Source organism: Nonomuraea sp. NPDC048892, from assembly GCF_040649735.1.
In the GTDB taxonomy this organism is placed as follows: domain Bacteria; phylum Actinomycetota; class Actinomycetes; order Streptosporangiales; family Streptosporangiaceae; genus Nonomuraea; species Nonomuraea maheshkhaliensis.
In genome coordinates this window covers 56,020-112,062 of sequence record NZ_JBEZFZ010000018.1, presented here as the reverse complement: position 1 = coordinate 112,062, position 56,043 = coordinate 56,020, and the positions used below count along the sequence as shown (strand labels likewise).

The following is a 56,043-nucleotide window of genomic DNA, read 5'->3' as shown; positions in this document are numbered from 1 at the left end:
GCGTCCACACCCTCCGCTTCTACGAGCGGGAGGGGCTGCTGGCCCATCCGGTGCGACGGGGCGCCGCCGGGCACCGGGTCTACGACGAGGACGACATCGGCTGGCTGGGCGTGTGCATCCGGCTGCGGGCCTCCGGCATGCCCCTGACCGACATCCGCCGTTACACCGAGCTCGTCAGGGCGGGCCAGGGCAACGAGGTGGCACGGCTGGAGGTGCTGCGCGCGCACCGGGAACGGGTGCTCGCCCAGATGCACGACCTCGACGAGTGCCTCAAGCTGATCACCGAGAAGGTGGCCGTGTACGAGAGCCGGCTGGGTCTGCGGGACGGCGCCCGGGAGTGCGCGTCCTGACCCCTCTGTCCTGCTTCCTCTTCTGCGGGACGGGCAGACCCATAGAGTGATCCCCTCTTCGAGCTGGAAGCAGGTCCCCATGGCCGAGATGCTCGCAGCCCGGCTGCACATCCCCTCCCGCGAGGTGCGCATGGAGGAGGTGCCGGTGCCGGAGCCCGGCCCCGGGCAGGTGCGGGTCGAGGTGCGCGCGGCGGGGGTGTGCCTGTCCGACGTGCACCTCGCCGACGGCACCCTCACGCCTCTGCTGCTGAAGGACGAGATGGTGACGCTCGGTCACGAGGTGGCCGGGGTCGTGGACGCCCTCGGGCCGGGTGTGACCGACTGGGCGGCGGGCGACCGGGTCGTGCTGCAGGCCGGTGAGACCGACCGGTTCGGCACCGTCTACACCCGCGGCGTCGACTACGACGGCGGTTACGCGCAGTACGCGCTGGCCACGACCCGTACGCTGGTGCCGCTCCCCGACAGCCTGCCGTTCGAGCAGGCGTGCGTCATCCCCGACGCCGTCTCCACGCCCTGGGCGGCCATCACGGTCACGGCGGCCCTGCGGCCCGGCGAGGCGGCGGCGGTCTGGGGCGTCGGCGGGCTGGGCGCGCACGCCGTACAGCTGTTGCGGCTCGCCGGCGCGGCACCGGTGATCGCGATCGACCCCCTGCCCGCGGCGAGGGAGCGGGCGCTCGGGCTCGGCGCCGACGCGGCGCTCGACCCGGCCGACCCGGCCCTGCGCGACACGGTCGGCGACCTGACCGGCGGGCTCGGGCTGGACGCCGCCTTCGACTTCGCCGGCGCCGGCCCGGTGCGCGAGCAGGCGATGCCGCTGCTCGGCCGGGGCGGGCGGCTGGTCGTGGTCGGGCTGGCCAACGAGCCGGTGGCGGTGCCGAACGACGTCGCGCTCGCGTACTTCGGCCAGTCCCTGCGCGGCAGCTACGGCTCCGCTCCCGAGCACGTGCAGCAGCTCGTCAGGCTCGCCGTACGCGGGCGGCTCGATCTGTCCGGCTCGATCAGCGACGTGCTGCCGCTGGCGGAGGCGCCGGCCGCCCTCGACCGGCTGGCCAGGAAGGAAGGCGCCCCGATCCGCCTCGTCCTGCGCCCCTGACCCGGCCCGCCGGTACGAGCAGCCTGGTTGGGGAGTCAGGCGCGGACCACGGCCACGGGGCAACCCGCGTGGTGGAGGACGCCGCGGCTGACCGAGCCGAGCAGCGCCGACCGTACCGCGCCGTGCCCGCGTGAGCCCACGACGAGCAGGTCGGCCTGTTCCGCCACCCTGTTCAGCGCGTCGACCGGATGCGCGGACCGCACGTCCTCGACGACCTTCACCTGCGGATGGTCGCGGGTCAGCGACTGGAGGCGGTCGCGGACGACCTGGTGCTGCGCCGTACGGACCTCGTCCATGTCGTAGACGGCCTCGGGATCGAGGGCGAGCGACGGCAGTTGCCAGGCGTGCACCACCCGCAGCGTCGCGCCGCGCTGCCGGGCCTGCTCGAAGGCGTAGGCCAGGGCAGGCTCGCACTCCGGCGAGTCGTCCACCCCCGCCACGATCTCGCCGTGCTCCTGGCGGGGCTCGTCCCGTACCACCACGACCGGGCAGCGCGTCTGCCCGGCCACGTCCGTGCTCACCGAGCCCAGCAGCGCGCCGGCGAACCCGCCCCGGCCGCGGCTGCCGACCACCAGCTCGGCCGCGCCCTCGGCCTGCTCGCGCAGCACCTCGGCGGGCGTGCCGTCCACCTCCTGGGTGGTGATCTCGACGGACGGCTGCCGCTCGCGGGCCAGCTCCTCCGCCTCGCGCAGGATCCGCCGCCCCTCGTTCAGCAGCGCGTCGGGCAGGGCGGCGTCGGGGCGCCGGCCGACCAGGTACCACGAGGTGTCCATCACGTGCACGATCCGCAAGGGCAGGTTCATCCGGGCGGCGTCGTCCGCCGCCCACTCCACGGCCGCCCGTGACGGCGCCGAGCCGTCCACTCCCACGATGATCACGGTGTCCTCCCTCTCGTCGTCTCCATCCGACCGCGTCCGGCGCTCTTGGTCCAGGGCCCGGGGTCGTTCGCCCTCGGGGCGAAGGGCCCTTTTCCGCCGGTACGCGCAAGGCCCCTGCCCACGGAAGGCCCCCAGGACCGTGTTTCCGGCATGCGTCTCCGAGAACGTGCGGAACGGCGTGTGCCCTCCTGCCCGCCGGAGCCAGGACGGGAGGAGGGCGGGATGCCTAGCGGGGACGTACCACGGCGACCGGGCAGGTCACGTGGTGCAGCACGCCGTGGCTGACGGAGCCGAGCACCACCGAGACCAGGCCGCTGTGCCCACGCGAGCCGACCACCACCAGGTCCGCGGTGGCCCCTTCCGCCGCGAGCACGCTCACCGGGTACCCGGAGACGGTCTCGTGGGTGATCTCGACGTCGGGGTTCTTCTCCCGCCACCGCGCCACGCTCTCGGCCACCGCCGCGGACTCCTCCTGGTAGACGTCCACCAGCAGGGTGTTGTACGCGGCCGCCTGCGGGGCGAAGACCGGCGTCTGCCAGGCATGGACGGCGTGCAGCGGAACACCGCGGACGCGCGCCTGCTCGACGGCGTACTCCATGGCCGCCTCGGAGTACGGTGACCGGTCATAGCCGATGACCACGCGGCCGTACGACTGCGCGGGGCGGCCGTGGACGACCACGACCGGGCCGGAGGCGTGGCCGGCGACGGCCGTGCTGACCGAGCCGATCACCATGCCGGTGAAGCCGCCGAGTCCCCTGCTGCCCAGGACCACGGTGTCGGCGGTGACGGACTCGCCGATCAGGACGTCGCGCACGTTGCCGGGAAGCGCCCGGGTGGCCACCTCGACGCCGGGGGCCGTCCCGCGGGCCCGGTCGGCGGCGATGGCCAGCGGGCCCGAGGGGTCGTCGGCGTCGTAGCCGTCATAGGGACGTTCCTCGTACACGTGCACCAGGCGCAGGCCCAGACCTCTGCGGCCGGCCTCGGCCGCCGCCCATTCCACCGCTGCGGCCGACGGGAGCGATCCGTCCACTCCTACGACGATGGGTCGGGTCATCGCGCACCTCCACTGTTCTCGGGCACTGCTCTCGGGCACTGCTTTCTCGGGCCTCTGCCTTCAGCTTCGCCCGGCGCGGGCGGGCGGCGCCCGGGGACAAGGTCCCGCGTGTCAGTGCCTTTGGTCCTCAAATCCACCGGTCCGCCGAGACGGCACGAGGGGCCCGTACTTCGATGGCGGGTTTCCGCAGGGAAGACGGAGGCGGACCGCAATGGTGACGGGTCCGGGCCGTGGCTAGCTTCGTCGGATGCTCATCAACGTGCTCACCGCGATCACCCTTGCCCTGAACCCCTCCCCCGCCGTCGCCGACGTCCGTGGACGCGTTCGTCGAGCGCTACCGGGAGGCGACCGGGCTGCCGGGCGCGGCGGTCGCGATCGTCAAGGGGACGGAGGTCGTCCACGTCGCCGGGTACGGCCGCACCTCCACCGGCGAGCCGGTGACGGCGGACACGCCCATGGCCGTCGCCTCCGTCAGCAAGTCCTTCACCTCACTGGCCGTGATGCAGCTCGTCGAGCAGGGGCGGGTCGAGCTCGACCGGCCGGTGCGCGGCTACCTGCCGGAGTTCACCATGGCCGATCCCCGTGCGGCCGCGATCACCGTACGGCAACTGCTCGACCAGACCTCCGGCATGGCCGACACCACGTTCCGCGAGAAGAGCCTGCCCCAGCCGGAGACGCTGGAGGGCTCCGTGGCCCGGCTGCGGACGGCGAAGCCGGCCGCGGCGCCGGGCGCCGTCTTCAGCTACCACAACACCAACTACCAGGTCGCCGCCCGCCTGGTCGAGGTGGTGAGCGGCGAGCCGTTCGCGTCCTACCTGCGCGCCCACGTCTTCACCCCGCTCGGCATGAACTCCAGCACCACGCTCGACCGCGAACGCGACCTGCCCGCCAGTGCGCGCGGCCATCTGGTCGTCCTCGGCCGGGCCGTCGCCCTGCCCGGACCGACCGGGTTCGGGAACGGCTCAGGGGGCGTCGTCAGCACCGCCGGCGACATGGCCCGGTGGCTGATCGCGCAGAACGGCGGCCTCCTGACCCCCGCGAGTGTGAAGGAGCTGCGCACCCCCTCCCGGGCGAACGAGAAGTACGCCCTCGGCTGGTTCCTCGGCCGGACCCCGCACGGCGCCCCCACCGTGCACCACGGCGGCGACCTGTTCACCTCCACCGCCGACCAGCTGCTCATGCCCGGATCCGGGTACGGCGTCGCCGTCATGGCGAACACCGGCATGGCCTACGCCGACGCCCACGCCCTGATGGACGGCCTGGTCGCCCTGATCGAGGGAGACACTCCGCAGGTGCCGTCCTCGCCGCTGTATCTGCCCGTCGACCTGGTGTTCCTGCTGCTGACCCTGGTGACCGCCGGGCTCGCGGTGCGCGGCGCGGCCCGCTCAAGGCGCTGGGCGCGACGACGTACGGGATGGCGGCGGGCGCGGCTGGTGGTCTGGCTGGCGCCGCTCGCGCTGTGCCTGTCGGCCGCGCCGGTCTTCCGCGTACTGGCCCGCGGCGCCGACATCATGTGGATCCAGGTGGTCTACCTCTATCCGGCGTTCATGGTCTGGCTGGTGACGGCCGCGGTCGCCGGCACCGTGGTGGCCGGGTCGCGGCTCTGCTGGTCCTTCGTCCTGAGCCGGGCGAGCGCCCGATCGGCGGGCCGAGTCTGACTTTGGGCCTTGCGCGGTGGCAGCTCTATCGTTAATCCTTAGGAAACTTTCCTATGAGATTCGAGGAGTGGCGCACGTGCGAAGGATCCTGACCCTGCCGGCCGTCTTATCACTGGTCTGGGGGGTGCTCGCGGTGCTGCTGCCGTCCGCGGCCAACGCCGCCGCCTGCGCGACGGCGTGGAGCGCCTCGGCGGTCTACACCGGCGGCGCGGTCGTGTCGCACAACGGGCACAACTGGTCCGCCAAGTGGTGGACCCAGAACGAGACCCCGGGCGGCGCCGACGTCTGGGCCGACCAGGGCTCCTGCTCCGGGGGCAGCGGCGGCGGGACGGCCTGCTCCTATCCGAACTGGGTGGCCGGGCAGTTCTACGCCGTCGGCAGCATCGTCCGCTACACCGACGGCAACCACTACATCGCCGTCCACGAGAACCCCGGCTACGACCCGGTGATCAGCCACTGGTACTGGGACCCCTACACCTGCTCCGGCGGCCCCACCGATCCGCCCAACCCGCCCGACCCGTCGGGGTTCGTGGTCAGCCAGGCCCAGTTCGACCAGATGTTCCCCGGCCGCAACTCCTTCTACACCTACAGCGGCCTGGTCACGGCCATGAGTGCCTTCCCCGCCTTCGCCAAGACGGGCAGTGACACCGTCAAGAAGCAGGAGGCGGCCGCGTTCCTGGCCAACGTCGGCCACGAGACCGGCGGGCTGGTGCACATCGTCGAGCAGAACACCGCGAACTACCCGCACTACTGCGACCCGAACCAGTCGTACGGGTGCCCGGCCGGGCAGGCCGCCTACTACGGCCGCGGCCCCATCCAGCTGAGCTGGAACTTCAACTACAAGGCGGCCGGCGACGCGCTCAACCTGCCGCTGCTGACCAACCCCTGGCTGGTGCAGCAGGACGCGGCCGTGGCCTGGAAGACGGCCCTTTGGTACTGGATGACGCAGAACGGCCCCGGCACCATGACGGCCCACAACGCGATGGTCAACGGCCGCGGCTTCGGCGAGACCATCCGCAGCATCAACGGCAGCATCGAGTGCAACGGCGGCAACCCCGGCCAGGTGCAGAGCCGGGTCAACTCCTACCAGCGCTTCACGCAGCTCCTCGGGGTCTCCCCCGGCGGCAACCTCACCTGCTGAGCTTGCCGCACCTGCCTAGACCTGCCTCAACCTGCCTCAACCTGCCGAACCTGCAGACCGGTCAGGCCCGCCGGCTCGCGCGTGCGCGGGCCGGCGCTCCCCGGGCTCTGGTCGCACCCCCACCTGCGGATACGGGCATCTCACAGGTACGTACGGGCGGACCAGAGCTCGGGGAAGACCACCCGGGCCATGCTGCGTTCGAGCCAGGCCAGCCCGTTGGAGCCGCCGCTGCCCGGCTTGGCGCCCATCGACCGGCGCACGGCCGCCACGTGCTGGTAGCGCCAGTCCCCGAACCGCTCGGACACCTCGGCCAGCGCGTCCCCGAGCGCCCGCAGCCCATCCCCTGCCATGCCGCCTGAAGTGTCCCCCGCCGCGTCGTCCTGGTAGACGTGCACCCAGGCGCGCTCGACCGCCTCGTGCGGCTCGTACTCCGCGCCGAAGTCCCGGCCGAGCACGGACTCCGGCAGGTCGTGGCCGTGCCGGGCGAGCAGCCCGGTGGCGGCGTCCCAGACGCTCGGCTCCTCGTACGCGCGCCGCAGCGCCTCCTCCCGGGCCCCGCCCTTGAACGGCCGCAGCAGCGCCTCGCTCTTGAGCCCCAGCCGGAACTCCACCAGCCGGTACATGCCCGACTGCAGCCCCGACGCCTCCCCGAGCCGGTCGCGGAAGCTGTTGAAGTCGGCGGGCGTCATCCAGCGCAGGCCGAGCCAGCCGGCGTTCATCGCCTCCAGGTGCAGGCCGGTGCGGCGCAGCGCCGCGACCGCGTCCCGTACCCGGTCGGCCCGCAGCGACTCCCTCGCGGCGAGCAACTCGTGGGCGACGAGGTGGAAGTACAGCTCCATCACCTGGGTGATGACCAGGAACGACATCTCGCCCGGGGCGTCGGTCAGCGGCCGTTGCAGGTCGTGCAGGACGTCGGTGCGGACGTAGGCGTCGTACGGGATCTCCCGCTCGAACTCGAGGGTCGGCAGCCCGCCGCTCGCGCGGGCCCGCTCGGCCCGTTCGGCCGCCGAGACGGGGCGTACCCGTCCTGTCGTCTTCATTTGCGCCGCGCTCCCTTCATATGTCGGCGTGTGTCGGCACCTCATGATGGTGCGGCAGGGGCGCCCTGAGGAATGCCGTCCGAACGGGCTTCGCCGCTGATCGATTCACGTTCGTCATCCATCTCGGGCATGCTGTTGCTGAACGAAAGGAGCCGCTGGTGGACGCCATGGACTGGGAGCTGCTGCGCGAGCTGCAGGAAAACGCGCGGCTGTCGTTCAACGAGCTGTCGCGCCGGGTGCACCTGTCGCCGCCCGCCGTGGCCGAGCGGGTCCGGCGGCTGGAGGAGGCGGGGGTGATCACCGGCTACCACGCCACGGTGGACCCGGGGCGGGCCGGCTGGACGGTGTCCGCGTTCGTGCAGCTCACCTGTTACGGGCCGACCTGCGTGCTGCGCGATCCCGAGGTGGCGACCTGGCCGGAGGTCAGGGAGATCCACCGGGTGACCGGCGACGTGTGCAGCATCCTGAAGATCGCGGTGCCGTCGATGGCGGCGTTCGAGCGGCTGATCGACCGGCTCGCCGTCTACGGCAAGCCGTCGAGCACGATGATCTTCTCCAGCCCGCTCGCCCACCGCCCGATCACCGCCGCCCCGGACTGAGGCCGGTGGGGTGGCCCGGAGAGGGTTCCGGGCCACCCCTGTTCGGTCAGTCCACGGCCATCAGGGTGAAGGTGAACCCGGTGATCACCGTACGGCGGAGCGGATTGTCGCACTTGATCCGGCGGCGCACCTCGTTCCTGCTGAGGCCGAGGCCCCGGGCGATGAGCCGGTCAGGGCGCACCGGCACCGGATCCTCGAAGACGACCTCCACCCGCACCGGCCACGGCTCGTCTAGCCGTGGCGGCGGGGCGTCCAGCCGCCAGGACCCGCTCCAGTCCAGGGTGAAGCGGTTGCGCCGGGCGAACGCCGGATCGAGCAGCGTGGCGGCCACCAGTTCGGGATCGTTCGTGTGGTAACGGTCGAGCCGGGCCGGGTCGATCGTCCTGACCGGCACGCGTTCGTGCACGGTGAGCTTGCTCGTCCGGTCGCAGGACACGCAGCGGACCAGCAGCCACACGTCCAGCAGCTTGCCCTGGGCGTTGACCCGGAACCTGCCCTCGCCGGTGGTGGCCGACTCCGACAGGCACTCGACGCAGCGCGTCGACAGCAGCGGCAGCCTGGTCCGGCGGACGACCCAGGGCAGCACGATATGAGGTTGTGAAGACATGATCTCTCAAGACCTGACACGAGGCCGGTTACGCGCGGCCTCAGACGCTGAACGACCGGGCGCACGCGGGCAGCCCGGCGGAGCCGGCCGCAGGGGCCGGCTGGAAGAGAGCGGAAGAACGTGTCAGGTCTGGCGAGCAGGCGGGGTCACGCGGTCATGTCCTTCGGTCTTCACTGTGGTGGGCCGCAGGCAACCTATGGGAACGCCGGAGGAGGGCTCAACTGATTTTCGGCCGCGCTCTCGGGGGCAGGCCGGCGCCCTCGTGCGCGGTGAGCGGGCTGACGCCTTCGGACGCCGACTGACGCCTTCGGACGCCGACTGACGCCTTCGGACGCGGGCTGACGCCTTCGGGGCGGTCAGGCGTCGAGCGTGCGAAGAGTGGGAGCGAGGCCGTCGGCGGTGAGCCGGTGCAGGCCGTCGGTGACCAGCTCGCGGAAGACCCGGTCCTCCCTCAGGTCGGCGCCGAAGATCTCCTCGATCGCCAGCAGACGCTCCACGGTCGCCGCAGCCCCGGCGTCCGGGTCGCCCGTGAGCCGATCGGCCAACGGGTCGTCCAGCTCGCGTGCCGTCGTGACGTACCGCATCCAGCCCGCCACCGCCAGCGCGATCCAGCGGGGCTCGTGCCCGGCGGCCAGGCGCTCGCGGGCCGGGTCGAGCAGGCGTTGCGGCAGTTTCTGCGAGCCGTCGGCCGCGATCTGCGCGACGCGGTGCCGCAGGCCGGGGTTGGCGAACCTGGCCAGCAGCGACCGCTTGTATCCGGCCAGGTCGAACCTGCCGAGCCCGTGCAGGGTGGGCGTGAGGTCCTCGTCCATGAGCCGGCGCAGGTATCCGGCGAACGCGGCGTCGCCCACCGCCTCGGACACATGCTCCGCGCCCGACAGGTACGCGATGGCCGAGTGGCCGCCGTTGAGCAGGCGCAGCTTCATCCGCTCGTACGGCAGGACGTCCCCGACCAGCAGTGCGCCCGCTCGGTCCCAGGCCGGCCGGTCACCGGCGAAGTCGTCCTCGATCACCCACTGCGTGAACGGCTCCGTGACCACCGCGCCAAGGTCGCGCACACCGAGCCTGGCCTCCATGTCGTCGAGGTCGGCGGGCGTGGTCGCGGGGACGATCCGGTCGACCATGCTCGCCGGGAAGGTGACATTCTGCTCGACCCACCGCAGAAGCGGCGGCTCGCACAGCTCGGTGACGAGCGCGGCGAGGGTGGCGCCGTTGCCGGGCAGGTTGTCGCAGGAGACGACGGTGAGCGGGCCGGCATCGGCGGCCGCCCGAGCACGCAGCCCGGCCACCAGCCGCCCGATCGCCGTGGAAGGGCCCGGCTCCTCGCCCTGGCCCCTGCCGGCCTGCCCAGCCGAGGCGCCGGCCGACGGGCCGACCGGCCCCGAGACGCGGCGGTAGCCCTTCTCCGTGATGGTCAGCGTGACGACCGCCGTCTCCGGCGCGGCCAGGCGGGCCGCGAGGTCGTCGCCCGGGACCAGCACCTCGCGCACGGACCCGATCACGCGGACGTCGTCCCCGGCGCGCACGCCGTACAGGCAGTCCTGCGGGCGCAGCAGTTCGGCCACGGCGGTGCTGCGCTGGCTGGCCCCGCAGATGCCCCAGCGGTCGTCGCCGGTCGCGGCCATGGCCAGCTCGGTGTAGACGGCCTGATGGGCCCGGTGGAAGGCGCCGATGCCGAGGTGCACGACGCCGGTGGCGCGCGGCTCGGCGAGCGGGCGGGCGCCGGGCGCGACCCTGGACAGGGTGGCGCGGCTGAGCCTCACTGATCGGCCTCCATGTCAGCGAACCGGTCAACCGACGGGTGGGCGACAATCCCGGCGATCTTCACTGGTAGGCCTCCACGTCCGCGAAGAGCGTACAGGCCGGGTGGGTGCGCAGAACGGAGGCGGGGCAGCTCTCGGAGATCGGCCCGTCGAGCGCGGCGGCGAGCGCCGCCCGCTTGCTCCGGCCCGGCACGGTGGCGACCAGCGTGCGCCCGGCCATCAGGGTGGGCACGGTCAGCGTGACCGCCCGCGCGGGCACGTCGGCGAGCGCGGCGAAGCAGCCGTCGCTCACCTGCTGCCGGCGGCAGGCGTCGTCGAGCTCGACCACCTTGACCGCGAGGGGGTCGGCGAAGTCGGCCACGGGAGGGTCGTTGAAGGCCAGGTGACCGTTGTCACCGATGCCGAGGCAGACCAGATCGATCGGGCCCCGGCCGAGCAGTGCGGCGTAGCGGGCGCTCTCGGCCTCCGGGTCGTCGCCGGGGTCGATCACGTGGACGGCGCCGGGGCGTACCGCGTCCCAGAGCTCTTCGCGCAGGAAGCGGCCGAAGCGCTGGGGGGCGCCGGCGGGCAGGCCGATGTACTCGTCCATGTGGAAGACGGTGACCCTGGACCAGTCGATTCCGCCGGCGGCGCGCAGGCCCGCCAGCGTCTCGCGCTGTGAGGGCGCGGCCGCGAAGACGACCCTGGCCTCGCCGCGCGCGGCCAGGGCCGCACGCAGGGCCTCGGCCGCGGCCCGCGCGGCGGCGGCGCCCGCCTGCGCCCGGTCGCGGTAGATCCGGGCTTCGAGGTTGCCGGCGGTCCGTTCGATCACGGGGCCGGTGTTGGTGGCCGTCACGATTGCTCCCCCTGTGCTCCCGATGCGTGGAGCTCGACGATCTGCATGAGGTTTCTGGCGATGTGGTACGGATCCTTGACCGGCAGGGCGACAACCTCGTCGAGCGGCGCGCCGGTCCGGTCCCTGATCTGGATCCACTCCTCGCCCTCGGCCCCGCCGGGGAAGGTGCGTAGCGTGTAGTCCCAGACGCGCTCGAACCAGCCGGCCGCCTCCCGGTCGCCGTAGCGCTCGGCCGCCAGGCGGGTGGCGTAGGCGGCCTCGGTGTGGACCCACCACAGCTTGGTGGACCAGGTCCGCCTGACCAGGTCCTCGTACGGGCCGCCATAAGGCCGGCCGGAGACGTCCACGTAGCGGAACAGCCCGCCGTGCTCGTCGTCCCACCCGGACCGGCACAATGCGGACACAGAGGCGAGCAGGCCGGCGTGATCATCGGTCTCGCCGAGCAGGTCGCCGGCCTCCAGCGCCATCCAGATCCCCTCCAGCGCGTGGCCGGGGGTGCGGTGCCGGGCGAGGATCGTGTCGCGCGAGCCGGGATCGGGCACGAACGTCTCGGTGAACAGCCCGCCGTCCTCCCGGTGTGCGAGCATGGCCCGGCGCGCGGCCCGCAGCTCGCCCAGGCCGAACTCCCCGCCGGGCACGGCCAGGTGCGCGCGGGCCTGGTCGAGCCGGGCGTTCAGCACGATCATGCGCGCGCCGAACCCCGAACAGCCGGGCGGCAGTGGGTACGGCGGCGTCGGCGGGTCGCCCGCGGCCACGTCGTCCGCGACCCGCCGCATGATCCGGTCGATCACGGGCAGGTGCTCGGGCGAGCCGGTGTAGACGGTGAGCTCGGACAGCCCCATGGCGACGAAGGCGTCGGCGTAGACGCTGCGCCGCGCGGGCGGCGGCGCCCCGTCCTCGCCGGGCGCGGGCCCGCCCCGCTCGTCCAGGACGTACGCGCAACTGCCGTCGGGACGGACGGCGTGATCGAGGAGGAAGGACGCGCCGCGTTCGGCGTGCCGGACGAGGGCGGCGGCGTCGGCGGTGAGCAGGCCGCGCTCGGCGAGCCGGGCGGCGCGGGCCAGCAGCCACACGAACCGGCCCTGCGACCAGGTGAACTTGTCCGTGGACAGGCGGCGCCGGCCCCGGTTGTCGAAGCACGTGTAGAACCCGCCGTGCTCGGTGTCGATGCCGTGTTCGAGCCAGAAGGGGAGGATGACGTCTTCGAGTTGCTCGCGGGCGACCCGCTCCGGCCTCTCCGGGCCCCTCTCCGCGCCCATCTCCGGGCCCATCTCCGAACCCATACCGTCCTTTCCGCCTCCGCCGGGCCTGCTGTCACTGCGGAATAATGAAAGCGATTGCATGGATTCTGGCTTCGCTAGAGTACTCCGGTCAAGCCGGGTCGAGCCCACCCCCGAGGAGCGTGCCGTGAGCAAGCCGACGATCTACTCGATCGCCCAGCGGTGCGGCGTCTCCGCCGCGACGGTCTCGCGCGCCTTCAACCGTCCCGAGCTGGTCAGCGCCCCGGTCAGGGAGCAGATCATGGCCGCCGCCCGCGAGCTGGGCTACCAACCGAGCTCCGCCGCGCGCGGCCTGGTCACCGGGCGGGCCGAGATGATCGGGCTGGTCGTGCCCGACATCACCAACCCGTTCTTCCCGCTGCTCGTCCGCGCGATCCAGCGCACCGCCGAGCGGATGGGCAGCTCGGTCATGCTGATCGACGCCGAGGAGAGCGCGGCGGCGGAGGTGCGTCACGTCGCCCAGCTGCGCAGCCGGGTCGACGGGGTGATCGTGGCCTCGCCGCGCTCGTCGTCGGCGGCGCTGCGCGAGGCCGCGCGGGGCCTGCCGTGCGTGCTGCTCAACCGGCCGCTGCGCGAGCTGTCCTCGGTGATCTGCGACAACACCAGCGCGCTGTTCGACGCGGGCGAGCATCTGCACAAGCACGGCCACCGCTCGTTCGCGCTGCTCGCGGGGCCGAGCGCGTCGTGGGCGGCGGGGCGGCGCTCGCAGGCGATCCGCAGGTGGGCGCGGGGGCGTGGGGTGGAGCTGACCGAGCTGGGCCCGTTCAGGGCGACGTTCAAGGGCGGCAGGCAGGCCGGCGCCGCGCTGCTCGAAACCGGCGCCACGGCGGCCTTCGCCTTCGACGACCTGACCGCGTGCGGGGTGCTCGCCGAGCTGGCCGGCCGGGGCGTCTCCGTGCCCGGGGAGCGCAGTGTGGTCGGGTGCGACGACGTGCTGCTCGCCAGGACCGTGACGCCGAGCCTGACCACGGTGACCGCGCCGATGGACGATCTCGGGGCGACCGCCGTACAGGTTCTGACCAGGCAGATCGAGACGCCAGGCGGCCCGGCCGAGCACGTCGCGCTGCCCGGCGTGTTCGTCGCGCGCGACTCCACGGGGCCGCGTTCCGCCTCTTGACCGGGCTTCTGTCTTGGTCTTGAATGCCTGCAATCGCTTTCATCGGTCATGAGGAGCCCTGCAGGTGCAAAACGGACGGCACGTGCCGCTCATGCGGACGTACGCCGAACAGGTCGCCCGCCTGATCGGCCGGATCGAGACCGAGGAGGCCGACGCCGTCGCGGCGGCGGCGACACTCATCGCCGACCACCTCACCCGGCGCGCCGGCGACGGGGAGCGCCTGATCTACGTCTACGGCCCCGGAGGGCATTCCAACCTGGCCGCGCAGGAGGTGTTCTTCCGCGCCGGCGGCCTGGTGAACGTCAGCGCGATCCTCGACGAGGGCACGCTGCTGTCCGGCGGCGCGCTGCGCTCGATGGCGATCGAACGCACCCCCGGCTACGGCCGCGTGGTCATCGAGGACAACCGGCTCAGCGCGGGCGACCTGCTGGTCCTGGTGAACGCGTACGGCATCAACGCCGCGCTCATCGACGCCGCCCTGACCGCCCGCGAACGCGGCGTCACCCTCATCGGCGTCTCCTCCAGGGAGCACGCCGACCGCACCGCGCCCGATCATCCGGCCAGGCACCCGACCGGGCGTAACCTGCACGACCTGGTGGACCTGCACATCGACACCAAGGTGCCGGTCGGTGACGCCGTGCTGGAGATCGAGGGGGTGCCGGAGCGGGTGGGCGCGATCTCGACGTTCGCCAACGCGTACGCGCTCAACGTGCTCATGGCGGCGGCCGTCGCCGAACTGGCCGGGCGCGGCGTCGTCCCCGAGATCTGGCGCAGCGGGAACGCGCCCGGCGGCGACGAGCGCAACGCGCTCTTCCAGGACCGCTTCAGGGGGCGGGTGCGATGGCTGTGACGCTGCTGGCCGGGGCCGCGGTCGCGGATCTCACGCCGCCGGTCGGCGGCTCGCTCGCCGGGTACGCCGCCCGGCTGTCCCCGTCCGCCGCCGTGCACGATCCGCTGCCGGCCACCGCCGTGGCGGTCTCCGACGGCACCGCCACGTCCGTCGTGATCTGCGCAGACCTCATCGCGCTCGACCCCACCACCGTGCGGAGCGTCGCCGCCGAGGTGCACGAGCGCACCGGGATCCCGGCCGAGGCGGTGGCTGTGGCGGTCACGCACACGCATGCCGGGCCCGCAGTGACCAAAGGCGGCATCGGCGGCGTGGCCGACCCCGCGTACGTCGCGCACGCCCGCGCGCGGATGGCCGACGCCGGGGCCGCCGCGCTCACCGCGCTGACGCCCGCCGTCCTGCGCCGGGGCCACGGCACGCTGCACGGCGTCGCGCACAACCGGCGCGGCGGGACCCTCACCGACCCGGCGGTCCCGGTCGTCCGGCTGGAGCGCGCGGACGGCGAGCCCATCGCCACCGTGTTCTCCCACGCCTGCCACCCCGTGACGCTCGGCCCCGACAACCTGAGCGTCACCGCGGACTGGCCCGGGTACGCGCGGCGGCACGTCGAGTCCGCGATCGGCGGCGTGGCCCTGTTCTTGCAGGGTTGCTGCGGTCAGCTCAACACCGGGCACGCCGCGGTCGACAGCCTGCGGCCCGGGGCCGGGCCGATGCCTGGGCGTACGTTCGAGGCGGCGCGCGAGAACGGGGCCCTGGTCGGGCAGGCCGTCCTCGACGCCGGGACGCGGGCGGTCACGGGCCCGGTGTCGGTGGCCGCCGCGCCCGTCGCCCTGCCCGTCGGTGAGCCCCTTACCGCTGACGAGCTGCGTAGGCTGGCCGGCGAACCCGGCGGGATCTGGGCCGGCTGGGCCCGCGCCCAGCTCCGCGACCCGGGGCCGGGGGCTGTCGAGGTCCAGGTGGCCGTGCACCGGTGGGCCGGTGTGCCGCTGGTCTTCCTGCCCGGCGAGCCCTTCGTCGAGTTCGCCCTGGAGCTGCGCGCCGCCGCCGGTGACCCCGGGCTGCTGGTCGCCGGGTACACCGGCGGCGTGCCCGGCTACCTGCCCTATCCGGAGTCGCACTACGCGGCCGGCGGGTACGAGATCGAGGAGGCCCACCGGGCCTACGGGCTGCGGGCCGCGTTCACGCCCGAGGCCGGTCGCCTGGTCATGGCCGCCGCCAGGGAGCTGCTCGGGGTGGCGGGATGAGCGTCGAGGGCGGGCCTGCCGCCGGACGTTCCGGCCAGGTGACGGGCAGGCTTGCGGACGGGCGGGCCGTGCGGGTCGAGCTGGACGGGTCGCGGATCGCCGCTGTCACCGACATCACCGACGTCGGCGGCGCGCCCGATGCGCTCATCCTCCCCGGCCTGGTGGATCTCCAGGTCAACGGGTACGGCGGGCTCGACTTCAACGCCCCCGACCTGTCCATCGGCGACGTGTCCGACCTCGTACGCGAGCTGTGGCGGCGCGGCACCACGACCCTGTGCCCCACGATCATCACCGCCCCCGAAGCCGCCATCGTGCGCAACCTGCGCGTGATCGCGGCGGCCCACGCGGCCGATCCGCTGGTCCGGCATGCCGTCCCCGCCGTGCACGTGGAAGGCCCGTACCTGGCGGCCGAGGACGGGCCGCGCGGCGCCCACGACGCGGCGCACCTGCGCGACCCCGACCTCGCCGAGTTCACGCGCTGGCAGGAGGCGGCCGGCGGGCTGGTGCGGATCGTCACGCTGGCCCCCGAACGGCCCGGCGCCGCCGCATACATCGCCGGCCTCTCCCGGCAGGGCGTCATCGCCTCGATCGGGCACACCGCGGCCACCCCCGCCGACATCGAGGCGGCCGTACGGGCGGGCGCGCGGCTCTCCACCCACTTGGGCAACGGCGCCCACACCATGATCCGCAGGCATCCCAACCACCTCTGGGCGCAGCTGGCCGAGGACCGGCTCGCCGCCACGTTCATCGCGGACGGGCACCACCTGCCCGCCGACACCCTCACCGTGATGCTGCGCGCCAAGGGCGCCGGCCGTTCGCTGCTGGTCAGCGACTCCGTCGCGATGGCCGGGCGCCCGCCCGGCGACTACACGACCCCGGTCGGCGGGCGGGTCACGGTGCGGCCGGACGGCCGGGTGACGCTGCCCGGCGGTGAACTGCTGGCCGGGTCGGGCAGCTCACTGTTCGAGTGCCTCGCCTGGGCGGTCACCGGGACCGAGCTGGATCTCCCCACCGCCGTACGCCTGGCCTCGGCGAACCCGTCCCGGCTGCTCGGCCTCGACCGGGGCCGGGTCGAGCCCGGCGCGCCCGCCGACCTGATCGTCACCACCCCCGACCTGTCCTCCGTCCTGCGCACCTTCGTGAACGGCGTCCCCGCCCACACCTCCTGACCTGCCCCTTTCCCTGCCGCCATCCGCACCCGCACCGCTCCCCCATCCGCACCCGCACCCGGACCGCTCCGGCATCCGCACACCCTGGACCGCTTACCAACCTTCCGCGCACCCCCGTACCGCTCCCCCACCCCCGATCTGGGAGATCTCATGGGCTTTCTCGACTGGCTAGTGATCTGCGGCTACTTCGTCGTGATGATCGCCATCGGCATCTGGGCGAAATCCCGCATCCGCGACGCCCGGGACTTCTTCACCGCCGGCGGCAAAATGCCCTGGTGGCTGTCCGGCATCTCCCACCACATGTCGGGATACAGTTCCGCGGTCTTCGTCGGGTACGCGGCCATCGCGTACACCGCCGGTTTCACCCTGTACGTCTGGTGGGCGATCGGCATCACGTTCGCCATGGTTGTCGGATCGTTCCTGTTCGCGCCCCGCTGGCCACGGCTGCGGCAGCGGCTCGGGATCATCTCGCCGCTGGAATACCTGGCCACCCGCTACAACGTGCCGGCGCAGCAGGTGCTGGCGTGGAGCGGCACCGCGCTCAAGGTCTTCGACGTGGGCGCCAAGTGGGCCGCGACCGCGCTGCTGCTGCAGGTGTTCGCGGGCGTGCCGATCGCCTGGGGCGTCTTGCTCACCGGCGGGGTCACGCTGATCTACTCGACGATCGGCGGGCTGTGGGCCGACGCGCTCACCGACCTCGGCCAGTTCGTCATCCAGCTCGTCGCCGGGATCACCATGTTCGTCGCGGTGCTCGCCCAGCTCGGCGGGGTGTCGGCGATCTGGACGCTGTGGGACCGGCTGCCCGAGGGGCACGGCCAGCCGTTCAACGACAAGTACACCGTGGGCTTCGTCCTGGTCTACCTGCTGATCAACACGCTGTCGTACAACGGCGGGACCTGGAACCTGGCCCAGCGCTTCATCGCCGCGCCCACCGGCGCCTCGGCCAGGCGCGCCGCGCTGTTGTCCGCGGCGCTGTACCTCTTCTGGCCGCTCGTGCTGTTCTTCCCCATGTGGGCCGCGCCGGTCCTGCTGCCCGGCCTGTCCGAACCCGACCAGTCGTACGCGCTGCTCACCCAGCAACTGCTGCCGGGCGGGCTCATCGGCCTGGTGCTCGCCGGGATGTTCGCGCACACGATGGCGATGACGTCGTCCGACGCCAACGCGATCTCCTCGGTCGTGATCAGGGACATCATCCCGTCGGTGTGGAAGCGGGCGAGCCGGCTCTCGTCCCAGGCCGAGCTGCTGGCAGGCCGCGTGTCGACGTTCCTGTTCATCGCGCTGTCGATGGGCATCGCGCTCACCGCGGACAGCTTCGGCGGCGTGCTGGGCCTGCTGATCCTCTGGTTCGGCGCGCTGGTCGGGCCGATCGCCATCCCGATGCTGCTCGGCATGCTGCCGGCGTTCCGCCGCTGCGGCCCGGCGGCCGCGATCGGGTCGTGGGCGGCGGGGCTGGTGGTGTTCGCCCTGGTGAAGTACGTCTTCCCGGGGCAGAGCCAGACCGTCGAGGTGGCGGCGCCGGTGCTGACCTCGCTGGCGGTGTTCGTCCTCGTCGGCCTGGCCGCCCCGGTCCGCGACCCCGAGGCCGACGCCCTGATCGACTCTCTGAGCTCCGAACAGCAGGAGACCGCTGGGACCACCTGATTTGTCGTACCCAGGGCGTACTGTGCCGTCCATGACGAATGCGCATGCGCCGCTCGACGGCGAGCGATGGCAGCCTGGAGACCTCGTCGTCGACGCCGACGGCGCCCTGTTCACGCGCGCCGGCGCTGGTGAGGATGCTGAACGAGGTCTGCCGTGGGGGCGTCCGGCCGAGGTGACGCGCCGGGATGACGGTGGCGTTCATGTGCCCGAAGGCGTGGTGGCGGAGTCGGTGCCCGTCCGGCCGCTCACACTGTTGCTGCGCGACGGACGTCCGGCTCTGCCCGCCGTACCGGCCGATCCGGCGGCGGTCCTGGGCACGCAGGCGCGGCAGACCGCGACCGCGGCGGGTGTCGGTGGTCTGTTCCTGGCTGCCACCGCCTTCGACCCCGACGGCGGAGGCGACACCAGGGCGGCCAAGCTGCGCGCGGAGCTGCTTGATCACGTCGTGGTGGTGGACAACGCGGAGGAGCTCGCGGCGATGTTCGGCGGTGTGGCGGACGGTCTCTTGGTGGCGTTGGCGGATTGGCATGCGCGCAGTGTCGGGGAGAGCGCCTGAGTGCTGCCGTGACCTGCCGGTTTACGGGGGGCGGGCAAGTCGCAGGAATTGTCGGTGGCATCCGGGACAGTTAGGGGTATGACCAAGTCCCCAGTGAGCCATGTCGTGACCGACCCCGCCAACGCCGACCCGCCTCGTGAGACAGCGCCGGACGGGGGTGGAACCCGTCCGCCCGAGGTCGTGGGTGAGCCCGATGGGGCAAGCCGCCGTCCGCCCGGGACCCCCGGAGGGGCTGCTGCGGAGCCGGACGGGGCGAGTCGCCGTCCGTATGAGAGCGCGGGAATGAACCCTCCGGAGTCGGATGGGGTGAGAGACCGTTCGCCCGAAACCGTGGGAAGGGCTCCGGCGGTGGTGGGCCGTTCACCCGAGACGGCGGGAAGGGTTTCCGAGGAAGCCGATCAACCGGTCACCTGTCCCCGCTGTCACGGTGTGATCGTCGGTGCGCAGACCTCCGCCTATACGACCGCCCGTGCGCGTCTGATCGTCACCAACGGCTATTGCCAGGGCGACTGTGCAGGGCGCGATGCCTGAGACGCGCGGACCGGCAGCGGGAGGTGCGGCGCCGTCCCGGTGATCAGAGGCGACGCGGGCGCCCGGTCAGGCGGTGCCAGGGTCCGCACCCACGCGCGCGATCAGGTCGCGGGCCCGCATCCGAGCGCACGGTCTGGTGGCAGCGGGATCGTGCCGGAGGGCCCGGTCTAGTGATGCAACCCGGCCCTCGGCCGAGCATGCGGTCAGGTGGCAGCGGGCCCGCGCCGGAGGGGTTCTGTTCAGTGACGACGCCGGTCCGCGACCGAGTGTGCGGTCAGGTGGTGGTGGGTCCGCGGCCAAGGGTGCGGTCGAGGGTGATGCGGGTGAGCCAGCCCAGGCCGGCCGTGAAGAGGGGTGGCCAGACGATCGGGCCGAAGCTGTAGCCGACCAGCACCGCGAGCGGGATCCACACCCGGTTCACGGTCTGGTACAGCACGCCAGGCGGGCGGAGGCCGGCGAGCCGGGTCAGGTCGGGGAATGCGAAGAACAGCAGCGCGGCGGCCGTGGTCGGCAGGCCGTACTTCTGGCTCTCGAAGACGGCGAACGCGGCGAGGAAGAGCGTAAGAGCGCCCCAGGCGATCCGCCTGACCACGCCGCCCACGCCGGGAGTGGGTGGAGACGGGGCCTCGGGGGGTTCGGTGGTCACGGGTACAAAGTACTGCCAAGGTCGATCACACGGACGACTGGCTGTGAGGGTCGATCCCGCGACCGGCGCACCAGAAGGCCCGATCACGCGCACGGCGTACCAGCGGGGCCGATCCCGCGCAGGGCGTACCAGCAGAGCCGATCACGCGCACGGGGCCGGCGTCCCCGCACGGATGACCCGAAGCAGGAGACGCCGGCCCGACGGGAGTGTGTCAGGGAGCCGGGGTGCCGTAGACGCTGACTTCGGTGAGGTGGAAGGAGAGGTTGGCGGTGTTGTGGGTGCCGACGATCCGGACGTACCGGGCTCTGGCCTCGGTGGTCATGGTGTCGCCGGCGTCGGTCGCGGCGCGGGGGCCCCGCCGGCCGCCGAGGGTGTACCAGGTGGTGCCGTCGAGGCTGCCCTCCAGCCGGTACTCGTAGAAACGTCCGCCGCTGACGTAGTTGCGTACGTTGATGCGTGAGATGTCGTCGATCTCCCCGAGATCGACCTGCCACCAGGTGGTGTCCCAGTTCATCTGGGAGGCGAAGTACGGGGAGTTGGCGCGGTTGCCGTCGTTGGCGTGCGCGGGGCCGCGGTTCGGCTCCGAGCTCAGTGCCGTGACCGGTTTGCGGAGGCTGCGCAGGGTGTCGGCGGAACTGTCCCGCGCAGTGGACGGGGCCGAGACGGGCTCGGTCAGGACGGCGATGGCCTGGCCGCCAGTGTGCCGGTTGGCCGCGCTGACGAACACCCCGGCGTCGAGCGCGGCCACCCCCGCGCCCGGGACGACGCCCGATCCGACCACCGTCCAGTTCTGGCCGTCGGTGCCGCAGGAGCCGGTGAGCCGGTCGCCCGACCTGCCGATGCGCACCCGTACGGGCGGCGTGAACCCGCCCGCCTCCGCGCTGGAGTCGAGCCGGCCGTCACCGTCGGAGTCCCAGCTGAACAGGCAGCCGTGACCTGGGGTGACGGCGATGTTGGCGTACCCGGCGGCTCCCGGGGTGGCCAGATCGTCGCTCACCACCAGCCCGGAGCGGGTGTACTCGGCGGCGCCGTCCTGGACGAGCACCGTGCTCTGGAGCTGCTGCCCGTCGGCCAGGACGTCCGGGCGGTAGGCGGCGGCCAGTTCGTTGGTCTCCCGCCACAGGTCCGCCCCGCCCGCCGCGATGGCCACCGCGTCGCCGGTGGTGGCGAACTCGGCCTGTGTGTTGCTCATCGTCCGATATGAGGTGGGTACGGTCCCGGCGACCAGCAGGCTGGTCGAGGCCGTGTCCCGCCGGCTCTCGCCGGATTGCCGTTCGCCTCCGTCAGCTTGCCGTCCGCGTCCGCCGGATTGAGCGTCGTCCGCGTCGGATCGACGGTCGTCCGCGTCGGATCGACGGTCGCTCGCGTCGGATCGACGGTCGTTCGCGGCCGATCGCCAGTCGGCGGTGACGTTCAGCCGCGGGGTCGTGCCCGCGGTCTCGGCAGCGGGCACGGTGACCGTCCACGTCGCGGTGAACGTGCCGCCGGGAGCGACCCGATCGGCCCGCACCGGAGAGGTGGCCCGCACCCGGTATCCCCGGGGCGCGTCGAGCTCGAGCGTGACCCGGCCGGTGGGCCGCAGCGTGTTGGCGTTGCCGAACACCGCCGTCACCCGCACGCTCTCACCCGCCTTGACTCCCCTCCGGTCGGCAGCGACGCTCACCGCGCCCTCGGGGATCGCGGCCACCTCGCTCGCCAGGCCGTAGGCGTCGCCGCGCGGCTCGGCGGCGAGCCTGGTGCCGGCCCTGGACCACTCCTCGGCCACGGCCCGCCAGTCGATCGGCTCCGGGTATTCCGCGCCCGAGCGCAGCGCCGCCTTCAGGCTGTCGAAGAAGAGCTGCCAGCGTTTCGCGTAGTACTGCCCGACCAGGCCGTTCATCTCCCTGCGGGCGTAATCCTGCAGATCGGAGCCGGCCGCCCAGAGCGTCACCAGCGACTTGAGGTTGTAGTCCAGGGTCGCCGCCTCGGCCGGGGTCGCGGCCTGACGGCGGGCCTCCTGCTGCCACGTGCCGAGCAGGAAGTTCTCGTCGGTGCCCAGGAGCCGGTCCATCAGCCGCATGCCGTCCAGCCACCGGCCGGTGAGGCGTTCGAAACGGTCGAGATCTTTGGCCCGGTAGGCGGCGCGGATCTCGGGCAGCCGCAGCCTGCTGTGGTTGGCCAGCACCTGCCGGGCGACGTCCACGAGGTCGTAGCGGTAGGCGCCCGAGCCGCGCAGGCGCCGGTCGACCTGAAGCAGTTCGTCGAGGGCGCGGTCGAAGGCGGCGATGTCGTACTGCAGGGGGTAGCCGGTGTTCGCCAGGCCGGGCTGGTCGTCGTACAGGCCGGTGACGTGGCGGGTGTCGGCGGTGGCGGGCCAGCTGTAGACGGTGTCGAGCAGGATCCGCCAGGCCGCCTTGGCGTGCGGGTCGTCGCGGCCGTACCGGGCGGTGGCGTAGTCGTCGAACCAGTGCGCCATGTCCGCGCGGCCGTCCTGCCACGGCAGGTCGGTGAAGAACGCGAGCGCGGCCGGGTTGTTGTCGATCGCCTCCGGCATCAGCGCGATGCCGTTCATGGCCGTGCCCTGCCTCTCCCGCCAAGCGTGGAACTTCTCGTTCCACACCGTGAGCCGGGCGCCGAGGTTGACGTGCCCGCCGAAGTTCCAGATGGTGCCGAACGCGTACCCGGTGCCGAAGAAGTCCTTGTCGCGGTCGGTTATGCCGGACTCCTCGCTGATGCCGTCGACGATGAACATCTTGCTGCGGTCGATGGCCTGGAGCGTCGCGGGCAGCGGGTTGTTCTGCCAGCCCAGGATCGCCCAGAGGGCGTCGGGGTGTGCGGTGTTCAGGGCGCGCTGCACCGCCTGCGAGGCGCGCGCGACGTCGACCTTGCCGGCCGTGCCGCCCTCGTGCAGCAGGTCCATCTTGTACATGGTGCTGTCGCCGAACAGCTCGCTCTGCACCCGGTAGAACGTGGCCGCGACGCGTTCGAAGATCGGGTCGGTCGGGTCGAGCCAGTGGGGGCGTTCGAGCTTGTTCCAGGTGCCCTGCGGGACGGTGTTGGCGGCCGGGTTGTGCTGCTTGAAGTCGGTCGGCACCGTGCCGAAGTAGCCGGGCAGCACGGGCACCATGCCCAGCGAACGCAGCCGGTCGGCCATCTTGCGGCCGAGGTCGATCCGCTGGTCGATGAGGTGCTGGGAGACGGGGCCGTCGGTGCAGCACATGTTCTGCAGCAGCCACCAGGCCTGGTGGCCCGGCTGTGGGATCCAGGCCCGCATCTCCTCGTCGGTGTAGCCGAACTCGGTGAACGTGCGCTGGTAGACCGCCTCCTGGCCCTCGTACACGAGCACCTCGTTGATGCCGTGCAGCGCGAGCACGTCGATCCGCCGCTGCCACTCCCGCCAGCTCAGGTACGGTCCCGCGTAGCCCTGGTTGGTGTCGTTGAGCGCGAAGCGGTGATCCACCGAGGAGTCCCTGGCCAGGCGGGACGCGGGCAGCGGGAGGCGGTGGGGAAGGTCGGTCTGGGAGCCGTTGATCGCGATGTCGGCGTGGGCCACGTGGCGCAGGTAGTAGCCGAAGCCGGTGAGCTGGACGGCCGGGGTGGTGCCGGCGACGACGAGACGGCCGCGCTCGGCGTACACCTCGAACCGGTCCCTGCCCGTGCCCTTGTCGATCGTGCGCAGGGTGACCTGGGCGGCGCGCGGGGCGCCGATCAGCCGTTCGAGGGCCTGTGCCGCCGGGCCCCCTGAACCGCCGGAGCGTTCCGAGGAGGTGGGAGGCGAGATGGGGGACGCGGGCGTTCCGGCGACGGCGGCCGGCTGGGAGACGAACGGGGCGGCGAGCATCGTTAGCAGAACGGCGAGTGCTGCCGCCAGACGGGGTCGTAAGCGGAATAAGGGGCTCTGTGGGGGGCGGGAGTGGGGCATGATGACGGCCACCTCCGGTACGGAAAAGTCCGATATGTAAGGACTTTTCGTAAGATCGTTGCGAAAATATACTCAGCTGCGGTCCGCTCGAGGTCAAGGTCTGTGCCGAAACGGATGGTCGAGGGATGCGTATGCAGGAGGAGAGGCCGCCGGGGACTCCGGTGCTGCGGAGGATGAACCGCGCGGCGGTGCTCGACGCGGTCCGGAGGCAGGCGCCCGAGCCCGTACGGGTGGCCGAACTCGCCCGGCTGACCGAGCTCACCCGCCCCACGGTCGCCCAGGCCGTGGAGGACCTGCTGGCCGGCGGCTGGTTACGCCAGCACGCGCCCCAGCCGGCCGCGGTGGGGCGGCCGGCGACCCGGTTCACGCTGAACGGCCGGGCGGCGCCCGTGCTCGGGCTGGACGTCGGCCCGCACACCGTGGCGGCGGCCGTCGCCGACCTGGCCGGCGAGCGCCTCGCCGAGGTCCGCCGACCGGTCGGGCACGGCGATGCCCGGCACCTGCTCCAGGCGGTGGACGAGGCGGCGCAGGAGGCGCTGGCGATCGCCGGCCTGACCACCGACCAGGTCAAGGCCGTCACCGCGGCCACCCCGGGCATCGTCGAGGCGGGCACCGGCCGCGTGCTGTTCGCGCCGAGCGTGCCGGGCTGGTCGGAGATCGACCTCGCCGGCCGCCTGCGGGACCGGTTCCGGTGCGCGGTCACGGTGGAGAACGACGCCGACCTCGCCGCCCTGGCAGCCGCCCGCCGCCACACCGGTGCCGGCACGCTGCTCGCGGTGCAGTGGGGCGAACGCCTCGGGGCCGGCGTCGTCATCGACGGCCGCCTGCACCGAGGCGCGGGCCAGGCCGGCGAAATCGGCTTCATCCGCCCTTCCGGTCAGACCGACAGCGGCGGGGACGGCGATGGGCGGGGGCCGTTGGAGCGGGCGATCGGGGCCGAGGCGATCGTGGGGCTCGCCCGTCGCCATGCCGCCGGGCATCCGGGGTCCGGCCTCGCCGAGGTGACGGACGCTGCCGCCGTCTTCACGGCCGCCGCCTCGGGTGACGTGCTCGCTGCCGAGGTCGTCGATCAGGTCGCCGCCGTCTTCGCCGAGGCGGTCGCGCCCGCCGTCCTGGTGCTCTCGCCGCACGCGATCGTGATCGGCGGCGGCATCGCCCGGGCCGGCACGGTCCTGCTGGAGGCGATCGTCCGGCACCTCGAAGGGCTGACGCTCACGGCACCGCGGGTGGAGCTGTCGGAGCTGGCCGAGGGCACGGTGCTCACCGGCGCGATCCAGATGGCGCTCGACGAGGTGTGGCGGCACGCCCTCGCCACCTGCTGACCCACGCCGAGGCAGGCGACGGGCTAGTGACGGGTGGCGCGGCGAGGGAGGGAAGCCGGCCACCGGTGACGGGCGGGGGGCGCGGCCGGGTGAGGGAGGCCCGGCCGCTGACGGGTTAGCAGTAGCGGGCGGGTGCGATGCGGTCCATCACGCCGCCGAACCGGCCGCGATAGTTGGAGCTGTAGTCGCCGGCCGACGCCAGCCGTTTGGCCCGCCAGTTCCACTCGGTGTCGGCGGTGTCGACGAAGCAGGCTCCGCTCGTGGCCACGAACGACCCGACGTTGTCGGCGTGCGTACCGCCGATGAACCGGTTCCCGTTGGCCTCCCACCAGGTGTAGACGGCACCCGTGTAGTTGGCCCCCGTCCACAGGCACACATGCGCGTGGCAGGCCGGGGCGGCCGCCTGGACGGGCGCGGCCGGTGCCGCCACGACGGCGGCGGCGAGGACCGGGGTGAGGAGCAGGCTGAGGGATTTCATGGGGGATTCCTTTCGCTGACTGCGTGGACATCCCGCACGCTATACGCAACGTGATCGAACGAACACGTTAGGTTAGCCACTTCTTACTTCAAGGCCTGAATCAGATCGGGCCCCACGCGATCTGTGCAGGTGAGGGCGCATCCTGCCCTGCCGCGCCACGAGAAGGAGGCCGTATGCGATCATCCCGCCGTACGGAGTGGACCCGGGTCACGCCCCTCGCCGCCGGTCGGCTCGCGGCTGGCGAAAACGCCTGGCCGTCCCGTCCCGCCGCTGGTTTGATGCGCGGATGGGGATCTCTCAGGAGGCACGGGCCGACGATCCGTGGCCCGGATACTTCGCCGGCCGGGGCCACCCGGGAGCACTCCGGGTCGGAGCCGGCGCCGAGGGTGTCGTCTACCGGCTCGGCCACGGCCGGGTCGCCAAGGTGTGGACCGGCCGGCCGCCGATCGAGCTCACCCGCCGGGTGTACGCGGACCTCGCGCGGCACCGGCTGCCGTTCGCCACCCCGGAGATCTTCGAGGTGCTGGAGCACGAGGGCGTTCTGGTCACGTACGAGCGCGAACTGCCCGGCGTCCCCATGCACGGCGACCACCCCGAGGAGGAGTTCGGGCGGGAGCTGCCCGAGCACCACGCGGATGTGCTGCTCACCGTGCTGCGTGGGCTGGCCTCGGTACCGGGCACGGACGCGATGCGCCGGCTGACGTTCCAGGGCGACGACCGGCCGCTGTGGCAGGGGCACGACCGCTTCCAGGACGCGCTCGCGGCCCTGGTCGGCCGGGCGGTGTCCAGGAACGACGCCGCGCTGGCCGCGCGGGTGCCGGACTTCGGCGCCGGGGTCGAGCGCACGCTGGACGCGCTGCGGTCGCTGCCCACCGGACCGGTCACCGCGATCCACGGCGACCTCGTCCCGCCCAACATCCACGTCGACGCCACCGGCCGGCCGGTCGCCGTGCTCGATTTCGGCTTCTGTACGACCGCGGGCGATCCGGCGTTCGAGGCGGCCATCACTGCGGCCTTCTGGGACATGTACGGCCCGTACGCCGAGGAGCACGCCGCGGAGCTCACCCGGCTCTTCGCCGACCGGCTCGGCCACCCTCCGGAGACCCTCGCCGTCTACCAGGCGGTCTACGCCCTGATCAGCTACGACCTGTTCGGCATGGGCGACGACGACGGCCACTTACCCTGGTGCGCGGCGCTGCTGCGGCGCAACCCCGTGTTCACCGCCCCTTGATCAAGAGCTCTCGGGCAGGACCTCGCGCAGCAGGCGGCGGACGCCGGGGCGCGGCTGCCACTCGCGCGGGTAGCCGAGCGAGACCTCCTCGAAGCGCACCCCGTCGTACCAGGTGACGCGTGGGATGTGCAGATGGCCGTAGATCATGGCGGCGGTCGGGTAGCGGCGGTGCCAGTCTCTGGTGGCCGTGGTGCCGCACCACTGGGCGAACTCGGGGTAACGCAGGACCTCGGTCGGCTCACGGACGAGGGGATAGTGGTTGACGAACACCAGCGGCACGTCGTCGTCCAGCTCGGCCAGCCGCCGCTCGGTCAGCTCCACCCGGGCGCGGCACCAGGCGTCGCGGGTCGGGTACGGGTCGGGGTGCAGGACGTATTCGTCGGTGCAGACCACGCCGGTGCTGTGGGCGTAGGCCAGCGCGCTCTCCTTGGTGTCGTGGCCCTCCGGCAGGAACGTGTAGTCGTACAGGAGGAAGAGCGGCACGATCCGCACAGGGCCGCCCGCTCCCTCCCACAGCGGATAGTCGTCCTCGGGGGTGATGACGCCCAGCTCGCGGCAGATGCTCACCAGGTGCTCGTAACGGGCCACGCCGCGGAGGCCGTCGGGTTCGCCGGGTCTGGCCCACAGCTCGTGGTTGCCGGGCACCCACACGACGCGCTCGAACCGCCCGGCGAGCAGGCGCAGCGTCCACGTGATGTCGGTCAGCCGCTCGCCGATGTCGCCCGCCACCAGCAGCCAGTCGCCGGGGGCCAGGGGTTTCAGCCCTTCGACGATGGCTCTGTTCTCGGGATAGGCGACATGCAGGTCGCTGACCGCCAGCAGTTTGGCGTCCGTACGGGGAGCGGGCACCGGGTGTCTCCTCTTCCGGGGGTGGCCTCTACGAGCATGCCATGATCAGGTCAGCATCACATGGCAGGCGAGCTGGAGTGCCAGCCGGGTGGCGGCGTCGTCGAGGTCGAAGCCCGCGGCTCTGATGCGGTCGAGGCGGGTGGTGATCGTGTTGCGGTGCACGCCCAGCCGCTCGGCCGCCTTCAGCGCGCCGCCCTCGTCCAGGACGGCGGCCAGCGTCACCAGCAGCGTGCCGTCCCTGTCGATCTCCAGCAGCGGGCGCAGCACGACGGCGGCCGGCGCCCGCAGCACGCCGGTGGGCAGGGCGCCGAGCAGCTCGGCCGGGCCCATCCGGTCGGCCCGCACCACCGTGCCCTCCCCTGCCACGTACGCCGCCGCCTCCGCGCCCAGCAGCGACTCCGCTACGGTTTGGAGGCCCTCGACCTGCGCGCCGACGCCGCCGGCGCACGGCCATGGGAGCGTACGCAGGCAGTGGCGGAGACGTTCCGCCAGCTCCTCCGGGCCGTCCGCGGACCACCCCGCCCAGCCCTCACCCCTGACCAGCACCGGCACCTGACCGAGCGCGGCCGCCACGAGCGCCTGCACCAGCGGCGCATCGGCCGTCGGCGTGAGCGGGCGGAGCTGGTAGGCGGTGATCGGGCCGCCGATCGGCCAGCCAAGCGCGGTCGCCGCCACTCTCGCCTCGTCGGACCCGCCATCGGCCTCGTCAGCCCTGGCCGCTGCACCGGCCCCGCCGGCCTTGCCGGCCCCGCCGGCCTCGCCGGGCTCGCCTGGTCCGGTGGCGATCAGGCGTTCGGCGAGGGCGGTCTGGAGGGCGAAGTCGCGGGCGGCGGTCAGGCTCTCCTGTGCCGCCCAGGCGGTCAGCGACGCCACCGCCAGGCCCAATACCGTACGTACGACCGCCGGCCAGCCCGGGGACCGCGACGAGCCGCCGGCCACCAGGGTGCCCAGCGCCCCGCCCTCCCGGCCGGGGACCGTCACCTCGGCCGACCACCGCCCGGTGGCGGCGTCGCGGCGGCCGGCCAGGGGCCGGCCGTAGCGGTCGAGGAAGGCCACCGACGTGCCCGGCAGCTCGGCGTTCAGCACTCCGAGGACCCGCCGAGCCGATGCGCCCGCTTCGGCCAGGCGGGTGGCGCAGCGGGCGACGAGCTGGGTACGGGCCGCGTCGGGGCGGGAGGCGGCGGAGGCCACCCGGACGGCGACGATCAGCGGGTCCTCGTCCACGAAGATCAGCGTCACGCCGAGCCGCTCGGCCAGCACCTCGCCCGACCCCTCGCTCAGCCCGCCCGCCGGCGCGATCACGCACGCCGCCGCCTGCTCCCAGGCCCGGCGCATGGCCATCTCCACCGCCCAGCCGCCGCTGGCCGCCGTGCCGATCAGCACCACCGCCGTGTGCGGGGCGACCGTGGCGAACACCGCCAGCTCGTCCACGATCCGCACGCCGCGCACGGGGTTCTCGCCCGCGCCGTACATGCGCGCGCCGGCCAGCGGTCCCGCGTCGACCAGCTCGGCCACCGTGACCGGCGCCTCCCACCCGGACGCCCGCACCGCACTCATCCCGCGCCCCCGTCCGCCGTTGCCCCACCGGAGTCCGCGGTACGCCCCCGCACGCCGACGCCCTGTGCGCCGGTCACAGCGGAAGTCCGAAGACGCGGGGGCCGCCCAGGGCCAGGCCTCGCTTCGTGTGCCATACCGGGGCCGCGCTGACCACCATGATGTCCACCTCCAGGCCCGGTTCGGCCTTGTCCACGTCCACGACCATGCCGTCGTCGGTCGAGATCATGCAGATCTGGTCCGGGACCGTCGCCACCACCGCCCCGTCGGCCAGGGCCAGGACGATCTCGTTGTGGGCCTCCAGCCGTACCAGCCGCTCCAGGTCCTCCGACTCGCGCAGCACGATGCTGGACGGCAGCGACGGCAACGACGGCAGGGCGAGCTCGGCGCCGTGGCCGGTGCTGCCCTCGACGCTCAGGATCCGGGCCCGGCACAGCGTGCGCACTCCGTACGGCGCCGCGGCCGAGCGGGGCACGCCCGGCTCGCCGGCGCGCATGAGCAGGCTCACCGTCTCCGGCACCAGCACCCGCGCCAGCTCGCCCGCCGTCATCGGATAGCATGCCGCCACCGCCCAGCCGCCGACCGACAGCACCACGGGACGCAGCAGTTCCTCCACCCGGCCGGCCGCCGTCTCCAGCAACACCAGCTCCCCTGACCCGCCCGCCAGGGCCAGCGGCACCGGGCTGATCCCGCCCAGTGTGTACGTGGTCTGCTCCACCAGCGGGAACACCCGCCCGGTGCCGTCTCCGTCCACCAGCGGCACCCCCAGCCCGGCCGCCGCGATGAGCGGGAGCAGGGCGTTCTCCGCCGCCAGGTTGAGCCCCACGACGGCCCCTACCCGCGCGCCCAGCCGGCGCTCCAGGGCCCGGACGGCCCGCTCGGGCTCGTCGCCGGCGGGCAACTGCTCGCCCAGCGCCGTCGTCGAACCGACCAGGCTGACCGCCACACAGAGCGTCTCCGGCGCGAGCTCGTCCGCCCGCACCAGCTCGACGCCCCGCCCGAGCACCGAGCGCGTCCAGTCGAGCGCCAGGTTGTACGACGACTCCGCCGCCCCCGTGGCGAACACCCGCGACCCCGCCGAGAGCCGGTCGAGCCCGCCGGGGTCGATCAGCCGGCCCATGGCCGCCCGTCCGCCGTCACGCGCACCCGGTAGAGCCCGTCCGGCAGGTACGACAGCGGGTTCACCGTGGTCTCCGTGATCGTCGCCGCGCCCGGCGCCGCCCCGGCACTGACCGCCCTGGTCAGGGCCTCGTCCCTGGCGTCCTGGAGCGCCCGGTCCAGCTCGGCCCGGCCGCGTGCCTGCACGATCCGCTCGACGTAGGCCCGCGGCCGCCCGAGCGCCGCGCCGTACGCGGCCACCACCCCGTCCGGCACCACCCCGTCCGGCACCACCCCGTCCGGCACCACCCCGTCCGGCACCACCCCGTCCGGCACCTCCCAGCCCCCTGAGCGCAACTGTTCGAGGGCCGTGCGCCCGCGGGCCAGGCTCGTCGTCGCGCCCAGGTCGCAGGCCAGCGGATACCGCCGGAAGTAGTGCGCCGACACCACCCCGCTGTCCGACCTGGCGAAGTACGCCGGCACCCCGGGCAACTCCCCGGCCACCTCGTCGGCGATCCGCCCCGCCGCCGGCCCGAGCGCCGCGTTGCGGATCGCCTCCACCTCCCGCTCGCGCAGCCCCGGATGACCGAACTCGTACGACAGCGTGATCCGCGCCCCCGGCACCTCGGCAGCGATGATCGCCGCCACCGCCAGCTCGTGATCGGTCAGCATCGGCGACCCCGTCGCCGTCACCGCGAAGTCCATCAGCCCGCATGTGCCCGCGAACCGGCGCACCGCCTCGGTGTCCAGCGGCGCCAGCGGCCGGCCCGTCACGCTGTGGCCGCCGCGCACGATGGTGGCGGCCCCTGAGCCGGCGGCCGGGCGCAGCGCCTCGGGGCACGGCCCGCCGACCCGGACGGCCGCGACCGCCGCCAGGGGCGCCTCGGTCAGGTCCACCGCCACGAAGGCCCGTTCGGCCGTACGGGCCAGGCTGCGGGGCACCGGCCAGAAGGGCGTGCCGTCACTGACCGCCACCATCGGCGGCGGCGACTCCCCGAGGGCGACGCCGAGGATCACTCCAGCTCGCGCCCTTCCGTCTCCGGCAGCGGCACCGCCAGCAGCGCCGTGACCACCATGAACGCGTTGATGATCAGCATGGTAGCGGTGAAGCCCGTCGCGTTCGCGAGCAGCGCGCCCACCGCGGAAGGCGCGACGGTGGTGGCCACGAGCTGCGCGGCCGTGGCCCACGAGTAGCCGGTGCCGCGCAGCGCCGTGGGGTAGAACTCGCCGTTCCAGGTGTTCCAGACGCCCCACGCGCCCAGGCTGAAGAACGACAGGACGAAGTTGCCCAGGTACAGCCCCGTCATGGACTCGGCGGTGGCGAACCAGAGCCCGCCCAGCGCCGCCGCCACCACGTACATGAGGAAGACCTTCTTGCGGCCGAACCGGCCGGTCAGGAGGGAGGCGCTGACGTACCCGGGGATCATCATCAGCGCGCTCAGCGCGGCGAAGCCGAGCGAGGCCGACAGCGTCAGCCCCTTCTCCTGCAGCAGCGTCGGCAGCCACGTCTGCAGGCCCCAGTAGCCCCAGTTGAAGACGAAGTTCAGCGCCAGCATGACGACGGTGATCCGGGCCAGCCCGCCCTTGAACAGGTCCAGCGGGCGGCCCGCGCGTCCACGCGCGACCGTGAACGTGGCCTCCGCGTCGGGGCTGCCCAGCGTGCGCAGCACGGCTCGCGCCTCCTCCTGCCGGCCCTGCCCGGCCAGCCAGTACGGCGACTCCGGCACCCACGCCCTGATCGCGAACGCCCACAGCCCCGCCGCCGCGCTGGCGATCACCACGACGTGCCAGCCCAGATCGCCCAGCGTCACCGACGCCCCGATCGCGGCCAGCATGCCGATGGGCCAGCCGATCGACAGGTAGACGGCGGCCCGCCCCCGGTGCCTGGTCGGCAGCAGTTCGAGGAAGAAGGGGAACGTGATCGTGTAGACGCCGGCCAGCGCCAGCCCCGAGGCCACCCGCAGCCCCACCAGCACCGCCGCGTTCGGGGCGAACGCCGAGGCGAGCGCGACGATCCCGTACGCCAGCAGCGACCAGAACGCCGTGGGCCTGCGCCCGAGCCGGTCGGCCACCGGCCCCCACACCAGCACGCCCGGGATCATGCCGAACGCGACCGCCGACAGCACCACGCCGACGCCCGCCTCGTCGATGCCCAGCTCGGCGCCGAGGTCGCCGGAGACGTAGACGAGGGCGAGCTGCTCCCACGACTCGATGACGAACGCGATGAACAGCGCGAGCGCGATGAGCACGTGCCGGCGGGTGAACGGCATGCGGTCGAACGCCTGGCCGATGGGCATCGTGCCGGAGTCGATGGCGGTCATGGCTGCTCCTCGGAGGGGGCGGAATCTGGGCCGCACCCTACGGCGGGCCCGCGGCGGCGCACCTGTGCGGAGCGCCCGGCCCGATCTCCCGCCCTGTGCGGCCCGCCCTGTGCGGCCCGCCCTGCTCGCCCGCGCGGCGGTCAGGCCCCACCAAGGCCCTGCCAAGGCCCCGCCAAGGTCGCGCGGGGCCGCCCCGACCGGCCCGGGTCCGCCCCGGGCCGGTGATGGGCGTGGGGTAATAACGGTCCCAAGGGGGCGAGCCGTCTCGCCGCCCGCCCGGCCACGGTGGTCATGGCGATCCCCCGATCGACTCGGCGCACACCTGCCTGAGGTGTTCCTGCCTTGGCGGTCGTCCAGAGGATCGCCCGAACACGTCAAATGTCGGCCAATTTCACTCGCGTTCGAGCTCGTGGGCCAGTTCCTCCAGCTCCGCCCCGCCCGCCATGAGCGCGGTCAGCTCCTGCGTGGTGATGTCGGCCTTGGCGTACTCGCCCACGCTCGTGCCCCGGTTGAGCAGCAGGAACCGGTCACCCACCGGATAGGCGTGGTGGGGGTTGTGCGTGATGAAGACCACGCCGAGCCCTCGGTCGCGGGCGCGGGCGATGTAACGCAGGACCACGCCCGCCTGTTTGACGCCGAGCGCCGACGTGGGCTCGTCGAGGATGAGGACGCGGGCGCCGAAGTGCACGGCCCTGGCGATGGCCACCGACTGGCGCTCGCCGCCCGACAGCGTGCCGACCGGCTGGTCCACGTCGCGGATGTCGATGCCCATGGCGCGCAGCTCCTCCCTGGCCACCCGCCTGGCCTTGGCCACGTCGAAGGCCAGGCCCTTGCGCGGCTCGGAGCCGAGGAAGAAGTTTCGCCAGACGGACATGAGCGGGATCATCGCCAGGTCCTGGTAGACGGTGGCGATGCCGCGGTCGAGCGCGTCGCGGGGGCTCGACAGGCGCACCTCCCGCCCGTCCACCAGGTAGCTGCCGGTGTCGTGCTGGTGCACCCCCGAGAGGATCTTGATCAGTGTGGACTTGCCCGCGCCGTTGTCGCCGAGCACGCAGGTGACCTGCCCGGCCGCGACGCTCATCGACACGTCCCGCAGGGCCAGCACCGAGCCGAACGTCTTGCCGATGCCCCTGGTCTCCAGGATCAATGCTTCACCTCCTCGGCGTAGCGCCTGACCAGGCGGTTGGCCAGCGTGGCCAGCAGCAGCATCGCGCCGAGGAAGAACTTGAACCAGTCGGCGTCCCAGCCCAGGAAGACGATGCCCTTGTCGGCCATGCCGAAGATGACCGCGCCGATGGCGGCCCCGATGGCGGAGCCGTACCCGCCGGTGAGCAGGCAGCCGCCGATCACGGCGGCGATGATGTAGATGAACTCCTGCCCGATGCCGATGTTGGCCTGCACGGACGTGTACCGCAGCGCGAGGATCGAGCCGACCAGCCAGGCGGCGAACGCCGTGGTCATGAACAGGGCGATCTTCGTCCGGGCCGCGGGCACGCCCACCGCCCGCGCGGCCTGCTCGTTGCCGCCCACCGCGAAGATCCAGTTGCCCACCCGCGACCGCATGAGCACCCACGTGGCCACGGCCGTCACCAGGATCCACCACAGGATGGCGATCCGGAACGAGGTGCCGCCGATCTCGATCGTCCCGGCCAGCACGGCGCTCGCGCCCTCGAACCCCTCGGCCCGGCGCAGGCCGCTGACCTGCACGGTCCCGGTGATGGCCTTGGTGACGCCGAGGTTGACGCCCTGCAGCATGAGGAACGTGCCCAGCGTCACGATGAAGCTGGGCAGCCGCGTCCTGGTCACGATCAGCCCGTTGGCGAGCCCGACGGCCAGCGCGACCACGAGCCCGGCGAGCATGGCCAGCCAGACGTTCAACCCGAACCGGGTGGCCAGCGTCACCAGGATCAGCCCGCTGGTCCCGGTGAGCACGCCCGCCGACAAGTCGAACTCCCCGCCGATCATCAGCAGCGCCACCGCGACCGCCATGATGCCGAGAGTGGCGGCCGGGTCGAGCCAGTTGGCGATGCCGGCCGGCGAGCGGAAGACCGGCGACTGCGCGGCGAAGAAGACGAACACCACCACGAGCCCGACGACCGCGCCGAGCTCCGGCCTGATGAGCAGGCGCCGGGCCATCCCGACGTCGGCGACCCGCTCATCCGCCGTCATCGTCATCGTGTGCCCGCCTCGGCCAGCTTGGCCACCTGCGCGGCGTTGTCCTTGGTCACGAAGCCGGGTCCGGTGTTGACGGGCAGGCCGCCGCCGACGGTGTTGAGGTTGGCCTTGTAGAGGTTGAGGAAGGTGATCGGCAGGTAGCCCTGGAGGTACTGCTGCTGGTCCACGGCGAAGAGGATCTCCCCGTCGTTGATCGCGGTGACCACGTCGGCCGACAGGTCGAAGGTGGCCAGCTTCGCCTGCGAGCCGGCGTCCTTGATCGCGTCCCTGGCGGCCACCGCGACGGCCGGATTGAGCGCCAGCACGCCGTTGACCGCCTGGTCGGACTGGAGTTTGGCGGTGACCTTCGAGGTGACGTCGGCCAGGTTGCTCACGTCCACCTGCAGCCGCTCGACCGTGCCGCCCAAGGTCTCCTCGGCGCCCTTGCAGCGCTGGTCGAGCCCGACGTTGCCGGCCTCGTGGATGACGCACAGCAGTTTGGTGACGCCGGCCGTCTTGAGCTGCTCGCCGGCGCCGCGCCCGGCCACGTCCTCCGACTGGCCGACGTGGGTGATCGCGCCCAGCGCCTTGGAGGAGTCGGCGCCGGAGTTGACGGTGACGACCGGGATCTTGGCGGCGACGGCCTTGCCGATGGCCTCCTTGAGCGCGTCGGGGTTGGCCAGGGAGACCACGATGCCGTCCACCTTCTCGGAGACGGCCTGGTCGATGAGCTGGGACTGCTTGGCCGGGTCGCCGTCGCCCTGGTAGGTCACGGTCACGCCGTACTGTTTGCCGGCCGCCTCGGCGCCGTTCTTGACCACGTCCCAGAAGGAGTCGCCTGGGGCTCCGTGGGTGATGACGGCGAAGTCGCCGCCGCCTCCCGCGGCGGGGGCGGCGGCGGCGGAGGTCGCGGGAGGGGCGTTCTGCCCGCTCTGACCTCCCGAGGATGAGCAGCCGGTCAGGGCCAGCGCGCCCAGCAGGGCCAGCACGATCGGGGTACGTCTCACAGGACACCTCCAAGACCAACGAGCTAGCCCTGGTTGTACCTCAATGTCATCTCTTTGTATAGACATGCTGACCTATGCCCGTCACGACCACCGATGGGCCTCGGTGAACGCGCCGTGTGTGCTTACCTATCCGCGAGTGTCGCCCTTGTAACCCCCGTGGCCCCTCCTGTCACAGCGCTGTCACAGCGCGGTAATGGGCGATGAAAGCGACGGCTAAGGGGTAATATGCACTCCCCCGACCAGCTTTCTCACGACCGGCGCGGTGAGCCATTTTCGCTGACACGACCACGGCGGGCGGCCACGCCCTCGTCCCGCCGGCGTACCGGCGCCGGCCATGAACGCCGCCCGGCGCTGGGCCGGCCGGATGGCGGCGGGCTGGAGACGAGCGAGGAGCCGGCACGGCTGGCTGGACCACACGGTGCGCGCCGTCATCCGCTACGACAAGACCGACGCCGGTCGGCTGTCCGCCGCCCTCGCCTATTACTCGTTCTTCGCCACGTTCGCCCTGGCGCTGCTGGGCTTCGCCATCCTCAGCCATTTCCTGGACTATCCCCCGGCGCTGGCCCAGGTGCAGCGCTACCTGAGCGACACCTTCCCGCGCCTCGACGTGCGGGCGCTGCGCGACGCCGGCGGGACGGCCGGGCTGGTGGCCTGCGTGGTGCTGCCGCTGACGGGGCTGTTCTGGATGGACACGCTGCGCTCGGCGACCAGGGCCATCTGGCAACTGGAGGAATATCCGGGCAAGTTCCTCCTGCGCCAGGTCATCGACCTGGGCGTGGTGGCGGGGCTCGGGGTGCTGCTGTCCCTGTCGCTCACCATCGCCTTCGCCGCCGAATGGGTGCTGACCTGGCTCGTGGTCAACACCGTCGGCGTGCAGGCCACGCCCGCCCGCGGGGTGCTGTCGGTGGCGGCGTTCGTGCTCGGCATCGGCGTCAACATGCTGCTGGCCATGGCGTTGCTGACCGCGCCCCCGCGGCTGCACCTGCCGCCGCGCCGGGTGATCGGGCCGGCGCTCGTCATCACGATCGGCCTGGAGATCCTCAAGACCGTCGGCCAGGCCCTGCTCAACATCACCGCCTCCAACCCGGCCTACCAGGTCGTCGCCGGAGCGGTGGCGATGCTGCTCTTCCTCAAGGTGCTCAGCCAGCTCATCCTGTTCGCCACCGCACTGGCGGCCACCAGCGGCACCGGCGACGTCAGGGACCTGGCCGACCGGCGCGACCCCGGCTCTCCTCCGGACGACCGGGAACAGCCGGCGCCGGACATGGGCGGTGACGTGTCCACGGGGGCGGCGTAACGTGAGGTGGTGGCAGACGATCTAGAGGTCCAGCGGGCCCTCACAGACCTCAACCTGGCGATCAAGGTTCTGCAGCACTCACCTGCGGACCTGAGGACGAAACGGCGTGCCGTCAAACGGGTGATGTGGGCGGCGTGGCGGGTGCAGCGCAGGTTGAAGCGGATCCGGCGGCGGCGCGACGAACGGGCACCGGAGCCGGCCACGTAACGGGCCCCCTGGCGAGCAGAAGGGTGACGGGCGATGCGTTCCCCCCTCGCGGTCGTACTGGCCGCCGCGATGTGCGTGTTCCTGCCCCCGCCGGCCGCGTCGGCGACCCCCGGCGACCGGCCGTTACCGGGGTACACCATCGACAACCCGCCGCTGGCCCCGGCCCTCGTGCACGGCCGGCCCAGCCGGGTGCACCAGGGCGTGCACGAGCACGCCGCCTTCACCGCCGAGGTGCCGCCGCGCTGGAACGGCGATCTGGTGATGTGGGCGCACGGCTACCGCGGCGACACGCGGGTGCTCACCGTGGACGAACCGGCGTACGGGCTGCGGCAGCGGCTGCTCGACCAGGGCTACGCCTGGGCCGCCTCCTCCTACTACGCCAACGGTTATGACGTGCGCGCGGGCGTGCTCAGCACCCGTGCGCTCACCGAGCGCTTCGCGCGGACGGTGGGCCGGCCGCGCCGGACGTACATCATGGGCGTGTCCATGGGCGGTCACGTCACCGCCCGCTCCATCGAGGAGTACCCCGGCCGGTACGCCGCCGCGTTGCCCATGTGCGGGGTGCTCGGCGACCACGAGCTGTTCGACTTCTTCCTCGACTTCCACCTCGTCGCGCAGGACCTGGCCGACGTGCCCGCCTATCCGATCCCGGACGACTATGCGACCTCCGTCGTGCCCCGGATCAAGGAGCGGCTGGGGCTCACCGGCGGGGCCGATCCGGCCGGTGATCCCGGCCGGCAGTTCCGCTCGATCGTCGTCGAGCTGGGCGGCGGGGAGCGTCCCGGGGCCGCGGCGGCGTTCGCGTACTGGCAGGACTTCCTGTTCGGGCTGGCCGGCCCTGACGGGGGCGGACCGCTGGCAGAGGAGCCGGGCAGGGTGGCGACCAACCGCGGCACCGTCTACCGGCCCGCCACGCCCGTGGACGTCAACGCGACCGTCCAGCGGGTGGACCCGGCGGACCCGGCGGCGCGGCACACGCGGCGGCTGACCGCGGTGCCGGCCGTCTCGGGCCGGATCGACGTGCCCGTGCTGTCGCTGCACGGGCTGGGCGACAACTTCGTGCCGTTCTCGATGGAGCGGTACTACCGGGCCGACGTGGCCGCGCACGGCCGGTCCCGGCTGCTGGTGCAGCGGGCGATCCGCGCGGCGGGGCACTGCGAGTTCAGCGCCGCCGAGGCCGGCGCGGCCTGGGACGATCTCGTCCGCTGGCAGCGCACCGGCCTGCGTCCCGCGGGCGACGACGTGACCAGCCCGGCCACGGTGGCCGACCCCGCCTACGGCTGCCGCTTCACCGACGCGTCTGCTCACCCCACCGGCACCAGGCCGCTCTATCCTCCCTGCCCGGCGTGACGGGGAGGCGCCGCCGTCAGTCGTGTGACGTCTTGGCGGGCGGGCCCGACCTGGCGTGCTCGCCGTCGTGCTGCCCGTCCAGCGGGATCTTCTCACCGCCGTAGGCGCGGCTCATCTTGAGCCGGAGCCGGCCGAGCGGGCCCCTGGCGGCCTCCGGCAGCACGCCGGCGCCGTCCTCGGTGCTGCCGGGGAGCATCGGGACCGGCTTCTTGCCCTCCACCAGGGCCTCGATGTCGCCCGCGGGCGCCGCGTGGATCTCGACGAACTCGCCGTGCGGCAGGCGCTTGATGACGCCCGACTCGACGCCGTGGCCGATCGTGGCGGCGTCGGAACGCTGCAGGCCCAGGCACATCCGGTAGGTGATCAGGTAGGCGAGGGCCGGGCCGAGGAAGATCAGCACCCGCCCGATGTACGTCGTCCAGTTGAGGCTGATGTGGAAGTTGGACGCGATCACGTCGTTGGCGCCCATCAGCCAGAGCAGGCCGTAGAAGGTGACGGCGGTGACGCCGATCGCGGTGCGGTGCGGGTTGTTGCGCGGCCGGTCGACGATGTGGTGCTCGCGCCGGTCGCCGGTGACCCACTGTTCCAGGAACGGGAAGAGCACCAGCCCGGTGATGATCAGCCCCAGCGGCAGCAGCGCCGGGATGAGCACGCTCAGTGGCACCGTGCCGGCGTGGGCGGTGCCGAAGAGGTTGATCTCCCAGGACGGCATGAGCCGCAGCGAGCCTTCCAGGAAGCCCATGTACCAGTCAGGCTGGGAGCCGGCCGAGATGTCGGCCGGCGTGTAGGGGCCGAACAGCCAGATCGGGTTGATCTGGGTGAAGGTCGCGAGCCCGGCCGTGACGGCGGTCGTGAACAGCAGGTACGCCCCCGACTTGGCCATGAAGGCCGGCAGCAGCGGGGCGCCCACCACGTTCTTCTCCGTGCGTCCCTTGCCCGGCATCTGCGTGTGCTTCTGCACCCACATCAGCACGAGGTGAGCGGTGATCAGCGCCAGCAGGATCCCCGGGATCAGCAGGATGTGCAGCGTGAAGAAGCGCGGGATGACGTCCTCGCCGGGATATTCGCCGCCGAAGAGGAAGAACGACAGGTACGTGCCGATCAGCGGGATCGACAGCAGCACGCCCTGGGTGATGCGCAGGCCCGCTCCCGACAGCAGGTCGTCGGGCAGCGAGTAGCCGGTGAGCCCCTCGAACAACGACAGCGCGAACAGCGCGATGCCGATCAGCCAGTTGATCTCGCGCGGCTTGCGGTAGGCGCCGGTGAAGAAGATCCGCAGCATGTGCACGACCAGGCCGGCGGTGAACAGCAGCGCGGCCCAGTGGTGGATCTGCCGGATCAGCAGGCCGCCGCGCACGTCGAAGCTGATCCGCAGCGCGGAGGCGTAGGCGTCGGACATCTCCACGCCTTGCAGCGGGGCGTACGAGCCGTCGTAGACCACGTGCCCCATGCCGGGCTCGAACCAGAAGGTGAGGAACGTCCCGGTGAGCAGCAGGATGATGAACGAGTAGAGCGCGATCTCGCCCAGCAGGAACGTCCAGTGGTCCGGGAAGATCTTGCGCAGGTTGCGCTTGAAGAACCCGGCCACCCCCAGGCGGTCGTCAAGATACCTGCTCGGCCCGCTGATGAATTTCGGCGGTGTGCTCATGCCTGGCCTTCCGCGGGACGGCCTCGCGGATCGGACAACCCCCCTTGTCCGATCCGCGAACCGGCGTTTCCCGTACGTGCTGTGAGTTCGATGATCATCGGGACGGCCGCCTCCCCGGCGGGGAGGCGGGTCGGGGCCGGGTGGGTCAGCGCTTGGCGGCCAGGCTGCCGACCGGGTGCTCGCCCTCGGTCTGCAGCCGGTACTCGTGGCCTGAGACGGCCCGGTTGTCGTCGATGACCCGCTCCGAGGGGGCAGGTTCGCCGCCCATGAGGGCTTCCTGCATCTTCTCGAAGCGTTCGTGGGCCTCCTGCACGTACCCGGTGCCCAGCGTGGTGAGGTCGATCTGGGTGGCCAGCAGCTCCCGCAGATAGGCCTTGTTCGGCTCGAACGTCACCGGCGCCGGCAGCTCGGGCGCGCACACCTGCTCAGGGTCACGGCCGTCGAGCCGCTTGAACAGCTCGGCGGCCAGGCGCAGGTGCTCCAGCTCCATGTTCAGGTGCAGCTCCCAGATCGCCTTCACCTTCGGATCCGACTCGGTCTCCATGAACGAGTGGTACAGGTAGCACTCGTTGTACTCGTGGTTGAGCAGCATCTCCCACCAGCTCTCGCCCGGGTCGACCAGCGACTCGTAGTGGGTGACGTGCTCCTCCTCGATCATCCCGATCTCCTGGTAGAGCTGCCGGGCGATCGGCTCCATCGCGGTCGGGCCGACGTTCATGTAGAAGTTCATCGTCTGCTGCTCGGCCGACATGATCGTCAGGGCGTGCAGTTTGGAGATCGGCGCCGTGCTGGAGCGGTCGTAGGGCTCGCGCACGTTGTCGACGGGGTCGCGATGATGCAGGTACGTCGGCCGGCCCGGCATCACCTCGGTCACCCCGTCGACGATCTTCTCCGCCTTGCGGTGCTCGATCATCTCGTACAGGTTGGCGTAGCGGTAGAGATGGTCGAAGTCCTCCAGCACGCCGAACTGGTAGGCCTGCTTGAGGTAGGAGTCCGGCTCCATCCGCGCCACCCACGCGGTCAGGTCGACCGCCACCTGCTCGTAGGCGATCGTGGTCTCCAGCACCGAGGACACTCCGGGCAGCAGCCAGTTGACCACCTTCTGCTGCTGCGCCTCGATGTAGCGCACCCGGGCCAGCTGCTGCTTGATCTCCGGGTCCGGGCAGTGGCGGGCCAGGTGGTGGCTGAACATGATCGCCTCCACCTCGATCCCGTTCATCGTGATGATCCGGCACCTGGTGTAGGGATCGGCGTGGTCGGGATCGATCGGGACGACGTTCAGCTCACGCCAGTTGCGCAGTTGCTTGTCCAGCGGGATGCCCCGCTCCCGCAACGGGTTGAAGGTCATGTCCATGCGCTCCTTCGCGCTCGTCCGGAATGCCGCGGTCCGCCCGCCTACCCGAGGCTTCCCGGAGCAACCTCTGGCCGCCCTCGGCGAAAGCTCCGCATTCGGTAAGGATCGCGACATGCGCCGGTCTCCGCCCGGCTCCGCTCGTGGTCCAGGCGGGGCCCGAGCGGGCGCGGGAGACGGGCCTGAGCGCGGGCATCGGCGCCAGGGCGTGGCTCGGCGCGGGCACGGACGGCGGCGCGGGAGCGCGGACGCCGCCGGCGGACAGGACCAGCAGGACCGCGAGCGCGGCCAGGCCGAGGGCCACCAGCAGCACGCACCAGAGCTCCCGCCAGGTGGTGTGGGCGGCGTAGCGCTGCGCCCCCGCCCTGCGGCAGGCGGCGTTGAGCGACTCGACGCGGCGGACGAAGGCACGGTCCCCGCGGCGGAGTTCCTGTTCGATCTCGCCCAGGATCCGGCGTTCCCGGTCCGACAGGTCCATCGCCGGGCACCGCGTCAGCCGGACGAGGGCAACGGCGGCCGGCCGCCGGGCTTGGTCGTCGTCATGTCAGGCTCCCGTCCCATCAGGCCCAGTGACGTCAAATACGGTCACAGGCGTAGTCGGTCACCGGCGCCGAGCGGGGGTGAGGGCACGGATCATCGTCGATCGGTACGCGTTCTCCTCACCGGAATGTTGTGCTGCATACCCAGCGATTCCCGGTTCATCCCCCGGTGATCGGGAATCGGGTGATCAGCCGGTTCCCGCGCTGAGCGCTCGCGCCACGGGGCGGCGGGCCGCCAGGCGGGCGGGCAGGGCGGTGAGCGCGGCCGTCGCCAGGAGGGTCGCGAGCGCGCCCGCGAGCAGCCAGGACGAGGGCGCCTCCACCGCGTTCCTGGCGGCGAAGATCGAGAGCAGGCCGCGGCCCAGGGGGATGCCGATGACGGCGCCGGGCAGGGCGGGCAGGAGCTGGGCGGCCGACAGCCCCGCGGAGATCTGGCCGGGGGTGGCGCCGAGCGTGCGCGCGACGGCCATGTTCGCCTCGGCCTCCATGGCCGTGGTCCAGGTGAACGTGATGGTGTTCACCACGGCGAGCGTGATGAGCAGGACGGCGACGGCGAGCATGAGCCGGCGGTCGTGCTCGCCGCGCAGGTTGGGCAGGACGGAGGAGCCGCCCAGGCCGTAGCCCCGCTCCGTCTGGGCGTGCAGGGTCAGCAGGGCCACGATCGCGATCACCGTGACGGCGGTGGAGCACGCCTGCAGCACGGCGCGGCCCGGCCGGCGGGCGGTCAGCCGCAGCCCGAGCAGGAGCGGCGTGGGCAGCAGCGCGGACAGCGCGGTGAGCAGGGGACGGTGGCGGGGCGGGCGGGCGGTGGCGGTCAGCGCCGTGACGGTCGCCGTGCGCATGGCCCGCAGCGTGGGGCGCAGCGTGGACAGCACCGCCACCGCCACGGCGAGCAGGGTCGCGGTGACGACGGCGGCCGTGCCGGGCCCGGCCGCGTCGCCGATCCGGCTGTCGGTGGGGCTGGCGATGGCGGGCACGCTCAGCCGGGCGATCAACAGCCCCAGCGCGTCGCCGGCCAGCGCCAGCGCCAGGTATTCGGTGAGCAGCACGGTGGCGATCAGGCCGGGGCCGGCGCCGACGGCCTTGAGCAGCCCGGCCCTGCGTGTCTGCGCGGCGGCGCGCCCGGCGGCCAGCGCCGCCACCCCGGTGATCGCCAGGAAGCCGATCAGCCAGCTTCCGACGACCAGGATCGGCTGGCTGCTCCTGAGCAGGGTCAGGTCCTGCCTGGCCGTGAACTGCCAGGGGTGGAAGTTCAGCCGCAGACCGGCCTCGCGGTGGGCCTCTCGGTGGGCCTCGCGGAAGGTCTCGGCGCGGGCGGGGTCGCGCAGCGCGAGGTCGAGGGCGAGGGTCACCGGCAGGTCATGGGAGGCCGCGAGTGTCTTGGCGTCCGATGTGGTCATCCAGGCCAGGCCGCTGTAGTCGCTGCCCGCGCCGCCGGGGCCGATCTGCGCCGCCCCCGGGTAGACGGAGGTGGCCGCGGTGACGGCGATCCCGACGACGGGGTACGACCGGCCGGCGATGGTGACGCGGTCGCCGACGCCGACGCCGAGCGCGGTGGCGAAGCCGCGTTCGAGTACGGTGCCGCCGGGGCGTACCCAGTGGCCCGAGGTCGTCAGCGGGCGGTTGACCGCGCCCGGCCGCTCCGCGAAGCCGTGCACCACCACGTTGGAGATCCGGCCGCGGACGGCGAGGTCGGCGTAGACGATGCGGTAGGGGCCGTGGTGGGCGGTGACCTGCGGATCCCGCGCCAGCGAGGACAGGGCCGAGGTCACGGCGCGCCCGGACTCGCCGGAGAGCACCACCACGTCCGGTCCCGCGGTGGCCGCGCGGGTCTGCTCGTACAGCGCGTCGCTCACGCCGTTCAGTGACAGGCCCAGGGCCATCGTGGCGGTGGCCACGGTCACCGCGAGCAGCAGCATCGCCGCCTGGAGCCGGTGCCGGCGCACGTCGGCCGGCACCAGGCGCAGGATGAGCACGAGGGAGCCCATGGCGTTCAGTCCCCCAGCCCGATCAGCCCGCCGAGCCCGCGCGGGCGGGCGGCGGCCATCCGCAGGTCGTCGACGAACATCCCGTCGCGCATCGAGATCAGCCGGTCCGCCGTGGCCGCCACCCGCTCGTCGTGGGTGACGATCACGAACGTCTGCCCGGCTGAACGCAGCTCCCCGAAGATGCGCAGCACGTCGTGGGTGGCCGCGCTGTCGAGGTTGCCGGTGGGCTCGTCGGCCAGGACGACCAGGGGGTCGTTGACCAGGGCGCGGGCCACGGCGACCCGCTGGCGCTGCCCGCCCGACAGCTGGGCGGGCAGGTGCCGGGCGCGCGCGGCGAGCCCGACCCGCTCCAGCAGCCGGCCGGCCCGCCGCCTGGCCTGGCGGCGTGAGCGGCCGGCCAGCAGCGCGGGCAGCTCCACGTTCTCCGCCGCCGTCAGCTCCTCCATCAGGTGAAAGGCCTGGAAGACGAATCCCACCGAACGGCGGCGCAGGCGGGCCAGGGCTCGCTCGCTCAGCGTGTCGACGCGCCGCCCGGCCAGCCACACCTCTCCGCCGGACGGCCGCTCCAGGCCGCCCAGCAAATGCAGCAGTGTGGACTTGCCACAGCCGCTGGGGCCCATGATCGCCAGTGTCTGGCCCTGGGGCACCTCCAGGTCGATCTCGTCCACGGCGCGGACCCCGCTCTGGCCCTGGCCGTGCAGTTTCACCAGGCCGCGGGTCACGACCGCGGCGGCATTCGACCCGTTCATTTGTCCTCGGCTTCGTCGTCGGCCCTGGACCAGGCTCGTTCGCAGGCGTCGAGCCAGCGCAGGTCGGCTCGCATCCGGAGCATGACCCCTTCCAGCAGCAGGCCCGCGCCCGGCCCCGCCATCCCCCCAGGCTCTGTTCGCGCCGACTCTGTGTGCGCCGGTTCTGCCAGCGCCGCCTGCTGGGCCTCGCGCAGGCGGCGCAGCAGCTCGCGGCGCTGGGCCGCCACCAGCTCCACCGGGTCGGCGAGCCGGGCCGCCGCGGCGGCGGCGAGCTTGAGATGGAACTCCGCCAGGTCGGGTTTCGGCCAGCCCACCTCGGCCAGCCAGGCGGCCACCCGCTGCTGCCCGGCCGGCGTCAGCGCGTGGACCTTGCGCTCGGGCCGCTCGGGCAGGCCGTCCTCGCGCTCGGAGGTCACCAGGCCCGCTCGCTCCAGCCGGGCCAGCGTGACGTATATCTGCCCCCGGTTCATCGACTCGCCCAGCGGGCCGAGGCTGCGCCGCAGCCGTGCTTGCAGCTGGTACCCGTGCAACGGCTCCTTGGCGAGCATCGCCAGCACCGCGTCCTGCATGACACCCCCTAACGGTTGGCCAATAGATAGCGGTTACCCATAGAAGGTGTCAAAACAGCGCGAAATGGAACGTTCTACGCCGAGGGCAGCGCCCTCAGGCGGGCGGCCACTGGCGCAGGGCCAGGTCGGCCACCAGTTCGAGGTCGTCGCGGGCGACGCCGCCGGCGGCCTGGACGGCGATGCCGTTGGCCACGGTCATGAGGTAGCGGGCGAGCAGCCCGGGATCGGACCCGGCGGGCAGGTCGCCCTCGTCCACGGCCCGCTGGAACCGTTCTTTGAGCAGCGTGACGCCGTTGTCGCGCCAAGCCGCCAGCGTGTCGCGGGCGCCGCGGCCGGACTCGCCCGCCGCCAGCGAACCCTGCACGCCGAAGCAGCCGGCGGGGCAGCCGGGGCGCGTGGTGGCCTCGACGGCGCCGGCGAGGAAGGCGGCGGCGACCTGCCGCGCGACCGGCTCCTCCAGAGCCCGGGGGACGTACGCGGCGGGGCCGTCGTTGTAGCGCCGCAGGGCCAGGTGGAACAGCTCCTCCTTGCTGCCGAAGGCGGCGTACATGCTGGTGCGGCTGATGCCCATGGCCCTGGTCAGGTCGGTGAGGCTGGCGCCCTCGTAGCCCTGCTCCCAGAAGACGCGCATGGCCCGGTCGAGTGCCTCGTCCGGGTCGAAGCCACGCGGCCGGCCGATCGGCGCCTTCCCCTGGGTCTGCATGAGGCGAGTCTACCGCTTTTTGTACCGGACAGTGCGGAAGTGCTATCGTCGACTTCTGTACCGATCGATGCATAAATATGACGAGGTGAGAGCCATGGGAACGCTGGAGAACAAGACCGCCGTCATCACCGGCGGCGGAACGGGCATCGGCCTGGCCACGACGCGGCGGCTGGTGGCCGAGGGCGCGCACGTGTTCATCACCGGGCGCAGGAAGACCGTCCTCGACGCGGCGGTGGAGAGCATGGGCCCGGCGGCGGTGACGGCCGTGCCCGGCGACATCGCGGAGCCGGCCGACCTGGACCGCCTCTACGCCGCGGTCAGGGATCGGGGCCGGGGCCTGGACGTGCTGTTCGCCAACGCCGCCGCCGCCTCGTTCGCGACGCTGGAACAGACCACCGAGGAGCACCTGGACCAGATCCTCGGTGTCAACCTCCGCGGCACGCTGTTCACGGTGCAGAAGGCGCTGCCGCTGCTCAACGACGGCGCGTCGGTGATACTCAACTCCTCGGTACGAGCCGGCGACGGCGTCGCGGCGTTCGGCGCGTACGCGGCCTCCAAGGCGGCGATCCGATCCTTCGCCAGGACCTGGGCCAACGAGCTCAAGGACCGCGGCATCCGGGTCAACGCGATCTCCCCCGGCACCATCGACACGCCCGGGCTCGACGGGGTGGCCGAGGGGACGGAGGACGCGGCCCGCGCCAAGGCACGCTTCATCGAGGCCGTCCCGCTCGGCCGGATCGGGCGCGCGGACGAGGTCGCCAACGTGGTGGCCTTCCTCGCCTCCGACCAGGGCAGCTTCTTCCTGGGCGCCGACCTGGTCGTGGACGGTGGCGAGATGCACCTCTGAGCAGCGCTTCGACGAAGCGCCGCTCCATCGGGGCGCCGCTCCGCCCGAGCGGCGCCGCACCGGAGCATCGCCGGCACCCGACCGCCGCACCCGAGCGCCGCCTCATCCGAGCGCCGCCTCATCCGAGGATTACCTCACCGCAAATTGACGAATCCTCTTTCCTGTAACGGAGTTCCGGCGTAGCCTCGGGAGTGACGGTGAAAAGCCGTCCGCATCAGGCCGACCTACTCCCCCGGGGGTTGCTCATGCCCGTCAACCGCGCGCACTCGCCGACATGCTGAGGACGACGGCCATGCCCACCACGCTCAGCGTGAACAGCCGCCTCTCCCCCGCCGGGGTGCACGTCACCGTGGCGGGGGAACTCGACGCCACCAACGCCGGGCGCCTGGAGTCCGCCATCGCCGGCGCGTGGCGGCCCGGCCGGCCGCTGATCCTGGATCTGCACAGGCTCACGTTCATGGACAGCAGCGGGCTGCACGTGCTGCTGCGGGTGCGGGCCGACGTCCTGGCGGGGGCGGGCAGCCTGCGGCTGGCCTCCGTACAGGATCTGCCGGCACGGCTCCTTCAGATCACCGGGGTCTGGGACACCCTGGACATCTACGACAACATGGCGGAAGCCGCCGCCGCGCTCGCCCCGTCCCTGGTCGCCGACCTCGGCTGAGCCCGTCGCGGCCCTGGGCCGGTGACGTTCACTGCTCGCCGAGGCCGGTGCAGTGGGTGATCGTCGCGTCGTCCGGCCGTACCGCGTGGCGGGCCTCCGCCTGCCGGACGCGGCGGATGATCTCGGCGGGCCCGTCCGAAGCCAGCACGGCCAGGACCTCGGGCCAGCCGGTCCTGAACTCGTCCGCGAGGCGGGCGGCTCCGTTGCTGAGCAGGACGGCGCCGGACAGCTCCACGATCGGGCAACTTCCCGTGACGGCCTCGCCGGCCGCCCGCGGGTCGTCCTTGGCCAGCCAGAAACCGCCCGGCGCGTTCCTGTGGGAGCGCAGGTCGTTCAGGATCCGCTGGTATGCGTCGGTGCCCTGTCCCGCTGCCTCCAGCGCGGGCACGTACGAGCTGCTGATGACCACCTCGCGCGGGTCGGTGACGACGATCGGCGCGCCGTCCGCCCGGTCGAGCACGAGGAACGAGTCGCCGAGCACGAGGTATTCGAGGACGCCGCCGGAAACGCGCAGCATGGCGACGGTCGCCGAAGGGCCGATGGGGTCGGCGACGGCGCAGGTGCCGCGGTGGGCGTCCGTCACCCGCTCGATGGCCTCGGCGAGCAGCTCGCGCAGGCCGCGGTCGGGTCCTGACGCGAGCAGGGCGAGGAGGGTGGCGCCCAGGCGGGAGGCGTACCAGGCGACGCCGTGGCGGCACGTCGCCTCGGCGCCGGGGATGCCGGCGCCGTCGACCAGCACCGCCCCGGTCGGGACTGCGCCGGTGAAGTCCTCGTTGACGCGGCCGGAGCGCGCCGCGACGCTCGCCATCGACACCCGCATGCCCGCCATCCTCCCGCCGATCAACGTGCCGACCATCCAACCATCGGCGCTAGCGTCCCCGCGGTCAGCCGAACATGCCGACGACGTACGCGCCCGGCACCAGCGCGACGGTGAGGGCGACGGCCCACCAGCGGGGGGCCGGGCCGTTCCGCAGCAGCCCGAGCCCGAAGGGCACCAGGGCGACGGCGAGCCCCGCCAGGGCGAGCAGCGAGATCGGGTCGCTGCTGCCCTTCAGCACGCCCAGCGGCAGCGCGTGCCCCAGCGCCAGCGCCACGCACCTGACCACACCGAACGGACCCGCGCCGAACGCCCTGGCGCGGAAGGCGCCGACGGCGAGCACGATCCAGCCACCCATGATGCAGACGGAGGTCGCCTTGAAGACGTGGAAGGCGCCGTAGGTGTCCGCGACGGCCCGCCGTGCCGCCTCCAGCCCAAGCTCGTCCACCATCTGGAACGCCAGATGGCTCACGCCGGCGTGGAAGACCCGCCCGAACAGCCCGAGCACGACCAGCGTGGCGCCCCACCCGGCCCAGCCGGGATGCGTCACGGCGATGCGCCGGGCCAGCGCCGTGGTGGCCGGCCAGAGCAGCACCACGCCGGCGGCGAACAGCCCGTACGACACGGCCATCCGTCCCGGATCGGCGGCGTAGGCGGCGAGCTGGCCGGGAAAGAAGTCGTCCGCGCCGATCCGGGTGAGGACCGCCGCGATGAGCAGCAGGGGCCCCAGCACCGCGCCGGTGCCTTCGGCCCAACGGCCGGGAATCGAACGTGTGTCTGTCATGCCGACCATCCAAGTGCCGGCCGGGCCCGCGCACACGGGCGCGCGGGTGAGACCTGGAGGTAGTCCTGGCACTAGCCGCCGTTCCCATCGGGAAGATGTTTGAGCTGTTTCGGCGGGGTAGGCCCCAGGGTTTGCGAACGCGGCCGGAGTGCGGAGTAGGTGGTCTTCATCCCGATCGCGCTCATGCCGACCTTCGCGTCGGCGAGCTTGGTGGTCAGCGTACGGGGCAGGCCGGACGGGCCCAATACGAGCGTCCAGTGCACTTTGACGCCGGGGGCGAGCTCCCACCACACGGTGTCCCTGGTCCACGCCGAGACGCGGCGCAGGTCCTTGACGCTCATGCTGCCCGTGTATGTCGTCCCCTTGCGGGCGGAACGGGACAGCAGGGCCTTCAGGGTGCTCGGCTCGGCGGCGTTGACGAAGTCGCCGAACATGGCGGTCGTCCCGCACGTCCAGCCCGGCGACTGCCTGAACCAGGTCTTGCCGTGTCGTCCTGCTCGTCGTCGCCGCCGCTCACGTTCAGCTTGGCCGTGAGGTCGGAGGCGGCGATGCCGCGCCGGTCGAACCGCACCCGCCCCGAGCGGGCCAGGGTGGAGGCGGACTTGCCGACGGTCCGCTGCTTGAGCGTCACCCCTTTGCCGGGTGAGAGCTGGGCGCGCAGGGCGGCGAGCGGGTCCTTGGGGGCGGCCAGCGCCGGCGTGCCGGTCGCCAGGACGACGCCGTCGGCGACGAAGCACAAGATCACGTCTTTCACGCCGATGATCATGCTGGTCGCAGATCACGACGGGACGACGTTTCCACCCTCCGGCGCCCGGCCGCGGCCGCATTTTTCCGGAGACCGAGATTTACACGGAATTTTGTCTGATTTGTGGCGTTTGTCGCTAATTTGAGGAATGTACGGCGAATTTCGCAGCCGCAGTGATCCATACCGGATCTGGAGGCATCATGAGCATGTACGCGGCCCGGATGCACGGCCTCAAGCAGCCGTTGCAGATCGACGAGGTACCGATTCCCGAACCCGGCCCCGAGGAGGTCCTCGTCAAGGTCCGGGCGACGGGGATGTGCCGGAGCGATTACCAACTCATCGACGGATATTTCCCGATCGACCTTACGTTCCCCTACATTCCCGGCCACGAGGTGGCGGGCCAGGTCGAGCGGCTCGGCGCCGACGTTCCCGCCTCGGCGGGCCTGGCGGAAGGGGACCTGGTGGTCGTCTATCCCGCCTGGGGCGACGGCACCTGCCGGCAGTGCCACGAGGGCAATGAGCAGCTGTGCACCGGCAGCGGCGGCTGGATCGGCTTCGGCCCGCCGGGAGGCTTCGCCGAATACGTCAACGTGCCCAGCCGTCATCTCATCCGGATCGACCCGGACGCGGGCCTGGAGCCCGAATACCTCGCGCCGCTGGTGGACGCCGGGCTGACCCCGTACCGGGGGATGAAGCGGCTGCGTGCCGCCGGCCGGCTGGCGCCCGGACGCACGGTGGCCGTCAGCGGGATCGGCGGGCTGGGCGGCTACGGCGTGCAGTACGCGCGCCTGCTCGGCGGCGGAGCCACCGTGGTGGCCTTCGCCCGCGACGACGCCAAGCTCGCGCTGGCCAGGGAGAACGGCGCCGACCACACGATCAACACCCGCGGCAAGACGCCTGATCAAGTACGGGCCGAGCTCGCCGAGCTGACCGGCCGCGGCGAGATCGACGCCGCGCTCGACTGCTCGGGCGCCTCGCAGTCACTGGAGCTCAACGCCGCGCTCCTGGCGGCCGAGGGCACGCTCGTGTCGGTGGGCCTGATGGGTGACAGCGTCGAGTTCCCGGTGTTCCCGTTCGTGTCGGGTGAGCGGACGTTCTCCGGATCCTTCTGGGGCAACCACAACGACCTCACCGAGGTGCTCGCCTACGCCGGCCAGGGGCGGGTCAAGCACACGGTCACTCCGATCAGCCTCGGCGACATCAACGACAAGCTGGACGAACTGGGCCGGGGCCACGTGATCGGCCGCGTGGTCGTCGTCTTCGACTGATCTGCCATCAGCGCAGATCGAGGGGGAAATGTCATGGCGAAGTTCCTGTTCGTGATGACCGGTGCGGCGTACTGGACGCTCAAGGACGGCACCAGGCACGCGACCGGGTACTGGGCCGAGGAGTTCGTGGCCCCGTACCGTGCGTTCACCGAGGCCGGGCACGAGATCACGGTCGCCACTCCCGGCGGGGTGGTGCCGTACGTGGACATGATGAGCCTGCGGCCCGACCTGGCCGGAGGCGCGGAGACGGCGCTCGGCCTGGAGGAGACGATCCGGTCGGCGGAGGCGCTGCGGCGGCCGATCATGCTGCCGGACGCCCGCCTGGACGACTACGACGCCCTCTACCTTCCCGGCGGCCACGGCCCCATGGAGGATCTGTGGCAGGACGCGGACGCCGGCCGGCTGCTGACAGCGGCGCTGGCCTCCGGCAAGCCGCTGGGCATCGTCTGCCATGCCCCGGCCGCGATGCTGGCCACCCGGATCCACGGCCGGTCGCCGTTCGCGGGCCGGCGGGTGACCGCGTTCACCAATGAGGAGGAGAACGCGGTCGGGCTGGCGCCGATGGCGCGCTGGCTGCTGGAGGACGAGCTGGTCGCTCTTGGCGTGGAGTTCAGCAAGGGCGAGATGTGGCGGCCGTACACGGTGACCGACGGCAACCTGTTCACCGGGCAGAATCCCGCTTCGTCGGCGGAGCTGGCCGGGCGGCTGCTCAAGGTGCTGTGAACCGCCACCGAGCCGGCTTCGGCCACCGGCCGTCCGTTGACCATTCGTGACCGGCTTCGGCCGCCGCTAACCGTCCGTCTTGCCCTGCCGGGTGCGCTGGTAGTGGCGCCTGGCCTTCATGCGGTTGCCGCAGCCGGCCATCGAGCACCATCGGGCGTTGTTCGGCCTGCTGTGATCGATCAGGAAGAGCCGGCACTCGTCGTTGGCGCAGGCACGCAGCCGCCCTGGGCCGGACACGCGCAGCGCGTCCCACGTCAGTACGGCGCGCGCCGCCGCGACGCGCCCGACGGGCAACCGCGGGGTCCACTCGATCCCCTCGTCCCCCTCGCCGCCGAGCGAGGCCAGGAACGACACGCCCTCGACGAAGCGGGCGAGCGCGGCGGGGGGCGCGTCGCCGCGTACGACGTCCTGGAGTGCCGAGCGGGCGTCCAGCGCGGCGCGCCACTCCTCCTCCGAGGCCGGCTGACCGTGCGCGGAGAGCCAGCGCAGCCCGTCGGCGGGGTCTGCCAGCAGGTCGGACGGCTGTCCTTCGTGTACGGGCGTGGTGTTCAGCAGGTCGAGGAGCAGCTTCTCGTCGGTATCGATCACCATGACGAACCTAACCTCCAAAGTCTCCTTGACAGGTTACAGCAGGCCATGCTTGAGTCTAACCATCAAAATGACTTATAGGAGTTAGACATGACTGCCGTTCACCACCGCTACGCCACCGTCCAGGGCCGGCGGCTGTTCTACCGGGAGGCCGGCCCCGCGGACGCGCCGGTCATCGTGCTCCTGCACGGCTACCCGACCAGCTCATTCATGTTCCGCCACCTGATTCCCGCGCTCGCCGACCGCTATCACGTGATCGCGCCCGACCACCTCGGGTTCGGGCTGTCGGACGCCCCGCCGGCCGACGAGTTCGACTACACCTTCGACGCCCTCACCGGCCTCACCGCCGGCCTGCTCGACCAGCTGGGCGTGTGGCGCTACGCCGTATACGTCCAGGACTACGGCGCCCCGATCGGCTGGCGGCTGGCCCTGGACGACCCGGCGGCCGTCACGGCGATCATCACGCAGAACGGCAACGGGTACGCCGCCGGCTTCGTCCCGGAGTTCTGGCAGAGCGTGTGGGACTACCACCGGGAGCAGACGCCCGAGACGGAGCGCGCGATCCGCACCGCGCTGAGCCTGGAGGCCATCCGCTGGCAGTACCTCACCGGCGTCCCGGACGAGAGCCTGGTCAGCCCCGACACGTGGCACCATGACCACGCGCTGGTGTCCCGTCCCGGCAACGACGCGATCCAGCTCGCCCTGTTCCGCGACTACGCGACCAACCCGCCGCTGTACAAGGAGCTGCACGCCTACCTGCGGGCGAACCAGCCGCCGCTGCTCGCCGTGTGGGGCAAGGGCGATGAGATCTTCGGGCCCGACGGGGCTCGCGCGTTCGCCCAGGACGTCCCGAACGCGGAGATCCATCTGCTGGACGGCGGGCACTTCCTGCTGGAGAGCGCGGGTGACGAGGTGGCCGGCCTGATCCGCGACTTCCTGTCCCGCACCACCGCCGACCGCTGACCCGGCACCGGCCGTGCGGCGCCGGGCCTGCGTCGGCTGGGTGGAGCCCGCGCTCAGGCGGCGGTAATGACCTCGCCCGCGTCCTCATTCTGGTCGCGGGGGAAGAAGGGCAGGTCGAGGTAGACGGCGTCGGCGGCGGCCAGGATCTTCTCCGCGTCGTCGACCGGCGGGTGGATGGCCTGGTTGATCAGCTTCTTGACGGCCGCGCCCTCGGCTCCCGAGGCCATCACCCTGCGATTCCAGCCCCGCGTGAAGATCGCGCCGGCGCCGCCCAGGTCCAGGCAGGTGACGTACGGGCCGGGGGTGAACTCGCGGGGCGGCACTCCGAGCAGGTCGGCCGCCGCGTTGTAGCCGGCGACCTTGCCGAGCGGAGTGGCGTGCTGGCAGGCCTGCATGACCGTGTGCTCGGCGTCGTACGCCGCCGCGGCCACGTCCCCGGCGGCGAACACCTCGGGCAGGGCCCGCAGCCACCGGTCCACCGGCACCCGGCCGAGACGGTCGAGATCGTCCGAGATCTGCCGGGTGAGCCCGCCGGCCCTGAGACCCGCGGCCCAGACCACCACGTCCGCCGCCACCTTGGCGCCGCCGGACAGGACGGCATACCCGTCGCCGACCTCCGTCACCGTGCTGCCGAGCCGGCGTTCGATACCCAGTTCGTCCAGCGCCGCCTCGATCTCCGCGCGCGGGCCGGGGCCGAGCTCGTGCCCGACCACGTCCGACCGGTCCACGAGCAGCACCCGGCCACGGGCTGCCAGTGCGGTGGCGGCCTCCAGCCCGACGAACCCGGCGCCGACGACCACGGCGGAGTAGCCGTCCCTGCCGCGCAGACGACGTTCGAGCCGCCGGGCGCCGTCCAGGGTGTCGATGTCGAAGAGCCGTTCGGCGCCGGGCAGCCCCTCGGGCCGGACCAGCTCGCTGCCCGCCGCCAGCACCAGGCGGTCGTAGCCGAGCTCCCTGCCATCCGCCACGACCACGCGGCGGCCGGTGTCGATCGTGCGTACCGAGGCGCGCACGTGCTCGACGCCGATCGGGCCGAGGATCCGGCGGAGCTCGACCTTGGCCGAGTCCGGATCCGACTCGTACAGCCTGGGCCGCAGCACCAGGTGGTCGTTCGGCGCGATGAGCGTGATGCTCAGATCCGCGTCCCGGCGGGCCAGATCTGCCTCTCTGCGGGCCAGCGCCGCTCCCGCCGCGCTCCACACGCCCGCGAAACCGCCACCGATGATCACTACATGTGCCACTGTCTCATCCTCTCTACGGCGCCGCCCCCGGAGGTCGGGGTGCGGGTCGGCAGGGAGACGAGACAGCGTCCTCAGATGTGACCGAGGAGCGCAAGCTTGTCGGGATTGACCAGTCTTCTGAAGGTCGTGATCCGCCCGCCGGCGATCTCCACCGTGTCGAGCCAGACGAGCCGGTCGCCGTCGTAGGTCGCCAGGGCCGGCTGCCCGTTCACCTCGATGATCCGGTACGAGCCGGGCCGCCTCAGCTCGACCTGCCCGACCGCCAGGCGCGCGATCCGCTCAGCACCCTCGATCGGCCTGCGCGCGGCGGTCGCCCGGCCGCCGCCGTCGGCGACGTAGACGGCCTCGGGGTGCAGCAGGCTGACCAGCCCGGCCAGGTCGCCCGCGTCGGCGGCCGCCCTGAACGCCCTGAGCACACGTTCGGTCTCCGCCCTCGACGCCTGAGGCCGCTCCTGAACCTCCGCGACCCGGGCCCGCGCGCGGGAGGCGAGCTTGCGTCCCGCGGCGGGCGTGCAGCCGAGCACCTCGGCGATCTGGTCGAACGGGAAGCCGAAGACGTCGTGCAGCACCAGAGCGACGCGTTCGCCGGGGGTGAGGGTCTCCATGACGATCAGCATCGCGGTGCTCACGGACTCGTCCATGACCACATGGGCGGCGACGTCGGGGCCGGTCAGCAGCGGTTCGGGCAGCCAGGGGCCGACGTAGGCCTCGCGCCGGACGCGCGCCGAGCGCAGCACGTCGTACGCCGTCCTGGCCGCCACGGTCACCAGCCAGGCCCGCAGATCCCGCACCCCGGACAGATCGGCGCCGGCGGCGCGCAACCAGACCTCCTGCGTCACGTCCTCGGCCTCCGCGACGCTGCCCAGGATCCGGTACGCCGCCCCGAAGACGGCGGAGCGATGTGCCCGCCAGTCCGCCTCCCCCGGCGCCCCGCTCACTTCCACCCTTGACCTCCCGCCCCGAGTGTAGGCAGGCCACCGCGCCACCCCGTTCCCGCCCCTGGGCCTCTTCGAGGTGCCCGGCGGACGCGCGCCCGGAAGG

53 protein-coding genes (1 of these 53 only partly in view) are annotated in these 56,043 nt (G+C 72.5%); 21 read left to right on the top strand and 32 right to left on the bottom strand.

The window, feature by feature from the left end; genetic code table 11:
* Positions 1–350: the 3' portion of a MerR family transcriptional regulator gene (locus AB0C28_RS40500; RefSeq protein WP_357849944.1), read on the top strand. 46 nt of this gene lie to the left of the window's left edge; the window shows 350 of its 396 coding nt (coding positions 47–396); its start codon lies off the left edge, out of view; the stop codon is at positions 348–350.
* A gap of 79 nt (positions 351–429) precedes the next feature.
* Complete coding sequence (locus AB0C28_RS40495) at positions 430–1,443, top strand: zinc-binding dehydrogenase (RefSeq protein WP_358080636.1); 1,014 nt, start codon at positions 430–432, stop codon at positions 1,441–1,443.
* Between the two features lie 35 nt (positions 1,444–1,478).
* Here the strand turns inward: AB0C28_RS40495 and AB0C28_RS40490 are convergent, their stop codons facing one another.
* Both AB0C28_RS40490 and AB0C28_RS40485 read right to left on the bottom strand, forming a co-directional pair.
* Positions 1,479–2,321, bottom strand: coding sequence for a universal stress protein (locus AB0C28_RS40490; protein ID WP_358080635.1), 843 nt, complete (start codon positions 2,319–2,321; stop codon positions 1,479–1,481).
* A 226-nt stretch (positions 2,322–2,547) separates the two neighbouring features.
* On the bottom strand, positions 2,548–3,375 hold the full coding sequence (locus tag AB0C28_RS40485; protein WP_358080633.1) for a universal stress protein: 828 nt from the start codon (positions 3,373–3,375) through the stop codon (positions 2,548–2,550).
* A gap of 314 nt (positions 3,376–3,689) precedes the next feature.
* Between AB0C28_RS40485 and AB0C28_RS40480 the strand changes: the two genes are divergently transcribed.
* Positions 3,690–5,033: a serine hydrolase domain-containing protein gene (locus AB0C28_RS40480; protein WP_358080631.1), complete on the top strand. Its 1,344-nt coding sequence runs from the start codon at positions 3,690–3,692 to the stop codon at positions 5,031–5,033.
* A gap of 76 nt (positions 5,034–5,109) precedes the next feature.
* Complete coding sequence (locus tag AB0C28_RS40475) at positions 5,110–6,174, top strand: glycoside hydrolase family 19 protein (protein ID WP_357849959.1); 1,065 nt, start codon at positions 5,110–5,112, stop codon at positions 6,172–6,174.
* A 140-nt stretch (positions 6,175–6,314) separates the two neighbouring features.
* On the opposite strand, the gene AB0C28_RS40470 is transcribed toward AB0C28_RS40475, so the two are convergent.
* Positions 6,315–7,214, bottom strand: coding sequence for a tryptophan 2,3-dioxygenase family protein (locus AB0C28_RS40470; protein ID WP_358080629.1), 900 nt, complete (start codon positions 7,212–7,214; stop codon positions 6,315–6,317).
* A gap of 167 nt (positions 7,215–7,381) precedes the next feature.
* On the opposite strand from AB0C28_RS40470, the gene AB0C28_RS40465 reads away from it, so the two are divergent.
* Positions 7,382–7,813, top strand: coding sequence for an Lrp/AsnC family transcriptional regulator (locus AB0C28_RS40465; RefSeq protein WP_346107169.1), 432 nt, complete (start codon positions 7,382–7,384; stop codon positions 7,811–7,813).
* A 46-nt stretch (positions 7,814–7,859) separates the two neighbouring features.
* Here the strand turns inward: AB0C28_RS40465 and AB0C28_RS40460 are convergent, their stop codons facing one another.
* From AB0C28_RS40460 to AB0C28_RS40445, 4 genes are all read right to left on the bottom strand, one after another.
* Positions 7,860–8,399, bottom strand: a complete 540-nt coding sequence (locus tag AB0C28_RS40460) for a DUF1062 domain-containing protein (RefSeq protein WP_357849964.1) — start codon at positions 8,397–8,399, stop codon at positions 7,860–7,862.
* A 377-nt stretch (positions 8,400–8,776) separates the two neighbouring features.
* Positions 8,777–10,183, bottom strand: a complete 1,407-nt coding sequence (locus AB0C28_RS40455; RefSeq protein WP_358080627.1) for a mannitol dehydrogenase family protein — start codon at positions 10,181–10,183, stop codon at positions 8,777–8,779.
* A gap of 61 nt (positions 10,184–10,244) precedes the next feature.
* Positions 10,245–11,018, bottom strand: coding sequence for a glucosamine-6-phosphate deaminase (locus tag AB0C28_RS40450; RefSeq protein WP_357849970.1), 774 nt, complete (start codon positions 11,016–11,018; stop codon positions 10,245–10,247).
* A complete protein-coding gene (locus AB0C28_RS40445) occupies positions 11,015–12,301 on the bottom strand; it encodes an AGE family epimerase/isomerase (RefSeq protein ID WP_358080626.1) in 1,287 nt (428 codons plus the stop codon). Before AB0C28_RS40445 ends, AB0C28_RS40450 begins: the two co-directional genes overlap by 4 nt.
* 124 nt (positions 12,302–12,425) lie before the next feature.
* Between AB0C28_RS40445 and AB0C28_RS40440 the strand changes: the two genes are divergently transcribed.
* From AB0C28_RS40440 to AB0C28_RS40415, 6 genes are all read left to right on the top strand, one after another.
* A complete protein-coding gene (locus AB0C28_RS40440; RefSeq protein ID WP_357849975.1) occupies positions 12,426–13,415 on the top strand; it encodes a LacI family DNA-binding transcriptional regulator in 990 nt (329 codons plus the stop codon).
* Positions 13,416–13,479: 64 nt separating this feature from the next.
* A complete protein-coding gene (locus AB0C28_RS40435; protein WP_358080624.1) occupies positions 13,480–14,265 on the top strand; it encodes a sugar isomerase domain-containing protein in 786 nt (261 codons plus the stop codon).
* Positions 14,256–15,506: a neutral/alkaline non-lysosomal ceramidase N-terminal domain-containing protein gene (locus AB0C28_RS40430; RefSeq protein WP_358080623.1), complete on the top strand. Its 1,251-nt coding sequence runs from the start codon at positions 14,256–14,258 to the stop codon at positions 15,504–15,506. The genes AB0C28_RS40435 and AB0C28_RS40430 overlap by 10 nt, the downstream gene beginning before the upstream one ends.
* Positions 15,503–16,675, top strand: coding sequence for an amidohydrolase family protein (locus AB0C28_RS40425; protein WP_358080621.1), 1,173 nt, complete (start codon positions 15,503–15,505; stop codon positions 16,673–16,675). The genes AB0C28_RS40430 and AB0C28_RS40425 overlap by 4 nt, the downstream gene beginning before the upstream one ends.
* Positions 16,676–16,825: 150 nt before the next feature.
* Complete coding sequence (locus AB0C28_RS40420; RefSeq protein ID WP_358080619.1) at positions 16,826–18,316, top strand: sodium:solute symporter family protein; 1,491 nt, start codon at positions 16,826–16,828, stop codon at positions 18,314–18,316.
* 31 nt (positions 18,317–18,347) lie between these two features.
* The gene (locus AB0C28_RS40415) at positions 18,348–18,872 is read left to right on the top strand and encodes a hypothetical protein (protein ID WP_358080617.1); all 525 of its coding nucleotides are present in this window, start codon (positions 18,348–18,350) and stop codon (positions 18,870–18,872) included.
* Between the two features lie 805 nt (positions 18,873–19,677).
* On the opposite strand, the gene AB0C28_RS40410 is transcribed toward AB0C28_RS40415, so the two are convergent.
* On the bottom strand, positions 19,678–20,049 hold the full coding sequence (locus AB0C28_RS40410; RefSeq protein WP_357849992.1) for a hypothetical protein: 372 nt from the start codon (positions 20,047–20,049) through the stop codon (positions 19,678–19,680).
* Between the two features lie 211 nt (positions 20,050–20,260).
* Complete coding sequence (locus tag AB0C28_RS40405) at positions 20,261–23,869, bottom strand: alpha-N-acetylglucosaminidase TIM-barrel domain-containing protein (RefSeq protein WP_358080615.1); 3,609 nt, start codon at positions 23,867–23,869, stop codon at positions 20,261–20,263.
* Positions 23,870–24,075: 206 nt separating this feature from the next.
* Here AB0C28_RS40405 and AB0C28_RS40400 point away from each other — a divergent pair, with 206 nt between their 5' ends.
* Positions 24,076–25,272: an ROK family transcriptional regulator gene (locus tag AB0C28_RS40400; protein WP_357849998.1), complete on the top strand. Its 1,197-nt coding sequence runs from the start codon at positions 24,076–24,078 to the stop codon at positions 25,270–25,272.
* A 115-nt stretch (positions 25,273–25,387) separates the two neighbouring features.
* Here AB0C28_RS40400 and AB0C28_RS40395 read toward each other — a convergent pair whose 3' ends face one another.
* Complete coding sequence (locus tag AB0C28_RS40395) at positions 25,388–25,750, bottom strand: peptidase inhibitor family I36 protein (RefSeq protein WP_357850001.1); 363 nt, start codon at positions 25,748–25,750, stop codon at positions 25,388–25,390.
* A 286-nt stretch (positions 25,751–26,036) separates the two neighbouring features.
* On the opposite strand from AB0C28_RS40395, the gene AB0C28_RS40390 reads away from it, so the two are divergent.
* The gene (locus tag AB0C28_RS40390) at positions 26,037–26,981 is read left to right on the top strand and encodes an aminoglycoside phosphotransferase family protein (protein ID WP_358080614.1); all 945 of its coding nucleotides are present in this window, start codon (positions 26,037–26,039) and stop codon (positions 26,979–26,981) included.
* Here the strand turns inward: AB0C28_RS40390 and AB0C28_RS40385 are convergent, their stop codons facing one another.
* From AB0C28_RS40385 to AB0C28_RS40350, 8 genes are all read right to left on the bottom strand, one after another.
* Positions 26,982–27,830: a metallophosphoesterase gene (locus AB0C28_RS40385; protein WP_358080612.1), complete on the bottom strand. Its 849-nt coding sequence runs from the start codon at positions 27,828–27,830 to the stop codon at positions 26,982–26,984. It abuts the gene before it with no gap.
* A gap of 45 nt (positions 27,831–27,875) precedes the next feature.
* Positions 27,876–29,387, bottom strand: a complete 1,512-nt coding sequence (locus AB0C28_RS40380) for a helix-turn-helix domain-containing protein (RefSeq protein WP_358080610.1) — start codon at positions 29,385–29,387, stop codon at positions 27,876–27,878.
* Positions 29,388–29,460: 73 nt separating this feature from the next.
* The gene (locus AB0C28_RS40375; protein WP_358080608.1) at positions 29,461–30,504 is read right to left on the bottom strand and encodes a DUF917 domain-containing protein; all 1,044 of its coding nucleotides are present in this window, start codon (positions 30,502–30,504) and stop codon (positions 29,461–29,463) included.
* Positions 30,492–31,499, bottom strand: a complete 1,008-nt coding sequence (locus AB0C28_RS40370) for a hypothetical protein (protein WP_358080606.1) — start codon at positions 31,497–31,499, stop codon at positions 30,492–30,494. The genes AB0C28_RS40375 and AB0C28_RS40370 overlap by 13 nt, the downstream gene beginning before the upstream one ends.
* The gene (locus AB0C28_RS40365; RefSeq protein WP_358080604.1) at positions 31,496–32,803 is read right to left on the bottom strand and encodes an MFS transporter; all 1,308 of its coding nucleotides are present in this window, start codon (positions 32,801–32,803) and stop codon (positions 31,496–31,498) included. The genes AB0C28_RS40370 and AB0C28_RS40365 overlap by 4 nt, the downstream gene beginning before the upstream one ends.
* Positions 32,804–33,194: 391 nt before the next feature.
* Entirely contained in the window at positions 33,195–33,950 is a 756-nt protein-coding gene (locus tag AB0C28_RS40360) for an ATP-binding cassette domain-containing protein (RefSeq protein WP_357850022.1), read from the bottom strand.
* Positions 33,947–34,978, bottom strand: coding sequence for an ABC transporter permease (locus tag AB0C28_RS40355; protein ID WP_358080602.1), 1,032 nt, complete (start codon positions 34,976–34,978; stop codon positions 33,947–33,949). The genes AB0C28_RS40360 and AB0C28_RS40355 overlap by 4 nt, the downstream gene beginning before the upstream one ends.
* Entirely contained in the window at positions 34,975–35,964 is a 990-nt protein-coding gene (locus AB0C28_RS40350; protein WP_358080600.1) for a sugar ABC transporter substrate-binding protein, read from the bottom strand. The genes AB0C28_RS40355 and AB0C28_RS40350 overlap by 4 nt, the downstream gene beginning before the upstream one ends.
* A gap of 334 nt (positions 35,965–36,298) precedes the next feature.
* On the opposite strand from AB0C28_RS40350, the gene AB0C28_RS40345 reads away from it, so the two are divergent.
* The 3 genes from AB0C28_RS40345 to AB0C28_RS40335 are packed head-to-tail and all read left to right on the top strand — an operon-like array spanning position 36,299 to position 38,818.
* Positions 36,299–37,261 carry a YihY/virulence factor BrkB family protein gene (locus tag AB0C28_RS40345; RefSeq protein WP_357850031.1) on the top strand — a complete coding sequence of 321 codons (963 nt, stop codon included), beginning with the start codon at positions 36,299–36,301 and terminating at the stop codon, positions 37,259–37,261.
* 9 nt (positions 37,262–37,270) lie between these two features.
* A complete protein-coding gene (locus AB0C28_RS40340; RefSeq protein WP_357850034.1) occupies positions 37,271–37,468 on the top strand; it encodes a hypothetical protein in 198 nt (65 codons plus the stop codon).
* Positions 37,469–37,501: 33 nt separating this feature from the next.
* A complete protein-coding gene (locus tag AB0C28_RS40335; RefSeq protein ID WP_357850037.1) occupies positions 37,502–38,818 on the top strand; it encodes a hypothetical protein in 1,317 nt (438 codons plus the stop codon).
* Between the two features lie 16 nt (positions 38,819–38,834).
* Here the strand turns inward: AB0C28_RS40335 and AB0C28_RS40330 are convergent, their stop codons facing one another.
* The 7 genes from AB0C28_RS40330 to AB0C28_RS40300 form a co-directional block, all read right to left on the bottom strand.
* Positions 38,835–40,466: a ubiquinol-cytochrome c reductase cytochrome b subunit gene (locus AB0C28_RS40330; RefSeq protein WP_357850040.1), complete on the bottom strand. Its 1,632-nt coding sequence runs from the start codon at positions 40,464–40,466 to the stop codon at positions 38,835–38,837.
* Positions 40,467–40,611: 145 nt separating this feature from the next.
* Complete coding sequence (locus AB0C28_RS40325) at positions 40,612–41,814, bottom strand: ferritin-like domain-containing protein (protein ID WP_358080598.1); 1,203 nt, start codon at positions 41,812–41,814, stop codon at positions 40,612–40,614.
* Complete coding sequence (locus AB0C28_RS40320) at positions 41,750–42,295, bottom strand: DUF3040 domain-containing protein (protein ID WP_357850046.1); 546 nt, start codon at positions 42,293–42,295, stop codon at positions 41,750–41,752. The genes AB0C28_RS40325 and AB0C28_RS40320 overlap by 65 nt, the downstream gene beginning before the upstream one ends.
* Before the next feature lie 249 nt (positions 42,296–42,544).
* Entirely contained in the window at positions 42,545–44,344 is a 1,800-nt protein-coding gene (locus AB0C28_RS40315; protein WP_358080596.1) for an FtsX-like permease family protein, read from the bottom strand.
* A gap of 5 nt (positions 44,345–44,349) precedes the next feature.
* Complete coding sequence (locus AB0C28_RS40310; RefSeq protein ID WP_357850052.1) at positions 44,350–45,093, bottom strand: ABC transporter ATP-binding protein; 744 nt, start codon at positions 45,091–45,093, stop codon at positions 44,350–44,352.
* Positions 45,090–45,662, bottom strand: coding sequence for a PadR family transcriptional regulator (locus tag AB0C28_RS40305; RefSeq protein ID WP_358080594.1), 573 nt, complete (start codon positions 45,660–45,662; stop codon positions 45,090–45,092). The genes AB0C28_RS40310 and AB0C28_RS40305 overlap by 4 nt, the downstream gene beginning before the upstream one ends.
* A gap of 94 nt (positions 45,663–45,756) precedes the next feature.
* Positions 45,757–46,365 (bottom strand): TetR/AcrR family transcriptional regulator, encoded by a 609-nt coding sequence (locus AB0C28_RS40300; protein WP_357850059.1) that lies wholly within the window; start codon positions 46,363–46,365, stop codon positions 45,757–45,759.
* Between the two features lie 94 nt (positions 46,366–46,459).
* On the opposite strand from AB0C28_RS40300, the gene AB0C28_RS40295 reads away from it, so the two are divergent.
* Both AB0C28_RS40295 and AB0C28_RS40290 read left to right on the top strand, forming a co-directional pair.
* Positions 46,460–47,212, top strand: coding sequence for an SDR family oxidoreductase (locus tag AB0C28_RS40295; RefSeq protein WP_358080592.1), 753 nt, complete (start codon positions 46,460–46,462; stop codon positions 47,210–47,212).
* Between the two features lie 274 nt (positions 47,213–47,486).
* The gene (locus AB0C28_RS40290) at positions 47,487–47,873 is read left to right on the top strand and encodes an STAS domain-containing protein (RefSeq protein WP_358080591.1); all 387 of its coding nucleotides are present in this window, start codon (positions 47,487–47,489) and stop codon (positions 47,871–47,873) included.
* A gap of 28 nt (positions 47,874–47,901) precedes the next feature.
* Here the strand turns inward: AB0C28_RS40290 and AB0C28_RS40285 are convergent, their stop codons facing one another.
* The 4 genes from AB0C28_RS40285 to AB0C28_RS40270 form a co-directional block, all read right to left on the bottom strand.
* Positions 47,902–48,729, bottom strand: a complete 828-nt coding sequence (locus AB0C28_RS40285) for an integrase (RefSeq protein ID WP_358080589.1) — start codon at positions 48,727–48,729, stop codon at positions 47,902–47,904.
* Positions 48,730–48,757: 28 nt separating this feature from the next.
* The gene (locus AB0C28_RS40280) at positions 48,758–49,474 is read right to left on the bottom strand and encodes a hypothetical protein (RefSeq protein WP_358080588.1); all 717 of its coding nucleotides are present in this window, start codon (positions 49,472–49,474) and stop codon (positions 48,758–48,760) included.
* Between the two features lie 71 nt (positions 49,475–49,545).
* Positions 49,546–49,908, bottom strand: a complete 363-nt coding sequence (locus AB0C28_RS40275) for a hypothetical protein (protein ID WP_358080586.1) — start codon at positions 49,906–49,908, stop codon at positions 49,546–49,548.
* Positions 49,866–50,228 carry a hypothetical protein gene (locus tag AB0C28_RS40270; protein ID WP_357850077.1) on the bottom strand — a complete coding sequence of 121 codons (363 nt, stop codon included), beginning with the start codon at positions 50,226–50,228 and terminating at the stop codon, positions 49,866–49,868. Before AB0C28_RS40270 ends, AB0C28_RS40275 begins: the two co-directional genes overlap by 43 nt.
* A 191-nt stretch (positions 50,229–50,419) precedes the next feature.
* Between AB0C28_RS40270 and AB0C28_RS40265 the strand changes: the two genes are divergently transcribed.
* Entirely contained in the window at positions 50,420–51,487 is a 1,068-nt protein-coding gene (locus tag AB0C28_RS40265) for an alcohol dehydrogenase catalytic domain-containing protein (RefSeq protein ID WP_357850080.1), read from the top strand.
* A 33-nt stretch (positions 51,488–51,520) separates the two neighbouring features.
* Positions 51,521–52,210, top strand: coding sequence for a type 1 glutamine amidotransferase domain-containing protein (locus AB0C28_RS40260; RefSeq protein WP_358080584.1), 690 nt, complete (start codon positions 51,521–51,523; stop codon positions 52,208–52,210).
* A gap of 66 nt (positions 52,211–52,276) precedes the next feature.
* Here AB0C28_RS40260 and AB0C28_RS40255 read toward each other — a convergent pair whose 3' ends face one another.
* Positions 52,277–52,801, bottom strand: coding sequence for a CGNR zinc finger domain-containing protein (locus AB0C28_RS40255; RefSeq protein ID WP_357850086.1), 525 nt, complete (start codon positions 52,799–52,801; stop codon positions 52,277–52,279).
* An 87-nt stretch (positions 52,802–52,888) separates the two neighbouring features.
* Between AB0C28_RS40255 and AB0C28_RS40250 the strand changes: the two genes are divergently transcribed.
* Entirely contained in the window at positions 52,889–53,761 is an 873-nt protein-coding gene (locus tag AB0C28_RS40250; protein WP_357850089.1) for an alpha/beta fold hydrolase, read from the top strand.
* A 53-nt stretch (positions 53,762–53,814) separates the two neighbouring features.
* On the opposite strand, the gene AB0C28_RS40245 is transcribed toward AB0C28_RS40250, so the two are convergent.
* Together AB0C28_RS40245 and sigJ are read right to left on the bottom strand one after the other, a co-directional pair.
* Complete coding sequence (locus AB0C28_RS40245) at positions 53,815–55,002, bottom strand: FAD-dependent oxidoreductase (protein ID WP_358080582.1); 1,188 nt, start codon at positions 55,000–55,002, stop codon at positions 53,815–53,817.
* 71 nt (positions 55,003–55,073) lie between these two features.
* Positions 55,074–55,946, bottom strand: coding sequence for an RNA polymerase sigma factor SigJ (sigJ, locus tag AB0C28_RS40240; protein ID WP_357850095.1), 873 nt, complete (start codon positions 55,944–55,946; stop codon positions 55,074–55,076).
* Positions 55,947–56,043: the final 97 nt, after the last annotated feature.

Excerpts from the sequence above, each read along its gene's own strand:
- AB0C28_RS40280 (WP_358080588.1), bottom strand. The coding sequence starts at position 49,474 with ATGACAGACACACGTTCGATTCCCGGCCGTTGGGCCGAAGGCACCGGC.
- AB0C28_RS40430 (WP_358080623.1), top strand. The coding sequence starts at position 14,256 with ATGGCTGTGACGCTGCTGGCCGGGGCCGCGGTCGCGGATCTCACGCCG.
- AB0C28_RS40470 (WP_358080629.1), bottom strand. The coding sequence starts at position 7,214 with ATGAAGACGACAGGACGGGTACGCCCCGTCTCGGCGGCCGAACGGGCC.
- AB0C28_RS40330 (WP_357850040.1), bottom strand. The coding sequence starts at position 40,466 with ATGAGCACACCGCCGAAATTCATCAGCGGGCCGAGCAGGTATCTTGAC.
- AB0C28_RS40400 (WP_357849998.1), top strand. The coding sequence starts at position 24,076 with ATGCGTATGCAGGAGGAGAGGCCGCCGGGGACTCCGGTGCTGCGGAGG.
- AB0C28_RS40445 (WP_358080626.1), bottom strand. The coding sequence starts at position 12,301 with ATGGGTTCGGAGATGGGCCCGGAGATGGGCGCGGAGAGGGGCCCGGAG.
- AB0C28_RS40295 (WP_358080592.1), top strand. The coding sequence starts at position 46,460 with ATGGGAACGCTGGAGAACAAGACCGCCGTCATCACCGGCGGCGGAACG.
- AB0C28_RS40405 (WP_358080615.1), bottom strand. The coding sequence starts at position 23,869 with ATGCTCGCCGCCCCGTTCGTCTCCCAGCCGGCCGCCGTCGCCGGAACG.
- AB0C28_RS40485 (WP_358080633.1), bottom strand. The coding sequence starts at position 3,375 with ATGACCCGACCCATCGTCGTAGGAGTGGACGGATCGCTCCCGTCGGCC.
- AB0C28_RS40395 (WP_357850001.1), bottom strand. The coding sequence starts at position 25,750 with ATGAAATCCCTCAGCCTGCTCCTCACCCCGGTCCTCGCCGCCGCCGTC.
- AB0C28_RS40265 (WP_357850080.1), top strand. The coding sequence starts at position 50,420 with ATGAGCATGTACGCGGCCCGGATGCACGGCCTCAAGCAGCCGTTGCAG.
- AB0C28_RS40345 (WP_357850031.1), top strand. The coding sequence starts at position 36,299 with ATGAACGCCGCCCGGCGCTGGGCCGGCCGGATGGCGGCGGGCTGGAGA.
- AB0C28_RS40305 (WP_358080594.1), bottom strand. The coding sequence starts at position 45,662 with ATGCAGGACGCGGTGCTGGCGATGCTCGCCAAGGAGCCGTTGCACGGG.
- AB0C28_RS40310 (WP_357850052.1), bottom strand. The coding sequence starts at position 45,093 with ATGAACGGGTCGAATGCCGCCGCGGTCGTGACCCGCGGCCTGGTGAAA.
- AB0C28_RS40415 (WP_358080617.1), top strand. The coding sequence starts at position 18,348 with ATGACGAATGCGCATGCGCCGCTCGACGGCGAGCGATGGCAGCCTGGA.
- AB0C28_RS40465 (WP_346107169.1), top strand. The coding sequence starts at position 7,382 with ATGGACTGGGAGCTGCTGCGCGAGCTGCAGGAAAACGCGCGGCTGTCG.
- AB0C28_RS40380 (WP_358080610.1), bottom strand. The coding sequence starts at position 29,387 with ATGAGTGCGGTGCGGGCGTCCGGGTGGGAGGCGCCGGTCACGGTGGCC.
- AB0C28_RS40320 (WP_357850046.1), bottom strand. The coding sequence starts at position 42,295 with ATGGACCTGTCGGACCGGGAACGCCGGATCCTGGGCGAGATCGAACAG.
- AB0C28_RS40420 (WP_358080619.1), top strand. The coding sequence starts at position 16,826 with ATGGGCTTTCTCGACTGGCTAGTGATCTGCGGCTACTTCGTCGTGATG.
- AB0C28_RS40335 (WP_357850037.1), top strand. The coding sequence starts at position 37,502 with ATGCGTTCCCCCCTCGCGGTCGTACTGGCCGCCGCGATGTGCGTGTTC.
- AB0C28_RS40290 (WP_358080591.1), top strand. The coding sequence starts at position 47,487 with ATGCTGAGGACGACGGCCATGCCCACCACGCTCAGCGTGAACAGCCGC.
- AB0C28_RS40390 (WP_358080614.1), top strand. The coding sequence starts at position 26,037 with ATGGGGATCTCTCAGGAGGCACGGGCCGACGATCCGTGGCCCGGATAC.
- AB0C28_RS40365 (WP_358080604.1), bottom strand. The coding sequence starts at position 32,803 with ATGACCGCCATCGACTCCGGCACGATGCCCATCGGCCAGGCGTTCGAC.
- AB0C28_RS40255 (WP_357850086.1), bottom strand. The coding sequence starts at position 52,801 with ATGGTGATCGATACCGACGAGAAGCTGCTCCTCGACCTGCTGAACACC.
- AB0C28_RS40355 (WP_358080602.1), bottom strand. The coding sequence starts at position 34,978 with ATGACGATGACGGCGGATGAGCGGGTCGCCGACGTCGGGATGGCCCGG.
- AB0C28_RS40300 (WP_357850059.1), bottom strand. The coding sequence starts at position 46,365 with ATGCAGACCCAGGGGAAGGCGCCGATCGGCCGGCCGCGTGGCTTCGAC.
- AB0C28_RS40325 (WP_358080598.1), bottom strand. The coding sequence starts at position 41,814 with ATGACCTTCAACCCGTTGCGGGAGCGGGGCATCCCGCTGGACAAGCAA.
- AB0C28_RS40285 (WP_358080589.1), bottom strand. The coding sequence starts at position 48,729 with ATGGTCGGCACGTTGATCGGCGGGAGGATGGCGGGCATGCGGGTGTCG.
- AB0C28_RS40375 (WP_358080608.1), bottom strand. The coding sequence starts at position 30,504 with ATGGGCCGGCTGATCGACCCCGGCGGGCTCGACCGGCTCTCGGCGGGG.
- AB0C28_RS40250 (WP_357850089.1), top strand. The coding sequence starts at position 52,889 with ATGACTGCCGTTCACCACCGCTACGCCACCGTCCAGGGCCGGCGGCTG.
- AB0C28_RS40315 (WP_358080596.1), bottom strand. The coding sequence starts at position 44,344 with ATGGGCTCCCTCGTGCTCATCCTGCGCCTGGTGCCGGCCGACGTGCGC.
- AB0C28_RS40495 (WP_358080636.1), top strand. The coding sequence starts at position 430 with ATGGCCGAGATGCTCGCAGCCCGGCTGCACATCCCCTCCCGCGAGGTG.
- AB0C28_RS40425 (WP_358080621.1), top strand. The coding sequence starts at position 15,503 with ATGAGCGTCGAGGGCGGGCCTGCCGCCGGACGTTCCGGCCAGGTGACG.
- AB0C28_RS40275 (WP_358080586.1), bottom strand. The coding sequence starts at position 49,908 with ATGTTCGGCGACTTCGTCAACGCCGCCGAGCCGAGCACCCTGAAGGCC.
- AB0C28_RS40260 (WP_358080584.1), top strand. The coding sequence starts at position 51,521 with ATGGCGAAGTTCCTGTTCGTGATGACCGGTGCGGCGTACTGGACGCTC.